Origin of the sequence: Pseudokineococcus sp. 1T1Z-3 (genome assembly GCF_037482365.1) — a bacterium.
Lineage (GTDB): Bacteria > Actinomycetota > Actinomycetes > Actinomycetales > Quadrisphaeraceae > Pseudokineococcus.
Genome location: NZ_JBBHZF010000025.1, coordinates 170338 through 226591, shown reverse-complemented (window position 1 = coordinate 226591; position 56254 = coordinate 170338). Strand labels below are relative to the sequence as shown.

Below are 56254 nucleotides of genomic sequence, written 5' to 3'. Positions count from 1 at the left end.
CGACCGGCGCCTCGTCGCACCGTCGGTGAATGATGACCCTTCCAGGTCTTCCTGCAAAGACTTGCACCGGGTCCGTTCTCTGGTCGAGACGTCGCGGTCCGCGTGCTGGCAGGAGGCGGCGCTGCCGTCGGCGCTCGGCGAGTGCTCCACGGCTCCGCTGGTCGGCGGCTCTCAGGCCTGGAGGTCCACCAGCTCGGCCCGGGTCGGCGGGTCCGCGCCGGGGCGCGAGACGGTGACCGCCGAGACGTCGGTGGCGGCCGCGACGCACGAGCGCAGCACGTCGAGGTCCACGGCGGCCAGGGCGTCGCGCCGGTCCGCGCCCAGCAGGCCCGCCGACCACAGCGCGTCGACGAGCCCCCCGGTGAAGGAGTCGCCGGCTCCGACGGTGTCGGCGACCTCGACGCGGCGGCCGGGCTCGTCCACCTCGCCCGCGGCGCACACCGCGAGGGCGCCGTCACCCCCACGGGTGAGGACGACGAGCGCCGGGCCCAGGCCGAGCCACGAGCGCACGGTCTCCTCGGGGGAGCGCTCGGGGAAGAGCCACTCGGCGTCCTCGGCGCTCAGCTTCACCACGTCGCTGATCGCGACGAGGGCCTCGACCCCGGGACGGGCGGACGTCGCCTCGCCGATGATGCTCGGCCGCAGGTTGGGGTCGTAGACGACCGTCGACGTCGGGCGCAGCGTCTCCAGCAGGGTCCGCACCTGCTCCGCCCCGGGGGCGAGGGCCGTGCCGAGCGAGCCTGTGACGACGACCGGTGAGGCGGCGCCGGCCACGGCGTCCACGTCCTGCGGCCGCAGGCTCCAGTCGAGGTCGAAGGTGTACCGGGCGCCGCCGTCGGCGTCGAGGGTCGCCTGGGCCGTGGACGTCCGGACGGTCGGGCTCGGCGGGAGGAGCGGGGCGGCCAGCACCACCCCCGAGGCGCCCAGGTGCTCGGCGACCCGGCGTCCGCGCTCGTCGTCCACGAGGCGCGTCAGCAGCCGCGTCGGCCGGCCCAGCCGCGCCAGGCCGAGCGCGACGTTGGCCGGGCTCCCGCCGGGGTGCTCGCGGGTCGCCTCGCCGCGGTGGACGACGTCGACGAGCGCCTCCCCGACGACGAGGGCGGCCGACGCGCGGGCCTCCTCGTCGAGGTCGCCGGCGCGCGTGCTCACGAGCCCGTGGACGCCGAGGGCCGGGTGCCGGTGAAGTCGACGGCGGCGTAGGCCTGCAGCTTGGAGAGGCGGTGCTCGCTGTCGACGACCCGGATGGTCCCCGACTTCGAGCGCATGACGAGGCTCTGGGTGCGGATGGTGCCGGGCCCGTAGCGCACGCCCTTGACCAGCTCGCCGTCGGTGATGCCCGTGGCGACGAAGTAGCAGTTGTCGCCCTTGACCAGGTCGTCGGTCGTCAGGACGGCGTCGAGGTCGAGGCCGGCGTCCAGGGCCTTCTGCCGCTCGTCGTCGTCGGTGGGCGCGAGCTTGCCCTGCAGGACGCCGCCGAGGGCCTTGAGCGCGCAGGCCGCGATGATGCCCTCGGGGGTGCCGCCGACGCCGAGCAGCAGGTCCACGCCGGTGTCGGGGCGGGCGGCCATGATGGCGCCGGCCACGTCGCCGTCGGTGATGAACTGGATGCGCGCGCCGGCGTCGCGGATCTCCTGGGCCAGGCCCTCGTGCCGCGGCCGGTCGAGCAGGACGACCGTCACGTCCTCCACCTGGGTGCCCTTGGCCCGGGCCAGCCGGCGGACGTTCTCGCGCACGGGGAGCCGGATGTCGACGACGTCGGCGGCCTCGGGGCCGGTGGCGAGCTTGTCCATGTAGAAGACGGCGCTCGGGTCGAACATCGCGCCGCGCTCGGCGACGGCGAGGACGGCGACCGCGTTGGGCATGCCGAGGGCCGTGAGGCGGGTGCCGTCGATGGGGTCCACGGCGACGTCGCACGCGGCGCCGGTGCCGTCGCCGACCTCCTCGCCGTTGAAGAGCATCGGCGCCTCGTCCTTCTCGCCCTCGCCGATGACGACCGTGCCGGCCATCTCGACGGTGTTGATGAGGCGGCGCATGGCGTTGACGGCCGCACCGTCGGCGCCGTTCTTGTCCCCGCGCCCGACCCAGCGGCCTGCGGCCATGGCGGCGGCCTCGGTGACGCGCACGAGCTCCAGCCCGAGGTTGCGGTCGGGCGCCTGCTCGCGGACGGCGAGCGAGGGGGGCAGCGATCCGTGCGTCATCGGGGACCTCTTCCGTGCGGGTGGTGCCGGCACGCGCCGGGGCGGCGAGCCTATCGGCGGGCGACGCCGCCCCGTCCGGAGCGTGCCGCCGCACCGGGGTGGCGGACGTCACGTCGGGTCGCGGGTGCGGGCCGGTCGGGAGGACGCCCGTGCGGCGGCGATGATGGGGCCGTGAGCAGCTCGTCGTCCGGGACCCCGCCCGCCAGGGCGACGGGCTCCCGCCCCGCAGGCCCTGGCCAGGAGGAGGGCGGAGCGCCGCAGCCCCCGCCGCGTCGTCCGCGGACGCGGCAGACCGCCCGCGACATGCTGCTCTCGCTCGCCGTCGTCGCCGCCTTCCTCGTGCCGGTGCTGCTGCTCGTGCCGCGCCCGAGCGACGTCGGCCGCGCGGACGTCGACGTCGCGGGGGCGGCGCTCGGGGCGCGGGAGCGCGTCGAGTGGCCGGTGCCCGTGCCGCAGGTGCCGGAGGACTGGGAGGCCAACGTCGCCCGGCTCGAGCCGGCCGGCCCGGCCGGGACCGTGACGTGGGTGGCCCGCTGGGTGACGCCCTCGGGGGACAACGCGGGCCTCATGGTCGCCGGCGGGGCCGTGAGCGGCTGGGTGGACGCCGTCACCGACGCCGGCTCGCTCGAGGGCGAGCAGGAGGTCGCGGGCGAGGCGTGGGAGGTCTACGTCCGCGAGCCGCGGACCCGCAGCCAGGCGCCGCTGCGCGCGCTGGTGCGCGAGGTGGACGACGTCACGGTCGCCGTCCTCGGCACCGCGCAGGTGCCCGAGCTCATCGAGCTCGCCACCGCGACGCAGGACGCCTTGGCCGTGGCGCCGTAGGGCGTCCGAGGACGCTCGTCGTCGGGCGTCCCAGGGCGCGCCTGCGGAGGCCAGTCAGGCGAGGGCGCGGCGGACGGCGCCGGCGGCCCGCTGGAGCGTCGCGTCGTCGAGGGCCGGCGGGCCGGCGTGCGACCACAGCCGCTCGGGTGTGATGACGTCGCCGGCGTCCGCCCGTGCCCGGTGCTCCAGGTCGTCGGCCCGGTGCTCCAGGTCCTCGGCGAGGTCGACCCAGCTCGAGCAGCCGCGGTGCCGCGGACCCCGCTCGACGACGACGGGCTCGGCCAGCGGGCGTGCCCGCACGACGAGCGCCGTGAGGCGGTGCCGCGGGCGGAAGTCGAGCCGGGCGTCGACGGACCCGCGCGTCCAGATGTGGAGGTCGCCCACGTCGGCCAGGGCCTCGGGACGCTCGACGGGCACGACGTCGACGACGTCGAGCGCGCACCGCAGGACGACGCGCTCCTCGGTGGAGTCGGCCGCGCCGGCCGGCAGGAGGTCCTGGTGCTCGGGACGCACCTGCTCGGCGTGGCTGTGCGCGACGGTCGGGAAGAGCAGGAACCGGCCGGCGCCGACCTCGAAGCGCTTCTCGTGGATGCCGCCCTTGCGCAGCAGCAGGCACTGCCGGCCGCGCAGGAGCGCGTGCGCGACCGCGCCCCACTCCTTGAGCGCGGGCAGGTCGCCGGCTTTCGTGCTCACGAGGCCGTCGCCGCGTCCAGACGTCGCTGCGCCCCCTCGAGCAGCTGCTCGCAGCGGGCGGCGAGCGCCTCGCCGCGCTCCCAGAGCTCGAGCGAGCGCTCCAGCGGCACCGAGCCGGCCTCCAGCGCCTGCACGACGCCGACGAGCTCCTCGCGGGCGCTCTCGTACCCGAGCGACGAGGCGTCGGCCGCGCCCTCCGGGGGAGCGGCCCCACCGGCGTGCGGGTCCTGGGCGTCGTCGGTGGCGGGCGCGCCGGTGGCCGGCGAGGAGGAGTCGGGCACGTCCGAAGGGTAGGCGCCGGTGGGGGGCGGGCCGGCGACGACGTCCCCGCCACGGCGCCAGGGAGCGCTCGTCGGCGACGACCCACCTGACGGGAGGGGGCGAGGGGTGAGCTGGCGACGACCTGCCCGCGAGGAGGGCGCGCGAGGTCGTCGGGGGAGGGCGCTCAGCTCTCCTCGACGGCGGCGACGACCTCCCCGGCGGCCAGGCGCACCCGGACGCGGTCACCTGCCGCCAGCGCGGCGGCGTCCCGGACGACGTGCCCGTCCGCGTCCTGGACGACGGCGTAGCCCCGCTCGAGCGTCGCGGCGGGGCTGAGGGTCCGCACCGCCCGACGCAGCCCCCGGACCTCCGCGGCCTCGTGCGCGAGCCGGGAGCCGAGCGCCCGGCGTCCCCGGGCGCGGACGGCGTCGACGGCCTCGCGTCGTCCGGCGAGCCCGCGCGCCGGGTCGGCGAGCGCGGGGCGGGCGCGCAGCGCGGCGAGCACCGCGGCCTCCGCGGCGACCCGGCTGGTGACGGCGCGGCGCAGCCGCTCGCGGGCCGCCGCGACACCGGCGAGCTCGTCGGCGACCGCGGGGACGACGCGGCGCCCCGCGTCGGTCGGCGTCGAGGCCCTCACGTCGGCGACGAGGTCGAGCAGGGGCGAGTCGACCTCGTGCCCGATGGCGCTGACGACCGGTGTCCGGCAGGCGGCGACCGCCCGCAGCAGGGCCTCGTTGCTGAAGGGCAGCAGGTCCTCCAGCGACCCGCCGCCGCGCGCGACGACGACGACGTCGACCTCCTCCATCGCGTCGAGCTCACCGACGGCGCGGCTCACCGCCCCGACGGCGTCGACGCCCTGCACGACCACCTCGCGGACCTCGAAGCGCACACCCGGCCAGCGCGTGCGCGCGGTGACGACGACGTCGCGCTCGGCGGCGCTCGCCCGGCCGCACACGAGCCCGACGACGCGCGGCAGGAAGGGCAGCGGTCGCTTGCGCGCGTCGGCGAAGAGCCCCTCGGCGGCCAGCACCCGGCGCAGCGCCTCGACGCGGGCGAGCAGCTCCCCGGTGCCGACCGGCCGGACGGCGTCGGCCCGCAGCTGCAGGCTGCCGCGCCGGCCCCAGAACTCCGGCGTCGCGTGGACGACGACGCGCGCCCCCTCGACGAGCGCGGGGCCCAGGGCGTCAAGCACCTTGACCGAGGTCGTCAGCTGCAGGGACATGTCGACGTCGGCGTCGCGCAGCGTGCAGAAGGCCGTCGCCTGGCCCGGGCGCCGCGTGACCTGCACGAGCTGGCCCTCGACCCACAGCGAGGACATCCGCCCGACGTAGTCGGCGATCTTGGTCGACAGCAGGCGCACCGGCCACGGCTGCTCGGCCGTCGTCGCCGCGGCCGTCGCCGGCAGCGGGCGTCGGGCCCCGTCTGCCTCGCGGGCGACGGCCGGCCCGTCGCCCGCGCCGCGCCCACCGTCGCCCGCACCCTGCCTGCCGTCGCCCGCACCCGGCCGCGCCGCAGGGCTCGGGCGGTGCGGCTGCTGGCTCACCCGCCGGACCCTACGCAGGCGCCGGCGCCCGCCGAGGCCGGCGACGACCTCCGGGCAGGGGGCCGGCCAGGGGCGGCCCCGTACCCTGGCGGCGTGACTCCCGCCGACCGCCCCGCCGACGAGACCTCCGACTCCCGCGAGCACCGGGCGGTCCCCGTGGACGGTGGCGACGCACCGACCGGGGAGCCGGCGGCCTCCTCCGCCGCGGCCGTCCAGGACCGCATCGCCGAGGCGGGCGCCTCCTCCAGCCCGGACGTCGCGGCGCCCGGCGACGCCGGCGAGGTCGGGCCCGGGCGTCGCGGCAAGGTCCTCCTCGCCGCGCCCCGCGGCTACTGCGCCGGCGTGGACCGCGCCGTCATCGCGGTGGAGAAGGCGCTGGACCACTACGGGGCGCCGGTGTACGTGCGCAAGGAGATCGTCCACAACAAGCACGTCGTCGCGACGCTCTCCCGGCGTGGGGCGGTCTTCGTCGACGAGACCGACGAGGTGCCCGAGGGTGCGACCGTCATCTTCTCGGCGCACGGCGTCTCGCCCGCGGTGCACGAGGCGGCGGCGCAGCGGCAGCTGAAGACGATCGACGCCACCTGCCCCCTCGTGACGAAGGTGCACAAGGAGGCCGTCCGCTTCGCGAAGGACGACTACGACATCCTGCTCGTCGGCCACGACGGGCACGAGGAGGTCGAGGGCACGGCGGGCGAGGCGCCGCAGCACGTCCAGCTCGTCGACGGGCCGGAGTCGGTCGACGCCGTGACGGTGCGCGACCCGGAGAAGGTGGTCTGGCTGAGCCAGACGACGCTGTCGGTCGACGAGACGATGCAGACGGTCGAGCGGCTGCGCGAGCGCTTCCCGACCCTGCAGGACCCGCCCAGCGACGACATCTGCTACGCCACGCAGAACCGCCAGGTGGCGGTGAAGAAGATCGCCCCGGGCGTCGAGCTGCTCATCGTCGTGGGCTCGGCCAACTCCTCGAACTCGGTGCGCCTGGTGGAGGTCGGCCTGCAGCACGGTGCGGACGCCGCCTACCGCGTCGACCACGCCGGCGAGGCCGACGAGGCGTGGCTGGAGGGCGTCTCGTCCGTGGGCGTCACGTCGGGCGCGTCGGTGCCCGAGATCCTCGTCACGGACCTGCTCGCCTGGCTCGCCGAGCGTGGCTTCGGCGACGTCGAGGAGGTCCGGACCGCCTCGGAGGACCTCCTCTTCTCGCTGCCCCGGGAGCTGCGCGCCGACCTCAAGACGGCCGCCGCGATGAAGGCCTGACGGTCAGGGGCTGACGGGACCGTTCACCCGGCCCGCCGCTCGACCTCGTCGTCGTCGGCGGCCGGGCCGTCCCGGTGCAGCAGCTCGACGGCGGTCAGCGGTCGCGGTGCGTCGACGAGCGGCTCGACCGCCGGGATGTCCGCCTCGACGACGCCCATCTCGCCCATCCGCCGGGCGGAGACGAGCACCCGCCGCTCCAGCGTGCCGACGAGGGCGTTGTAGTCCTCGACCGACCGGTGCAGCGACCGCCCGAGCGCGCTCGCGCCGCGGCCCAGCGTGCCGAGGCGCCGGTGCAGCTCCTGGCCGGTCTCCAGCAGCGCACGGGCGTTGCCGGCGAGCGCGTCCTGCTGCCACGTCGCCGCGACCGTCCGCAGCAGCGCCAGCAGCGTCGTCGGCGTCGCGAGCACCACGCCGCGGCCCATGGCGTGCTCCAGCAGCGCCGGGTCGGCCTCGCACGCCGCCGCGAGGAAGGACTCGCCCGGCACGAAGCAGACGACGAGCTCGGGGCCGGGGGCGAAGGCCTCCCAGTACCGCTTCGCCGCCAGCGCCTCGACGTGCCCGCGCAGCGCCCTGGCGTGCCGCTCGGCGGCGGCGCCCCGACGCCGGTCGGCCGCGCTCGGGTCCTCGCCCGGCCGGGCCGCCTGCGCCGCCTCCAGGAAGGCGGCCAGGGGCGCCTTGGCGTCGACGACCACGCTCTTGCCGCCGGGCAGGCGCACGACCGCGTCCGGGCGCACCCGACCGCCGTCCGGCCCGGGGGCGGTGACCTGGGTGTCGACGTCGACGCGCTCCAGCATCCCGGCGTGCTCCAGCACCCGGCGCAGCTGTACCTCGCCCCAGGCGCCGCGCGCGCTCGGGCTGCGCAGGGCTCCCGCGAGCGCGGTCGTCTCGGCCCGCAGGGCCTGCTCCGAGCGCTGCACGGCCTCCAGCTGGGCCTCCAGCCGGCCGACCTGCGCCGCCCGCTCGGCCTCCAGCGCCCCGACCGTCCGCTCGACCCGCGCCAGGCTGCTCGTCAGCGGCGCCAGCCCGAGGGCGAGGTCGTGCTCCTCCTCGCGCGCCGCCTCCAGCGCCTGCGCACGCCCCAGCGCCCCGTCCCGCTCGGCGAGGGCGCGCGCGAGGTCCACCGCCGCGTCGCGGCGCCCGTCGTCGGCGCCCCGCCGCCGGCCGGCGCGGTAGCCCGCCACTCCCGCGCTGCCCAGCAGGGCGAGCATGAGGGCCGCCACGAGCACCGCCACCACCACCGTCGTCGTCACGCGAGCACCGTGGCAGCGACCACCGACAACGCCTCGGACGACCCGCGGGCGGTGGGAGCATCGACGGCGTGCCGACCTCGCCCGCCGACGCCCGCACGGGTCCGACGCCTCCGGTGACCAACCGTTGGCTCGTGGAGACCGGCGGGACGCGCGGGGCCGAGTACGCCGCCCGCTTCGCCGCGCTCGTGGCCGACGGGCAGGACGTCCACGGCGAGGCCGACTGCGTCGACGCCCTGCTGCCCCGCGGTGCCCGGGTGCTCGACGGCGGCTGCGGCACAGGGCGCGTCGGGCTGGAGCTGGCCCGCCGCGGTCACCACGTCGTCGGCGTCGACCTCGACGCCTCCATGCTCGCCGAGGCCCGGGCCAGCACCTGCGGCTCCGGCGCGGGGGCGGGCCGGCCGGACGTCCGCTGGGTCCTCGGGGACCTGCTGACGACGCCGGTCGCCGATCTCGGCGCGGAGCTGGACGCAGTCGTGCTCGCGGGCAACGTCGTGGTCTACCTCACGCCCGGCACCGAGGCGGCCGTCGTCGCCCGGCTCGCCGGCCTGCTCGCCCCCGGCGGCGTCCTCGTCGCCGGCTTCGCCGCGGACCGCCACGTCCTGCCTAACACCTTCGCCCGCTGGTGCGCGGGCGCCGGGCTGGAGCCGGTCGCCGGCTGGGGCGCCTGGGACGGCGCGCCGCCGGGCGGGGACTACACCGTCCAGATGCACCGATGCCCGCGCGCAGCGCCGCCCGGCAGGCCCCCACCGGCCGAGCCGCGGCCGCCAGGAGCATCCGCCCCGGCCTCGTAGGCTCGAGGCGTGGCTCTCACCCTCGGCATCGTCGGCCTCCCGAACGTCGGCAAGTCGACGCTCTTCAACGCCCTCACCAGCAACGACGCGCTCGCGGCCAACTACCCCTTCGCGACGATCGAGCCGAACGTCGGCGTCGTCCCGCTGCCCGACCCCCGCCTCGACGTCCTCGCCGGCATCTCCGCCAGCGAGAAGACCGTCCCGGCCACGGTCTCCTTCGTCGACATCGCCGGCATCGTCAAGGGCGCCTCCGAGGGCGAGGGCCTGGGCAACAAGTTCCTCGCGAACATCCGCGAGGCCGACGCCATCTGCCAGGTCGTCCGCGTCTTCGCCGACCCCGACGTCGTCCACGTCGACGGCCGCGTCGACCCGGCCTCGGACATCGAGACCATCGCGACCGAGCTCGTCCTCGCCGACCTCCAGACGCTGGAGAAGGCCGTCCCGCGGCTGGAGAAGGAGGTCAAGGGCAAGAAGGCCGACCCGGCGGTGCTCGCCGCCGCCCAGGCCGCCGTCGGCGTCCTGGAGCGGGGCACCGCCCTCTCCCACGGCGCGGAGGACGCCGGAGTCGACGTGGACCTCCTGCGCGACCTCACGCTGCTGACGACCAAGCCCTTCGTCTACGTCTTCAACACCGACGAGGCCGGGCTCGGCGACACCGCCCGCCGCGAGGAGCTGGAGGCGCTCGTGGCGCCGGCGTCCTGCGTGTTCCTCGACGCCGCCGTCGAGGCCGAGCTCGTCGAGCTGGACGCCGAGGACGCCGCCGAGCTGCTCGCCTCCACCGGCCAGTCCGAGTCGGGACTGGACCAGCTGGCGCGTGCCGGCTTCGAGACCCTCGGCCTGCAGACCTACCTCACGACGGGGCCGAAGGAGAGCCGCGCCTGGACGATCCGGCGCGGCTGGACGGCGCCGCAGGCGGCCGGCGTCATCCACACCGACTTCCAGCGCGGCTTCATCAAGGCCGAGGTCGTCTCCTTCGCCGACCTCGTCGACGCCGGCTCCCACGCCGAGGCCAAGAGCCGCGGCCGCGTGCGGGTCGAGGGCAAGGACTACGTCATGGCCGACGGCGACGTCGTCGAGTTCCGCTTCAACGTGTGACCGCTCCCGCGTCCCCCGGCGACGCCGCCGCCGCCCGCTCGGTCTGGGCGGCAGGCGACTACGACGTCGTCGCGCGCCGCCTGCAGCCCGGGGCGGACGCGCTGGCCGCCGCCGTGCGCGCCCGGCTCGGCCCCGGCGACGGGCGCCGGGCGCTCGACGTCGCCGCCGGCACCGGCAACGCCGCGGTGGCGCTGGCGGCGGGCGGCTGGCAGGTCACCGCCACCGACCTCGTGCCCGAGATGGTCGAGCGGGGGAGGGCCCGCACCGCCGCCGCCGACCTCGACGTCGCCTGGCACGTCGCCGACCTCGCCGACCACCCGCTGCCGGACGGCTCGTGCGCCGTCGTCGCCTCCGCCTTCGGTCTCGTCGTCGCCGCCGACCCGCTGGCCGCGGCCGTCGAGGCCCGGCGCGTGCTGACCCCCGGAGGAGTCCTCGCCCTCGCCGTCTGGCACCGCCGCGGCCTCGTCGCCTCCCTGACCCGGGCCGCCGCCGCCGCCCTGGGCGAGCAGGTCGCGGGCGGCGGCGCGTGGGACTCCTTCTCCTGGGGCGAGGCGGCGGGGGAGCGGGTGCTGCACGAGGCCGGCTTCGCCGACGTGCGCGTCGACCCGGCGCCGCTGCCGTGGGACTTCTCCTCCGTCGCCGAGCTGCGGGCCTTCCTCGGGGAGAAGTCGCCGGCGCACGCCGGTGCCGTCCGGCTGCTCGGACCGGCGGCGGGCGCTGCGCTGCTGGCACGGATGGTCGTGCTGCACGAGCCCTGGATCGACCGCCGAGGGCGGGTGCGGGCCAGCGGGGACGCCGTCGTCGTGACGGCCTGCGCGGACTGACCAGACCCTGCGACACCCCGTGACGCCGAGCGAGCGGGGCTGCCAGCGGGTCATGGAGCTCATCACGGTCTGGTGACGAACCGGGAACTTCCTGGGTGCGAGGGCACGGCACCGCGTCGACCGTGTGCTACCAAGGTCGCTGGACAGCGCCGCGCACTGCCGCACGGTGCCCGCACGCAACATGGGGGCGATGCTGCAGGTGTCGTCCTCGGTCGAGGAGGCACACGGCATGAGCACGACCGAGAGACCGCCCGAGATGGAAGACCCGGCGGCCGACGCGCCGACGCCGGAGGCGGCCGGCGGTGGCGGCAAGTGGGGCATCGCGCCATGGGTCTTCTGGCCCTCGCTGGCGATCATCGGCACCTTCGTCGCCGTCACCCTCGCCTTCCCCGAGGCGGCGGGCAACGCCTTCAGCGCCATCCAGAGCTCGATCATCGGCGGCATCGGCTGGTACTACGTCCTGCTGATCGCCGCCTTCGTCGTCTTCTCGCTCTGGGTCGGCATCGGGCGCTTCGGCTCGATCCGGCTCGGCAAGGACGAGGACCGCCCCGAGTTCTCCCTGCCGGTGTGGTTCGCGATGCTCTTCGCGACCGGCATGGGCATCGGCCTCGTCTTTTGGGGCGTCGCCGAGCCGCTCAACCACTACGCGAGCCCGCGCCCGGGTGTGACGGGCGACGACACCGAGCTGGCGCAGCAGGCCATCACCCAGTCCTACATCCACTGGGGCGTGCACGCCTGGGCGATCTACGTCGTCGCGGGTCTCGGCATCGCCTACGCCGTGCACCGCAAGGGGCGGCCGATCTCCATCCGCTGGGCGCTCGAGCCGCTGCTGGGCGACCGGGTCAAGGGTGGCCTGGGCCACGCCATCGACGTCATCGCCGTCGTCGGGACCGTCTTCGGCGTCGCGACCTCGCTCGGGCTCGGCGTCTCGCAGATCGCGGCGGGCTTCGAGTTCCTCGACCTCTTCACCGCGACGAACACCGCGCTGGTCATCCTCATCGTCGTCATCACGGGCATCGCGACCGCCTCGGTCGTCAGCGGTCTCGACAAGGGCATCAAGATCCTGTCGAACACCAACATGATCCTGGCCGGGGTCGTGCTCCTCGCCGTCCTGCTCACGGGGCCGACGCTCTTCCTGCTGCGTGACTTCGTGCAGTCCATCGGCCTGTACCTGCAGAACGTGCTCCAACTGACCTTCGACGTCTCCGCCTTCGAGGGCGAGGCCGGCGCCGCCTGGCAGGCGGGCTGGACCACGTACTACTGGGGCTGGTGGATGTCGTGGGCGCCCTTCGTCGGCGTCTTCATCGCCCGCATCTCCAAGGGCCGCACGGTCCGGGAGTTCGTCGCCGGCGTCCTGCTCGTCCCCACGGCGGTCACCTTCCTGTGGTTCACGGTCATGGGCGGCTCGGCGCTCTACGCCGAGGTGTTCGGCAGCGGCGGGTACGTCGCCGAGGACGGCACCGTGAACACCAACTCGACGCTGTTCACGCTGCTCTCCGGCATCCCCGGCGGCCCGATCTGGGTCGGCCTCGGCATCCTGCTCATCACCGTCTTCTTCGTGACGAGCTCGGACTCGGGCTCGCTCGTCGTCGACATGCTCGCCAGCGGCGGCGACCCCAACCCGCCGACGTGGAGCCGCGTGCTCTTCGCGGTGCTCGAGGGCCTCGTCGCCATGGCGCTGCTGCTGGTCGGTTCCGGCACGCTGGGCGCGCTGCAGACGGCGTCGATCATCACGGCGCTGCCCTTCAGCCTCGTGCTCATCGGGATCATGTTCGCCCTGCACCGGGCCTTCAAGGGCGAGGTCGAGGAGCGCCAGCGGGTGATGCGCGCGGTGGAGCGCCGCGAGATGGCCCACGAGGCGTCCGAGCACGTCTTCGGCCAGCTCGAGGAGTACCGCCTCGACGAGTACGCCGCCAACGGCAACGGCAACGGCAACGGCACCGCGAACGGCAACGGTGCTGCCTCCGGCCACGGCGCGAAGGGGGCCAAGGGCGAGGCCCCGCGGGTGCTGCGTCGTCGTCGGCGCGAGGCGGCGAAGTAGCCGCAGCCGGCAGCAGAGCCCCCCTCGGCGGTCCCGCCGAGGGGGGCTTCGGCGCCCGTGGGGCCGAGCCCGCCGCGACGCTCGTCGTCGCCGCCGCCCTCGTGGACGACCTCGACCGGCCGACGACGCTGCTCGCGGCCCGGCGCACGGCGCCCTCGTCGCTCGCCGGTGGCTGGGAGCTGCCGGGCGGCAAGGTGGAGCCGGGCGAGGCCCCCGAGGCGGCCCTGCACCGGGAGCTGGCCGAAGAGCTCGGCGTCGGCGTGCGTCTCGGTGAGCGGTTGCGGTCGGACAGGGCGGACGGCGACTGGCCGCTGCGCGGCACGCTGCGTCTGCGGGTGTGGACGGCCTGCGTCGTCGACGGCGAGCCGCGGCCGCTCCAGGACCACGACGCGGTCACGGTGCTGGAGGGCCACTGCTGGGCTGGCGTCGCCTGGCTGCCCGCCGACGTCGCCCCGGTCGCCGAGCTGGCCAGACGGGCAGGGTGGTGAGGCCCTGGTGGTGGGGGGTGTCGCCCTCGGTCCGAGCCGGGGACCCACCCCGCTGGAGCCACCCCGCTGGAGCCTCTCGCGCCGGGGCTTGCGGTGCCTGGCGGCGCCTCCCAGCCGGCCCGTCGACGTCGGGAGGTGACAGGCGAAGAACCGCACGGCAGACCTACGGCGGCGGCTGACCACGGACGTGGTCAGAGCGCCCCGACGTCGGCGCGCCCAGCAGGGGGCTCGGTGGGGCGCGTCCGCCACGAGGGCATGGCGTGTCCCTCGCCCGGGGCCGACGACGTCCCCCGCGCGGCTCGAGCACCCGGCCAGGTCGATAGCCTCGCCACATGGACTACCCCGTGATCCCCGGACCCGGAGCGGCCCTGCTCCTCGTCGGTGGCGTCTACCTCGCCCTGCTCGCCGTCAGCCTCTTCCTGGCGTACTGGATCATCCGGCTCGCCGTCCGGCACGGCTCGCTCGACGCCCGTCGTCGATGGAAGACCGAGGAGCACGAGCTGGCGCGTCAGCTCGAGGCCGGGGACCCCGCCTCGCAGTGACCCCCGCGGGGGGCCTCCGCGGCTGGCCGTCCTCGTGCCCGACCACCACCTCTGCGTCGTGCCCGCCCGTGATGTCGTCGGGACGGTCCCCGTGGTGGTCTCACGGCTGCAGCTGAGGCGCCGCTGACCTTCGCCCGCGGGCCGAGCGCACCCGACGACACCGAGCTCGGGCCGGGTCGAGGGCGTCCACGGCCCGCGCCGTCCCGACGTCGTCCTGGTGGGCTGGGCGAGGTCCTTAGACTCGGGCGGACCCCGACCTCCAGCGAGACGAGCGCACACCCATGCCCGCACCCGCCCAGACGCCCGTCGCCACGGCGACACGCGCCGACATCCGCAACCTCGCGATCGTCGCGCACGTCGACCACGGCAAGACGACGCTGGTCGACGCGATGCTCCAGCAGGCGGGTGCCTTCGCCGAGCACCAGCACGTCGACGAGCGGGTCATGGACTCAGGCGACCTCGAGCGCGAGAAGGGCATCACGATCCTCGCGAAGAACACCGGGGTGCACTACCGCGGCCCGTCGGTGCCCGCGGGGGTGGCGCCCGAGGACGGCGTGACGATCAACATCATCGACACGCCGGGGCACGCCGACTTCGGCGGCGAGGTCGAGCGTGGGCTCTCGATGGTCGACGCCATCGCCCTGCTCGTCGACGCCTCCGAGGGCCCGCTGCCGCAGACCCGCTTCGTGCTGCGCAAGGCGCTGCAGGCGCGGCTGCCGGTGATCCTCGTCGTCAACAAGGTGGACCGGCCCGACGCGCGGATCGCCGAGGTGGTCGACGAGACCTACGACCTCTTCCTCGACCTCGCCGCCGACGTCCCCGGCGCCGAGGACCTGCTGGAGTTCCCCGTCGTCTACGCCTCCGCGCGCGCCGGGCGCGCGTCGCTGGAGCGTCCCGCCGACGGCGGGCTGCCCGACTCGGAGAACCTCGAGCCGCTCTTCGCCACGATCATGAGCCACGTCCCGGCGCCGTCCTACGAGCCGGACGCGCCGCTGCAGGCCCACGTCACCAACCTCGACGCCTCGCCGTTCCTCGGCCGCATCGCCCTGTGCCGCGTGCGCGCCGGCACGATCCGCAAGAACCAGCAGGTGGCGTGGTGCCGCGCCGACGGCACCCAGCAGCAGGTGAAGATCACCGAGCTGCTCATGACGGAGGCGCTCACGCGGGTGCCGGCCGAGGAGGCCGGGCCGGGCGACATCATCGCCGTCGCCGGGATCCCCGACATCACCATCGGGGAGACGCTCGCCGACCTCACCGACCCCCGGCCGCTGCCGCTCATCACGGTCGACGAGCCGGCGATCTCCATGACCATCGGCACGAACACCTCGCCCCTGGCCGGCCGGGTCAAGGGCAGCAAGGTGACGGCGCGCCTGGTCAAGGACCGCCTGGACCGCGAGCTGGTCGGCAACGTCTCGATGCGGGTGCTGCCGACCGAGCGCCCCGACGCCTGGGAGGTGCAGGGCCGCGGCGAGCTCGCCCTGGCGATCCTCGTCGAGCAGATGCGGCGGGAGAGCTTCGAGCTGACCGTCGGCAAGCCGCAGGTCGTCACGCGTGAGGTCGACGGCAAGCTGCACGAGCCGGTCGAGCGCCTGACCGTCGACGCGCCGGAGGAGTACCTCGGCGCGATCACCCAGCTGCTCGCCGTCCGCAAGGGCCGCATGGAGCAGATGAGCAACCACGGCACCGGCTGGGTCCGCATGGAATTCCTCGTGCCCAGCCGCGGGCTCATCGGCTTCCGCACCGAGTTCCTCACCGACACCCGCGGCACCGGCATCGCCCACCAGGTCTTCGAGCGGTACGAGCCGTGGGCCGGCGAGCTGCGCACGCGCCCGTCCGGCTCGATGGTCGCCGACCGCGCCGGCGCCGCGACGACGTACGCGATGACGTCGCTGCAGGAGCGCGGCACGCTCTTCGTCGACCCGACCACCGAGGTCTACGAGGGGATGGTCGTCGGCGAGAACAGCCGCGCGGACGACATGGACGTCAACATCACCAAGGAGAAGAAGATGACCAACGTCCGCTCCAACGCGGACGAGCTGGAGCGCCTGGTGCCCGCGCGGCGCCTGTCCCTGGAGCAGAGCCTGGAGTTCTGCCGCGAGGACGAGTGCGTCGAGATCACCTCGACCGCCGTGCGCATCCGCAAGGTCGTCCTCGACGCCAACGCCCGGAGCAAGACGGCGCGCGCCGCCAAGCGCTGAGGCGACAGGGTCGCTGACGGCGCCGGCGGTACCTGGCGTCGTCGGGGGCTCACCGACGCACCCGTCGAGCGGCCCGTGGTCGCGGACGTGGCGGGACGGGGGGCGGCGTGTCGGCCCGCGACGTCCGCGGTGGTGGTGGGGCGTCGGCGTGCCGGCCCTGGAGGTCCGCACTCGGCGGACTTTGCGGGTGTGGCGGTCGTGGGTGTCCCGAGAAGTCCGCGTCGGGCGGACTTCTGGGGCCGTTGCGGTGCTGTCTGGTTCGGGCGCGGACGTGGCGGGTCGGGGGGCGGCGTGTCGGCCCGTGAGGTCCGCGGTGGTCGCGGGGCGCCGGCGTGCCGGCCCCAGAGGTCCGCACTCGGCGGACTTCGCAGGCGTCGCCTCGGGCGCCGGCCCTAGAGGTCCGCACTCGGCGGACTTCTGGGGGTGCTGCCGAGGGCGCGGCCCGAAGCTCCGTGCCGAGGGCGGGTCGGACGGCCCCGGCGCGTGCTCAGGCCAGTCGCTCGGTCGGCATCCCCTCCAGCGTCTTCCCGGGGTCGGTGACGACGGCGTCACCCAGCACCTCGTCGATCCGGGCCAGGGCGTCGGCGGGGATGCGCACGCCGGAGGCGGCGGCGTTGTCGTGCACCTGCTCCGGCCTCGAGGCGCCGATGATGGCGGCCGCGACGTTGTCGTTCTGCAGCACCCACGCGACGGCGAGCTGCGGCATCGACAGCCCCAGGTCAGCGGCGACGGGCCTGAGCTCCTGGACCCGGGCGAGGACGTCGTCGCCCATCCACCGGGCGATCATCGTCTTGCCGCCCTTCTCGTCGGTGGCGCGCGAGCCGGCGGGCAGGTCCTGGCCGGGCACGTACTTGCCCGTCAGCACGCCCTGGGCGACGGGCGACCAGACGACCTGGGAGACGCCGAGCTCGCGGCAGGTCGGCACGACCTCGCCCTCGATGACGCGCCACAGGGCCGAGTACTGCGGCTGGTTGGAGACGAGCTGGAAGCCCATCTGCCGGGCGAGCTCGTGGCCGGCGCGGATCTGGTCGGCCGTCCACTCGCTGACGCCGACGTAGAGCACCTTCCCGGCGCGGACGAGGTCGGCGAAGGCGCCCATCGTCTCCTCCAGCGGCGTCGCGACGTCGTAGCGGTGCGCCTGGTAGAGGTCGACGTGGTCGGTCTGCAGCCGTCGCAGCGAGCCCTCGACCGACTCGGTGACGTGCTTGCGCGAGAGGCCCGTGTCGTTGGGGCCCTTGGGTCCGGTCGGGAAGTACACCTTCGTGAAGATCTCCAACGACTCGCGCCGCTCGCCCTTCAGCGCCTCGCCGAGGACGGTCTCGGCGCGGGTGTTGGCGTAGACGTCGGCGGTGTCGAACGTCGTGATGCCGGCGTCGAGCGCGGCGCGGACGCAGGCCGTGGCGGCCTCGTCCTCGACCTGCGAGCCGTGCGTGAGCCAGTTGCCGTAGGTGATCTCGGAGACCTTGAGGCCGGAGCGGCCGAGGTGGCGGTGGTCCATGGCCGTCACCCTGCCCCCGGCCGGCTGCGCCCGCCCGACGGAGACGCGCCGTGCGGGGCAGGATGTAGCGGTGACGACGACGCCCGAGCCCCCCGCACCGGACACCGTCGGCGACCAGGCCCTGGCTCCCGACGCGGCCCAGGACGTGCTGCAGCAGGCCGCCGACGCCCTCGACGACGCCGTCGAGCGCGAGCTGGAGCCGGCCGAGCTGGCGGCGATGGAGTCCCTCGACACCCCCCACCGCCTGCTCCTCGTGCACGCCCACCCCGACGACGAGACCCTGGCCACCGGCGCCACGATCGCCTTCTACGCCGCGGCGGCCGGCACGTCGGTGACGCTCGTGACCTGCACGCGCGGCGAGCGCGGCGAGGTGCGCGCCGAGGTCCTCGCCGAGCACCCCGAGGTCGAGCACGACGAGGACGCGCTCGCCGAGCTGCGCGTCGGGGAGCTGGCCGCCGCCGCCGAGGCCCTCGGCCTGGAGGACCGCCGCTTCCTGGGCGCCGACGTCGGCGCGACGTACCGCGACTCGGGCATGGCCTGGGCGCCGGGCGCCGACGGCGAGCAGGGCGCCGCCGGGACCAGCGCGCGCGCCGTCCCCGCCCCCGACGCCTCCGCGGGCGCGCTGTCGCTCGCGCCGCTGGAGGAGGTCGCCGAGCACCTGGCGCGCGTCCTAAGGGAGGTCCGGCCGCAGGTCGTCGTCACCGACGAGCCGAGCGGCGGGTACGGCCACCCCGACCACGTGCGCGCGCACGAGCTGACGCTGCGGGCGGTCGACCTGGCCGCCGACCCCGGCGGCGCCGCGCCGTGGTCGGTCGAGCGCGTGCTCGCCCACGTCGTCGACGCCGAGGAGCTGCGCGCCGGCCTGCGTGACCTGCGCGAGCGCGGCGTCGACTCCCTCGACCCCGACGGCCCGCTGCCGAGCCTGGCCGTGGCCCGTGAGGACGTCGACGTCGTGCTCGACGCCACGGGGGAGCTGCCCGCCAAGGTCGCGGCGCTGCGCGCGCACACGAGCCAGGTCGAGCTCGGGGAGGCGTCGGTCGCGATGACCAACGGCCTGCACGTCCCCCTCACGGGCGTCGAGGCCTTCGTGCTGCTGCGCGGGGACGCCGTCCGGCCGGTGGGCGGGGAGCCCGCGACCGACCTGTTCGCGGGGCTCGCCTGAGCGTCGACGTCGACGAGTACCGCCGCGCGGCAGGGCGTTTTGCCTCGGGGGTCTGCGTCGTCAGCACGCGGCTGGGTCGCCACGACCACGCCATCACGGTGAGCAGCTTCGCCTCGGTGTCGCTGGACCCGGTGCTCGTGCTGGTGTGCGTGCACGCCGACGCCCGCTTCTACGACGCCGTCGAGGAGACGGGCACGTGGGGGCTGAGCATCCTGTCCGTCGCCGCCCAGCCGCACGCGCGATGGCTGGCGACACCGGGCCGTCCGGTGGTCGACCAGCTCGCCCGGGTGCCGCACCGCCCGGGGCCGCTGACCGGTGCGGCGCTGCTGGAGGACTCGGTCGCGACGCTGGAGTGCGCCACGGAGGCCGAGCACCCGGCGGGCACGCACGTCGTCCTCGTCGGCCGGGTCCTCGGCGTCGCGCTGGCGCCCGACGGCGTCCGGCCGCTGCTGCACCACCGCGGCGCCTACACGGGGCTGGCCGATGCGCCGTGAGCCTCGCCGCCACCTCCGGTCCCGCCCGGGGACCGGACGTGAGCCGTGGACTGGAGCGCTGGGCCGAAGCCTGGACTGGGGCCGACCCGTGACCTGAGCCGGCCGGGTGCTGCCGGGGGGCGCTCGTAGCATCGTCGGGTGCCGGAGACCACCCCTGACGCACCCGCCTCGGCCGCCGAGGACGACCCCGCGGCGCCGGAGCAGCGACGGCGGCGCTGGCCGTGGGTCGTGGGCGGCGCCCTGGTGGTGCTGCTGCTCGGCGGGTACGGCGCCGCCGCCGCCCTCGCCGCGGACCGCGTCCCCTCGGGGACGACCGTCCAGGGCGTGGACGTCGGCGGGCTCACCCAGGAGCAGGCGGTGGCGCGGCTGGAGAGCGAGCTCGTGCCGCGCACGCAGGAGCCGCTCGCCGTCGAGGTCGTCGCGCGGCGCGCCGCCGAGGCTGCGGCGCCGGAAGACGGGGCGGCGCCCGAGGACGGGGCGCCCGAGGACGCGTCGTCCGCGGACGGGGGCACCCCGGACGGGAGCGGGGAGGGCGAGGTCACGGCCGAGGTCGCGGGCGAGCTCGTGCCCGCGGAGGCGGGGCTGACGCTCGACCCCGTGGCCACGGTGGACCGCCTCGTCGGCTTCACGCTCGACCCGGTGTCGCTGTGGCGGCACGTCACCGACGAGGGCGTGGAGGTCGAGCCGTCGGCCGACGTCGACCAGGAGGCGCTGTCGGCGGCCGTGGCCGACCTCGCCGGTCGGGTCGACACCGCGCCGGTCGAGGGCGAGGTCTCCTTCACGCCCGAGGGCTTCGACGTGGTCGCGGCCGAGCCGGGGATCAGCCTCGACGTGGAGGCCGCCGCTGCGGCGCTCGCCGACGCCTGGCCCGCCGCGCTCGACCCGGCGCAGGCCGAGCCCGTCAGCCTCGCGGCCGGGGCGCCCGCGCCCGTGGTCGACCAGGCCGCCGTCGAGGAGGTCGTCACCTCCTTCGCCGAGCCGGCGACGGCCGGGCCGCTGCCCGTCCGCGTGGGCACCGCCGAGACCGAGCTGGGCGTCGACGTCGTCAGCCCGACGCTCTCGGTCGTGCGCGGCGAGGGCGAGGCGGAGGGGACGCTCGTGCCGCGCGTCGACGCCGAGGCGCTGCGCGGTGCGCTGCTGGCCCAGGCCCCCGAGCTGGACGCGCAGGCCCGGGACGCCCGCCTGGAGCTGGCGGACGGCGCCCCCCGCGTCGTGCCGTCCGTCGTGGGGCGCAGCGTGGGCGCCGAGGCGCTCGGCGCCGCCGCGCTGGAGGCGCTGGCCGTGCCACCGGGGCAAGAGGGGCGCGTCGCCGTCGTCGAGTCCGAGGAGGTGCAGCCGGGCGTGAGCACGGCCGACGTCGAGGGCTACGGCGTCACCGAGGTCATGGCCGAGTTCTCTACCCCGCTGCGCGGCAGCAGCGCCGGGCGGCTCCAGAACGTGCGGACGGCGGCGAACCGCGTCAACGGCACCTACCTCGCGCCGGGGGAGGTCTTCGACCTCAACGCCGTGCTCGGGCAGCGGACCGCGGCCAACGGCTACGCCGAGGCGAGCATCATCTCCGGCGGGCGGTACGTGGAGGCCTACGGGGGCGGCGTCTCGCAGATCTCCACGACCCTCTACAACGGGGCCTTCTTCTCCGGGCTGGAGCTCATCGAGCACCAGCCGCACTCCTTCTACATCTCCCGCTACCCCGTCGGACGCGAGGCCACGCTGGCGTGGGGCCTCATCGACATGCGCTTCCGCAACGACATGGACACCGGCGTGCTCATCCAGATGTCGGCCAGCAGCAGCGCCTCCGGCAACGTCTTCGTCCGCTTCTGGGGCACCGACGCCAACGAGGTCCAGAGCTCGACGAGCCCGCGACGCAGCTTCACCGAGGCCGAGGAGCGCGAGGTCGACTCCGACGACTGCATCCCCTCCACGGCGAGCCAGGGCTTCACCGTCACGGTCAGCCGCACCGTGCGCCGCGCGGGCAGCGTCGTCCACTCCGACAGCGACGTCGTCCGCTACGACCCGGTGCCCGGCATCACCTGCGTCTGAACGCCGGCCGGGGGCCGCGGCGGCTCAGCCCCCGGGGTGCTCGCGGTAGGCGTACCGGTGGTGCTCGACCAGGCCGAGGGAGTCGTAGAGCGCCCGCGCGGCGTCGTTGCGGTCGGCGACCTGCAGCGCCACCCGGGGCGGCGGCCCGGCCGGCGTCTCCTGCCGGGGGATCGCCCACCCGGCCAGCGCGTGCAGCACGGCGCGACCCAGGCCCTGCCGCCGGTGCTCGGGCCGTACGGCGACGTCGGTGACGACGGCCCACCCGTCGGCCAGCGCCATCCGGCCCGCCGCCACCGCGGCGGGCCCCGCGCCGTCGGCGGCGAGCGTGACGAAGACCTGCTCGGGCGCCGAGCGCAGCAGCGCCTCGACGACCGGGTCGTCCTCGTCGGGACGGACGACGCCGGACCACGCGCGCGACGGCGCGTCCGCCAGCCCGACGGTGACGCCGGCCGGGGCAGGACCGCCCGCCAGGTCGCCCGTGCGCCCGACGAGCACCGTCGTCCGGCTCACCTGCGGCCACCCCTGCTGCGCGAGCAGGTGGTCCACGTCGGCGGCCACGGCGAGCCCCGCGGCGTCCGCCCGCGCCGCCGCCCCGACCGGGACGCCCGCCGCATGGGGCAGCTGGAACCGCGGCGTCGAGCCGTGGGCCCGCTGCCAGGCGGCCGCCCGCTCGACGGCGGTGACGAGGTCGTCGCCGCCGCGCTCCTGCGGTAGGAGCTCCGGGCCCGGGCGTCCGAGCACGAGCACCGAGCTGGCCCGCCGGGTGAGGTCGCGCGCCGAGCGCAGCAGCCAGCGCCCCGAGCGCGCCACCTCGCCCGGGAGCCACACCCGGGCCAGCGTCGCCTCCAGGTCCAGCACGCCGACGACGGGCGGGCCCGGCTCGCCCGCGGCGTCACCCGCACCGCCCTGGCGCGATCGACGCTGCGTGCGGGGCGGCACCGGCCGCGCCGCGAGCACGTCGTCGCGCCCGACCAGCACCAGCTCGCCGTCGTCCCGGCGCACGGCGAGGACGGGGCCGTCCGCCACGAGCACCCCGACCAGGTCCGTCGCCGAGCCGTCCGGCAGCCGGTGCCGCAGGACCACCCGACGTCCCGCACCCGCCGGGGGCAGGGCGTCGGCGGGGTGTCCGGGCGGCACCGGTCCACGCTCCCACAGCGCCGGCGCCGCCCCGCCCGCCTGGCACGGCGGGGACCTCCGCCACGACCCCGGGGCGGCGCGAGCCGCGGGGACGGCGGGTAGCCTGGCGCCGTCCGCCGCTCGCGGCGCTCCCCGTGAGGATGCGCGCGCTGCCTACCCCGTCGAGCTCGGAGGCTCCCCCCGTGACGTACGTCATCGCCCAGCCCTGCGTGGACCTCAAGGACAAGGCGTGCATCGAGGAGTGCCCGGTCGACTGCATCTACGAGGGTGAGCGGGCGCTCTACATCCACCCCGACGAGTGCGTGGACTGCGGCGCCTGCGAGCCGGTGTGCCCGGTCGAGGCCATCTACTACGAGGACGACGTCCCCGAGCAGTGGAGCGCCTTCACGGCGGCCAACGTCGAGTTCTTCGACGACCTGGGCTCGCCCGGCGGCGCGGCGAAGATGGGCCTGATCGCCAAGGATCACGCGGTCGTCTCCGCGCTGCCGCCGCAGCAGACGCAGGGCTGAGCGCGGGGGTCGCGATGTCGGGTGGTGGGGCCTCGCGCCTGGTGCTGCCCGACTTCCCGTGGGACGCGCTCGCGGGGGCGTCGGCGCGGGCGCGAGAGCACCCTGGTGGCATCGTCGACCTCTCGGTCGGCACACCCGTCGACCCCACCCCGCAACTGCTGCGCGAGACGCTCGCCGCGGCTGCCGACAGCCCGGGCTACCCGCAGGTCTGGGGGACGCCGGCCCTCCGAGAGGCCGTGAGCGCCTGGTACGCCCGGCGCCGCGGCGTCCCGGGCCTCGACCCCGACGGCGTGATGCCGACGCCGGGCTCCAAGGAGCTCGTCGCGTGGCTGCCGACGCTGCTGGGGCTGGGGCCGGGCGACGTCGTCGTCCACCCCGAGGTCGCCTACCCCACCTACGACGTCGGGGCCCGGCTGGCGGGGGCGACGCCGCTGCCCTGCGCCGACGTCACCTCGCTCGGCTCGCCCGAGGTGGCGCTCCCCGGCGGGGGCACGGGGCGGGTCCGTCTGGTGTGGCTCAACACGCCGTCGAACCCGACGGGAGCGGTCGACGGGCTCGGCCACCTCGCCGCCGCGGTCGCCTGGGCCCGTGAGCACGGCGCCGTCGTCGCGAGCGACGAGTGCTACGCCGAGCTCGGCTGGGCGCCACGGCGCGACCCCGGCGCGAGCGTCCGGGCCGGGGCCGACGCGGGGGCAGGCACGGGGACCCACGCGGACGCCGACCTCGACGAGCACGGTGACCTGCGCGTCCCGAGCGTCCTGGACCCGCGCGTGACGGGCGGCGACCCCGCGGGCGTGCTGTCGGTGTACTCGCTGTCCAAGCAGTCGAACCTGGCCGGGTACCGGGCGGCGCTCGTCGCGGGGTGCCCGCAGCTCGTGCGGTCGCTGGTCGCCGTCCGCAAGCACGCGGGCGTCATCGTGCCGCGGCCGGTGCAGGAGGTGCTGCGCGTCGCGCTCGGCGACGACGCGCACGTGGCGGCGCAGAAGGAGCGGTACCGGGCCCGGCGTGAGGTGCTCCGGCCCGCGCTGGCCGCCGCCGGGGCGCGGGTGGACGCCTCGGACGCGGGGCTCTACCTGTGGGCCACCTTCGACGAGCCGGCCATGGCGAGCGTGGACCGGCTGGCAAGCCTCGGCGTGCTCGTGGCCCCGGGGTCCTTCTACGGGGAGGCCGGGGGGCGGCACGTGCGGGTGGCGCTCACGGCGACCGACGAGCGGGTGGCCGCCGCCGCCGGGCGCCTGCACGGCTGAGGCGGGCTGCCCCGCCCGCGGCCGAGGCAGCCGGAGGCTCGCGGTCGCCGCCCTGCGTGCCCTGCCGGTAGCGTCCGCTGCGCCACCGCACCCGCGGCGCGGCGACCGGAACAGGCTCGAGGAGGACGCCCGTGACCCAGACCGAGGCTGCCAGCACCACCCAGGGGGCCGACGGCGCGGAGCCCGTCCTGCGTCATCCGGGCGGTGAGCTCACGCTGCCGACGGTGGCGGCGGTCGACGGCTCCTCGGGCTTCGACGTCTCGTCCCTGCTCAAGGAGACCGGGATGGTCACGCTCGACCCCGGGTTCGTGAACACCGCCTCGTGCCGGTCCGAGATCACCTACATCGACGGCGACGCCGGGATCCTGCGCTACCGCGGGTACCCCATCGAGCAGCTGGCCGAGGGGTCGACCTTCCTGGAGACCAGCTACCTGCTCATCCACGGCGAGCTGCCCAGCGCCGAGCAGCTGGAGTCCTTCTCGGCGGACCTGCGCCGGCACACCCTCCTGCACGAGGACCTCAAGAACTTCTTCGACGGCTTCCCCTCGAACGCCCACCCGATGCCGGTGCTCAGCTCGGCGGTCTCGGCGCTGTCGACCTTCTACGAGGAGAGCCTCGACCCCTTCGACGCCTCCGCCGTCGAGCTGTCCACCGTGCGCCTCATGGCCAAGCTGCCGACCATCGCGGCGTACGCGCACAAGAAGACGCTGGGCCAGCCCTTCCTCTACCCCGACAACTCCCTCGGGCTGGTGGAGAACTTCCTGCGGATGACCTTCGGCTTCCCCGCCGAGCCCTACGAGGTGGACCCCGACCTCGTGCGGGCCCTCGACCAGCTGTTCATCCTGCACGCCGACCACGAGCAGAACTGCTCGACGTCGACGGTGCGGATGGTCGGCTCCGGGCAGGCCAACCTCTACGCGTCGGTCTCCGCCGGCATCCACGCCCTCTCCGGCCCGCTGCACGGCGGCGCCAACTCCGCCGTCCTGTCGATGCTCGACGACATCATCGCGAGCGGCGACGACGTCGACACCTTCATGGAGCGGGTGAAGAAGAAGGAGAAGGGCGTGCGCCTGATGGGCTTCGGGCACCGCGTCTACAAGAACTACGACCCGCGCGCCGCCATCGTCAAGAAGACGGCCGACCGGGTGCTCGAGCAGCTCGGCGTCAACGACCAGCGCCTGGACGTGGCGCTACGGCTGGAGGAGATCGCCCTCGCGGACGACTACTTCGTCGAGCGCAAGCTGTACCCGAACGTCGACTTCTACACCGGGCTCATCTACAAGGCGATGGGCTTCCCCACGCGGATGTTCACGGTGCTGTTCGCCATCGGCCGGCTCCCGGGCTGGATCGCCCAGTGGCGGGAGATGATGGAGGACCCGCAGACGAAGATCGGCCGCCCGCGCCAGGTGTACGTCGGCGAGCCGGAGCGGGCGTACGTGCCGATGGAGCGGCGCTGAGGTGAGCGCCCTGGGCGCGCTGCGCTCCTCCGACGCAGACCTGCGGGCGTGGGCGCGCCTGGCGCCGCTCGGGTTGCTGCTCGTCGGTGCCGGTGCTGCTGTCACGGGTGACGCCGCGACGAGGCGTGGCGCCGGAGGTGCCGTCGCGGGGTGGGTCGTCGGCGGGACGCTCGGCCTGTGCCTGCAGGGCGCCGGCCTCTCGGTCTTCGGTGAGGCGGTCAAGCGCCGCGCGCTGCACGACGTCCGCGCCGGGCGCGCCGCGTAGAGCCTGACGAGCCTCAGCCCGCGACCGTGATGCGCACGGCACCGGCGGGCGGCGCGGCGTCGTCCTGGACCCAGGCGGCCTCGTGGCGGCTCCAGCGGCGGCCGTCGGTGGCGACCTCGACGACGTCGGTGCCGACGGCGCGGGCGACCGCCCACTGCGCCAGCGCCCACCCCCGGCGGGCGGCGTCCTCGCCCTCGCCGTAGGAGCGCCCCAGCACGGTGCCGCCTGTGCCGTCGACGACGACGAGGCCCTCGTCGGCCAGCTGGAGCGCAGCCTCCTCGACGACGCCGCGCGCCCGGGACGTCATCCCGTCCTCGCCCACGACCTGGGGCTCGGAGGAGTCGACGTCGGGCAGCCGGCACACGAGCGCGGCGGCGGAGTAGCCCGTGAGCGCCGAGGCGAGGACGCGCGCCTCGGGCTCGTGGTCGGCGTAGGCGGTGGGGAAGCCGGAGCGCTGCACGCGCTGGGCGGCGTCCGTCACCTCGAGGGCCTCGTAGCCCTCGACCTCGATGAGCCCGTCGTAGAAGGCGTCCGTGGCGTAGAGCACGTCCTGCACCTGCTCGGGGGTGCCCCACCCCTGCGACGGGCGCTGCTGGAAGACGCCGAGGGAGTCGCGGTCGCCGTGGTCGAGGTTGCGCAGCCCCGACTCCTGGATGGCCGTCGCGATGCCGATGGTCGCCGCCCGGGCGGGCAGGCCGCGGGCGCTCGCGCGGGCGGTGATGAGCGCGGCGACGGCTGCTCGGTCCGCCGTCAGCGAGTGCTCGCCCCCGCCGGCGCTGGCGGTGCACCGCGAGCCCGGCAGCGGCACCTGCGCCCCACGGACCGCGACGACCAGCGCGGTGGCCACCAGGGCGAGCCCGACCGCCGTCACGACGCCCGTGCGCAGCAGCCGCTGCCGACGTCGGGCCGACGGGGTGGGCGCTGGCACGGGGCTCAGTTGGCGTGCAGCGCGGCGTTGAGCGCGCCCCAGGCGCCGCTGCGGGCGCGGGCCTCGACGGCGCCCGTCGTGGAGTTGCGCCACAGCTGGATCCCGTCGACGCCGGAGAGCTCGCGCGCCTTGACGACCCGCTGCACCTCTCTCGTCCCCGGGTCGAGCACCGAGACCTTGGTGCCGGCCGTCACGTACAGTCCTGCCTCGACGACGCAGTCGTCCCCGAGCGAGATGCCGATGCCGGCGTTCGCCCCGATGAGGCAGCGCTCGCCGACCGAGATCACCTCGGTGCCCCCGCCGGACAGGGTGCCCATGATCGAGGAGCCGCCGCCGACGTCCGAGCCGTCGCCCACGACGACGCCGGCGCTGATGCGGCCCTCGACCATCGAGCTGCCGAGCGTCCCGGCGTTGAAGTTGACGAAGCCCTCGTGCATGACCGTCGTGCCCGCCGCGAGGTGGGCGCCCAGGCGCACCCGCGAGGCGTCGGCGATTCGGACGCCGGCGGGCAGCACGTAGTCGGTCATCCGCGGGAACTTGTCGACCCCGTCGACGACGAGGCGCTCGCCCCGGTCGGCGAGGACGCGGGCCCGGACCTGCTCGAACCCCTCGACGGGGCACGGCCCGACCGAGGTCCACACGACGTTGGCGAGGACGCCGAAGAGCCCGGTGAGGTCCAGCCCGTGCGGGCGCACGAGGCGCGCGGAGAGCAGGTGCAGGCGCAGGTAGGCGTCCGGCACGTCGGCCGGCGGGGCGTCGAGGTCGACCACGGTCCGCACCGTGGAGGTGCGCACCCCGCGCCGCGGGTCCTCGCCGACGAGGGCCGCGAGCTCGGCGGGGACGCCGAAAGGCCCGGGGTCCTCACCCGGGTCGCCGAGCGCGGGGGCCGGGTACCAGGTGTCCAGGACGGTGCCGTCCGCGGCGGTCGTCGCGAGCCCGTAGCCCCAGGCGCGGCGCTCGTCCGCGGCCGCGCCGGCAGCCCCGGCGGCCGTCTCGGTCGTCGAGGCCATGGTGTCCGTCATGCCCGCGAGGCTACCGGCGCGCTCCCTGGCGCCGCCGCCGCGGCCTCGCCCCGACGGCGCACCCCCGCACCTACCCTCGCGGCCATGACGACGCCTGCCGCGCCGGGGCCCGAGCCCGCCGTCCTCGACCTCGCGGCCGACCTGCCCGACCTCCTGCAGGCGGTGTGCGACGTCGAGTCGGTCAGCGGCGCCGAGACCCGCCTCGCCGACGCCGTCGAGGCGGCGCTCGGCGCGTGCGACCACCTGGAGGTGCTGCGCGACGGCGACGCCGTCGTCGCCCGCACGCACCTCGGACGGGCCTCGCGCGTCGTCGTCGCGGGGCACCTGGACACCGTCCCGCTGGGTCGGCGGCCCGACGGCTCGCCGAACCTGCCGACCTGGCGCACCGGGGCGGGCGCCGACGAGGTCGTCCACGGCCGCGGCACGTGCGACATGAAGGGCGGTGTCGCGGTTGCGCTCTCGCTCGCCGCGGCGCTGGAGGCGCCGACCCGCGACGTCACGTGGGTCTTCTACGACCACGAGGAGGTCGACGCCGCGCTCAACGGGCTGGGCCGCCTCGTCGAGCGTCACCCCGACTGGCTCGCCGGCGACGTCGCCGTCCTCGGCGAGCCGACGTCAGCCGCGGTCGAGGGCGGGTGCAACGGCACGCTGCGGGTCGAGGTCGTGCTCACCGGGGTCTCCGCGCACTCCGCGCGCCCCTGGCGCGGGGTCAACGCCGTCCACGCCGCGGCGCCGCTGCTGGCGCTGCTCGCCGCCCACGACGCGGGGGAGCGGGAGGTCGACGGCCTCGTGTTCCGGCAGAGCCTGCAGGTGGTCGGCATCAGCGGCGGGACGGCCGGCAACGTCGTGCCCGACCGCTGCGTCGTGACGATCAACCACCGCTTCGCGCCCGACCGCACCCTGGCGCAGGCCGAGGCCGACCTGCGCGCGCTGCTCGCGGGCTACGAGGTGCACCGCACCGACGGTGCGGAGGGCGCCCGACCGGGCCTGGACCGGCCGGCCGCCGCCGACGTGGTCGCCGCCACCGGCGAGGAGCCGCGCGCCAAGCTGGGCTGGACCGACGTCGCCCGCTTCAGCGCCCTCGGCGTCCCGGCGGTCAACCTCGGCCCCGGCGACCCCCTGCTCGCGCACGCCGACGCCGAGCGCTGCCCCGTCGCGGACCTGCACCGCTGCGCCGAGGTGCTGCGGACCTGGCTGACGGGCGAGCCGGGCGTCGGGGCGCCGTCCTCGGCCGCTGACCGGGCGCCGTCTGGCAGCATCGGAGCGTGACCCTCGCCCTGCTGCTCGTCGCGGTCGTGGTGGTGGGCGGCGCCGTGGCCGTCGGGCTGGGACGCCTCGCCGGCGGGCTGGAGGAGCCGACGACGAGCCGCCCGCTGCGGGCGCTGCCCGACCGACGGCTGTCCGCGGACGACATCGACAGGGTGCGCTTCTCCCTCGGCCTGCGCGGGTACCGCATGGACGAGGTGGACGCGGCGCTGGACCGGGTGCGCGACGAGGTCGCCGAGCGGGACGCCCGCCTCGCCGAGCTGGAGGCGCAGGTCAGGGCCGCGCGACCCGCCGAGCCGCCGTGGTCCGAGGCCGGGGACGGCGGCGTGGCCGCGGCCGAGGGCGACGTCGACGCCTCCGCCGAACGGAGCCGCTGATGCGCGTCGTCGTCGAGCGACGGGTCCGTCGCAGCGCTCCCGTGGTGTGGCGGCACGTCACCGACTGGCCGTGGCAGGGCGCGTCGATCCCCCTGACGCGGGTCTTCTCGACCCGGCGCGCCGGCGGGCTGGGGGACACCTTCGTCGGCCGCACCGCCGTCCTCGGCGTCGGCTTCGACGACCCGATGGAGGTCATCCGCTGGCAGGAGCCGACGGCCGGCGCCCCGGAGGGCAGAGCCGCGGAGGACGGGGCCCGAGAAGACGGGGCGCGGGCCGGCGTCGCGGTGCTGCGCAAGCACGGGTCGGTGGTGCTCGGCAGCGCGGCGATCCGGGTGCAGCCGCTGACCCGCGGCTCGTGCCTGCTCGTGTGGGGCGAGGACGTCGACGTCGCGCCCGTCGCGCTGACCCGCCCGCTCGCGCCGGTGCTGCGGGTCGGTGCCTGGTGGGGGCTGCGCGCCGTGGTGGCCGACATGGTGCGCCGGGTCGAGGCGGCCACGCCCGAGCCGCTGGAGCCGTGAGCAGCGGGCCGGGCACCCGCGCTGACGCCGGGGGCGCTGTCCCCGAGGCGCATCTGGGCGGTCCCGTCGTCGGCGACGACGGCCGTGCCCGGTGCCCGTGGGGCGACGCGCCGGCGGACTACCGCGCCTACCACGACCAGGAGTGGGGTCGCCCGGTCGCCGGCGAGACGGCACTCTTCGAGCGGCTGAGCCTGGAGGCCTTCCAGTCGGGCCTGTCGTGGCTCACGATCTTGCGGAAGCGGGCGGCCTTCCGTGCGGCCTTCGCGGGCTTTAACGCCGACGTCGTCGCCGCCTTCGGGCCCGCCGACCGCGCGCGGCTGCTCGCCGATCCCGGCATCGTCCGCAACCGCGCGAAGGTCGACGCCGTCATGGCCAACGCCCGCGCCGTCGTCGCCCTGCGCCAGCGCGGCGGGCTGGAGGCGCTGCTGCGCACCGCCGCGGCCGAGCCCGGTGCCCGACCGGCGCCGCGGACCGTCCACGACGTCCCGCCGCAGACCGCGGCGTCCGCAGGTCTGGCGAGGGCCCTCAAGCGGGCCGGTCTCGTCTTCGTCGGGCCGACGACCGCCTACGCGCTGATGCAGGCCGTCGGGCTCGTCGACGACCACCTCGCCGGGTGCTGGGTGCGCGACCCCTCGGGCTGACCGCTCTCGGGGGGCGGGTCCTCGCCCGCCGGCCGTCAGCCGCGCCGGTGCAGGAAGGCCTCGACGGCGTGGCGGTGGTCGGGGGAGCGGGAGGCCTGGGCGGCCAGCTCGCCCTCGCGGGCCAGCGACGTCGGCAGGTCGTGGACGGCGGAGAAGGCGAGGGCCTGCCGCGTGGCGGCGTAGGCGGCGGTGGGGCCGTCGGCGAGCTGACGGGCGACCTGCTCGACGCGAGCGTCGAGGGCGTCGTCCTCGACGACCTCGGTGGCCAGGCCGATGGCCAGGCACTCCGCCGCCGGGACGGGGCGGGGACGCAGCAGCAGGTCACGGGCGCGGCCCTCTCCGACGAGCCGCGGCAGCCACCACGAGGCGCCGGTGTCCGGGGACAGGCCCACGCGCGTGAAGCCGACGTCGACGCGGGCCGAGGCGGCGAGCAGGCGCAGGTCGCAGGCCATCGCCAGCGCGGCGCCGGCGCCGGCCGCCGTGCCACGGACGGAGGCGACGACGGGCTTGGGCAGCCGCGCGAGCAGGAGGGCGAGGGCGACGTACTCCTCGACGACGGCGAGGCCCGCGTCGGGTGCGGGCCCGCCACCGGCGACGGCCTCGTCGCGGGCGGCCAGCACGGCGGCGTGCTCGCGCAGGTCCTGGCCGGCGCTGAAGGCGCCGCCCGACCCGGACAGGACGACGCAGCGGACGTCGTCGTCGTCCGAGACCTCCCGCAGCGCCGCGGCGAGCGCCGCGCGCGCGGCGACGTCGAGCGCCCCGCGCACGTGCGGGCGGCCGATGACCACGTGGGCGAGCGCGCCGTCGCGGTGCACGGTGGCGGGCGGGGCGTCGGAGCCGGTCATGGCACTCCTTCGAGCTGGACCAGGACCCGCGGAGGCTAGTCGCGTTTCGCCGTAGCGCCCGGAGGCGGGATACTGGGTGGAGATCACGCCCATGAGGAAGGGAACGCGCACATGGCGGCCATGAAGCCGAGGACAGGTGACGGCCCGCTCGAGGTCGTCAAGGAGGGTCGCGGCATCGTCCTGCGCATGCCCCTCGAGGGCGGCGGTCGGCTCGTCGTCGAGATGACGCCCGACGAGGCCAGGGGCCTCGGCGACGCGATCGGCGGCGCCGTCGGCTGAGGCCGGCCCCGTCGGTGCCGCGGCGTCCCGCGCGAGAAGGCGACGCAGCCGGCACGACCCGGCAGGCACGACGTACGAGGACGGCCCCGCCCAGCACCGGGCGGGGCCGTCCTGCGTCCGGGGCCGCGTCGAGGGCGCACGCGTCGGGGCCGCGTCAGGGGCGGGGAGCGAGGGCGCGTCGCGGGGGAGGCAGTGAGGCGTGAGTAGGGTCGCCCGCGTGGTTGCCCGGATGCCCCGCCCCACCGACTCGTCCCGCCCCACCAACTCCTCTGGCCTCACCGACGCCTCGCGACCCGCCGGCGCTTCCGGACCCGCCCGGATGCCCCGCCTCGTCCCCGTCGCGAGCGGTGACGTCCGGCACGCCGCCGGGGCCGACGTCCTCGCCGTCCCCGTGGCGGCGGCGCCGCAGGGCGAGAGCGAGCCGCAGCCGCGGCCCGGGACGGCGGACGCCGCCGTCTGGCTCGGCCTCAACACCTCGGTGCTGGCCGAGCAGCAGCGTTTCCGCGGCACGGCCGGTGAGGTCCTCGGTGTCCCGCTGCCCTCGGCCCGCGACGACGGCGCCGGGCCGCGGCGTCTCGTCCTGCTCGGGGTCGGTGACGGCTCGGCGACCTCGCTGCGGCGTGCGGGTGCGGCTCTAGCCCGCGCGACCCGCGGGGCCGAGCGGGTCGTCACGACGGCGGGCACCGGCCTGCCGCCCGCTGACCTGCGCGCCTTCTGCGAGGGCTTGCTGCTCGCCGCCTACGCCCCGCCGCGGGAGGGCGTGACCGACGGGCCCCGGCCCCCCGCCGAGCTCGTCGAGCTCCTGGGCACCGACGAGGGGCCCGCCTTCTCCCGCGCCGTCGTCGCCGCCCGCGCCACCTGGCGCGCGCGCGACCTGACGGCGACGCCCAGCTCGACGAAGAGCCCGCACTGGGTCGCCGACCAGGCGCGGGCCATGGCCGCGGGCGTGCCCGGCGTCGAGGTCGAGGTCTGGGACGCCCGCGAGCTGCGCCGGCGCGGCTTCGGCGGCGTCCTCGCCGTCGGTGCCGGCTCGGCGACGCCGCCGTGCGTGGTCACCGTCCGGTACACCCCGCCGGCCGGGACGGCGCCGCGCCGGCACGTCGTGCTCGTCGGCAAGGGCATCACCTTCGACACCGGTGGCCTGTCCATCAAGCCCCGCGAGGCGATGGTGCCCATGAAGACGGACATGGCCGGCGCCGCGGTCGTCCTCGCCGCCGTGCTCGGCGCGGCCGAGCTGGAGCTGCCCCAGCCGGTGACGGCGGTGCTGCCGCTGGCCGAGAACGCCGTCGGTGCCAGCTCCTACCGGCCCGGCGACGTCGTCCGCGTGCTCGGCGGGACGAGCGTCGAGATCGCCAACACCGACGCCGAGGGGCGCATGGTCCTCGCCGACGCGCTCGTCCACGCGGACACCCACCTCGCGCCGGACCTGCTCGTCGACGTCGCGACCCTCACGGGCGCGGCCTCGCTCGGGCTGGGCAAGCGCCACGCCGCGCTCTACACCGCCGACGCGCCGCTGCTGGAGCAGCTGCGCTCGGCGTCGGCCGCCACGGGGGAGCGGGTCTGGCGGATGCCGCTCGTCGAGGACTACACCTACGCCCTGGAGTCCGACGTCGCCGACCTGCGGCACGTCGCCGCCAAGGGCGGCCCCGGCGGCGGGTCGATCACCGCCGCGCTCTTCCTGCGCGAGTTCACGGGCGGCCGGCGCTGGGCCCACCTCGACATCGCCGGCCCCGGCCGCGCTGACAAGGACGAGCACGAGGTCACCAAGGGCGCCACCGGCTTCGGCGCCCGCCTGCTGCTGCGGTGGCTGGAGGACGGCGCCGTCTGAGGTGGGGGCGCCGTCTGAGGTGGGGGCGCTCTAGCGCACGACCCCGACGAGCAGCCCGTCGCCCACCGGCAGCAGCGCCGGCAGCAGCCGCTCGTCGTCGCGCACGCGCCGCCCGGCCAGGCGCACGGCCGTGGTGACCTCGTCGCGCTGGGCCGGGTCGGCGACGCGGTCGCGGTGCAGCGCGCCGACCACGACGACGAGCCCGCCCGGGTGCAGCAGCCGCATCGCCTGGTCGAGGTGGGCGTCGAGGTCGAGCCGGTCGGCGTCGAGCAGCACGAGGTCGTAGGCGCCGTCGGTCAGCCGGGGCAGCACGTCCTGCGCCCGCCCGCCGATGACCCGCACCCGGTTGCCGCGCACCCCGGCCTCGGCGAGCGCCTCCCGCGCGGCGCGCAGGTGCTCGGGCTCGTCGTCGATCGTCGTGAGGACGCCGTCGGCGGGCATGCCCCCGAGCAGGCACAGCGTCGAGACGCCGCTGCCGGTGCCGACCTCGACGACGGCGCGGGCGCGCGAGGCCGCGGCGAGCAGCCGCAGCGCCGTCCCGGTGCCGGCGTCGACGGGGGAGCAGCCCAGCTCGTGGCCGCGTCCGCGGGCCCGCTCGAGCACGTCGTCCTCGACGACGAAGCCCTCGGCGTAGCTGCGGCTGGCGGCGGACGTGGCGGCGATGACGGTCTCCTCGGCGGTGCTCTGCCCGGTGGGGCGCTGGCGGCCTCCGGGTCGGCCGCCCGGTGACGGTCCGGCGGCGTGCGCCGCGGCGCGAGGCTACCGGGGCTGACGCCTGCGCGACGTCGTGCGCCGTCCGGCCGGCGGGCGTCGTCTTGACGAGGTCGACGCACGACGTCCAGGTCTCGTCCAGGGGCGTCCGGCAGCATGTGCCGATGACGACGACCGCCGACACGTGGACGCCGCCGTCCTGGGACCAGGTCGTCCGGGACCACTCCGCGCGCGTCTTCCGCCTGGCCTACCGCCTCACGGGCAACCGCCACGACGCCGAGGACCTCACGCAGGAGGTCTTCGTCCGGGTCTTCCGCTCCCTGTCCTCCTACACGCCCGGCACCTTCGAGGGCTGGCTGCACCGCATCACCACGAACCTGTTCCTGGACCAGGTGCGGCGCAAGCAGCGCATCCGCTTCGACGCGCTCGCCGACGACGCGACCGAGCGGCTGCCGGGCACCGACCCCGGCCCCGAGCGGGCCTTCGAGCACGGCAACCTCGACCACGACGTGCAGGCGGCCCTGCTGGAGCTCTCGCCGGACTTCCGCGCCGCCGTCGTGCTCTGCGACATCGAGGGCCTCACGTACGAGGAGATCTCCCGGGTCCTCGGAGTGAAGATCGGCACCGTCCGCTCGCGCATCCACCGCGCCCGCGCGCAGCTCCGGCGGGCCCTGCCGCACCGGGCGCCGACGGGTGCCGTGGCCGACGACGCGCGGGTGTGACGGACCCGCTGCGTCCTCACCGGCAGCCCGGCGACGGGTTGCTCCGCGCGGGTGCCGGACGGGCCCGGGTGCGCAGCCGCGCCGCGCCGGGGTGAAGATGGGCGCCGGTCGATCTCTGCTGGCAGGAGCCCAGCGCCGCTGAAGGAGGCACCCGGATGAGCGCGCTCGGAGGCGACCTCGGTCGCACCCCTGGCTCCGGCCGGGGTGGCGCGTCGCCGTGGGCGCCCGAGGAGGAGCCGACCCAGGTCGGGGAGCGGCACGACGTCGCCGAGGTGGACGACGGCTCCGGCGCGGGGGCCGACGACCGGGCAGGCGCGGGGGTCGACGACGGCTCCGGCACCTCGGGGGCGGTCCCTGCGGACGCTCGTGACGACGACGAGCCCGTCGGCCGCGGTCTGCTGCCGACGGACGGGCCGCTCGTCGGGCACGCCGGCGACGACTTCCCTGCGGTCGACCCGGCGCTCGCCGCCGACGGCCGCCGGTCCCGGCGCCGCAGCTCGGGACGCCGTCGCCGCACCTCGCGCGGCGCCCTGCTCGTGGCGGCCTGCCTCGCGGCCGGGCTCGTGGGCGGGGTGGCCGGGCAGCGCCTCGTCTCCCCCGGAGGGGAGGGCGGCGGCGCGACCGTGTCGGTCTTCCAGCGGTCCGGCGGAGGTGGGGGAGCGGCCCAGGCCGACGCCGGGTCGGTCGCGGCGGTGGCCGACGCCGTCCTGCCCAGCACCGTCTCGATCGAGATCACCTCGGGCGCCGGCTCGGGCAACGGCTCGGGCTTCGTGCTGTCCGAGGACGGCTACATCGTCACGAACAACCACGTCGTCGCCCCGGCCGTGGAGTCCTCCGGGCGCATCCGGGTGCTGCTGTCGGACGGCACGCGCGAGATCGCCACCATCGTCGGTCGCACCACGGACTACGACCTCGCGGTGCTGCAGATCGACCGCCAGGGGCTCGTGCCGCTCGCCTTCGCCAGCACCGAGGACGTGCGCGTGGGTGACCCCGTCGTCGCCATCGGGGCGCCGCTGGGCCTCGCCAGCACCGTGACCAGCGGCATCGTCAGCGCCCTCAACCGGCCCGTCGTGGCCGGTGAGAGCGCGAGCGAGCAGGGCTTCATCAACGCCGTGCAGACCGACGCCGCCATCAACCCCGGCAACTCCGGCGGACCGCTCGTCGACCTCACCGGCGCCGTCGTCGGCGTCAACTCGGCGATCGCGCAGACGGCGTCCCTGGGCGGGGTCGGCGGCAGCATCGGCCTCGGCTTCGCCATCCCGGCCGACCAGGTGCGGCGGACGACGACCGAGCTCATCGAGGACGGCATCGCGACCTACCCGGTCATCGGGGTCTCGCTCGACCCGTCCTACGAGGGCGAGGGCGTCCGGGTCGCGACGGGCACGACGCCGGTGGGCCCGGCGGTCACGCCCGACGGACCGGCCGACCAGGGCGGCGTGCAGCCGGGCGACGTCATCACCGCCGTCGACGACCAGCTCGTGACGGCCCCCGACGAGCTCATCGTCGCGATCCGCGCCCGCACGCCGGGCGAGGAGATCGAGCTGACGATCCTGCGCGGTCGCGACGCCGTCGACATCCCCGTGACGCTCGGGAGCGAGCCGAGCGACTGACCCGCCGGTCGACTGCTCGACCCCTGCGGGCCCCCGCGGCTGGTCGAGGTCGGCCACGGCAGAGCCCGAGCGGGCGGGCGCCGTACGCTGAGGTCGTGTCCTTCCCCAACGGCGGCGAGCTGCTGGTGCTGCTGCTCCTCGTGCTCGTCGTCGTGGGCCCCGAGCGGCTGCCGCGCTACACCCAGCAGCTGGCCGACCTCGTCCGCGGGGGCGTGCGCTACGCCAAGGGCGCCCGGGACTCCCTCAAGGAGGAGATGGGCCCGGAGTTCGAGGACATCGACTGGAAGAAGCTCGACCCGCGCCAGTACGACCCCCGGCGCATCGTCCGCGACGCGCTCACCGAGGCCTGGGACGAGCCGGTCAAGCCCCGCAGCCCGGGCGGTCCGCAGGCGGCACAACCGGCGCAGCCCTCCTACCCGAGCGCCCCGGCCGCCGGCGCCGCCGCGGCAAGCGCTTCCGTGCCCGCGGCGCGGACCTCCGTCGAGGACCCGCCGAGCCCGGGCGCCGGGGCGCCGTCCCCCGGGCGCGGCGCGCCGTCCTGGGTCGCCGGACGCAGCACGGCGTCCCGCCACGTGCCTGGCGCGCCGACGCCGTACGACACCGAGGCCACCTGAGGAGCACCCCCCGAGGGGCAGCGGGGCCGGCCGAGGAGGGCGCCGCTCAGCCCACCTCGGCTGCCCGCCGCACCGGCGTGAGGCCCAGGGGGCGTCCGACGAGGTCGCGGGGGCGGGCGACCGAGCGGGCGACCTCGCGCAGCGCGAGCGCGGCCGGCGAGCCCGGGTCGGACAGGACGACGGGCACGCCGTCGTCGCCGCCCTCGCGGACGCGGACGTCGAGCGGCACCTGGGCCACCAGCGGCACCCGCGCGCCGAGCAGCCGCTCGAGCCGCTCGACGACGGCGTCGCCACCGCCTCGGCCGAAGACCTCGGCGCGCGAGCCGTCGGGCAGCTCCATCCAGCTCATGTTCTCCACGACGCCCGCGACGGGCTGCGAGGTCTGGCGGGCGACGGCGCCGGCGCGCTCGGCGACCTCGGCGGCGGCGGCCTGCGGCGTCGTCACGACGAGCAGCTCGGCGGCGGGCAGCAGCTGCGCGACGCTGATGGCGATGTCGCCCGTGCCCGGGGGCAGGTCGAGCAGCAGGACGTCGAGGTCGCCCCAGAAGACGTCGGTGAGGAACTGCTCGAGCGTGCGGTGCAGCATCGGGCCGCGCCAGACCACCGGGGCGTTGCCCTGGGTGAACATCCCGATGGAGCAGACCTTCACCCCGTGCGCCACCGGCGGGACGATCATGTCGTCCAGCCGCGTCGGGGCGTGCTGGACGCCGAGCATGCGGGGCACCGAGAAGCCGTGGACGTCGGCGTCGAGGACGCCGACGCGCAGGCCGTCGGCGGCCAGCGCCGCCGCCACGTTGACGGTCACGCTGGACTTGCCGACCCCGCCCTTGCCGGACGCGACGGCGACGACGCGCGTCAGCGAGCCCGGCCGGGCGAAGGGCACCTCCCGCTCGGCGCGGCCCCCGCGCAGGCTCTCGGTCAGGGCCCGACGCTGCTCGGCGTCCATGACCCCGAGGGTCACGGTGACGCCGGAGACGCCCTCGACGGCGGAGACCTCGCGCTCGACGTCGCGCGTCAGGGTCTCCTTGAGCGGGCAGCCCGCCGTCGTCAACGACACCTCGACGGCGACGTCGCCGCCGTCGAGGGAGACCGAGCGCACCATGCCGAGGTCGGTGATGGGCCGCCGGATCTCTGGGTCGAGCACGCGGGCGAGGGCCGCGCGCACGTCAGGCTCGGTGGGGCTCATCGCACCAGCGTAGGTGCGCCGGGCGGGGCCCCTGCCGGCCGTTCGGGACGCGAGACCTCAGCCGCGGCTGCCCGAGCGCTGGCGGCTGGGCCGGCCGGCCGGGCGCTCCTCGCCGCGCTCGGCGCGGTCGGTGCGCTCGTCCCGGTCGTCGAGCTCCTCGACGAGGGAGCGCAGCTCGCTGCGCAGGAAGTCGCGCGTCGCCACCTCCCGCAGGGCGACCCGCAAGGCAGCCACCTCGCGGGCGAGGTACTCGGTGTCCGCGAGGTTGCGCTCGGCGCGCTGGCGGTCCTGCTCGAGCGAGACCCGGTCACGGTCGTCCTGGCGGTTCTGGGCCAGCAGGATGAGCGGCGCCGCGTAGGAGGCCTGCAGGGAGAGCACCAGGGTGAGGAAGAGGAAGGCGTAGGGGTCGAAGCGCAGGAAGGACGGCGCCAGGGTGTTCCAGGCCACCCACGCGGTGATGACCGCGGTCATGTAGATGAGGAAGCGCGGGGTCCCCATGAAGCGGGCGAAGCCCTCGGAGAGCCGGCCGAAGGCCTCCGGGTCGATGCTCGGGCGCGGCAGGACCCGGCGGCGCGACTCCTGGGGGCTGTCCAGCCCGGCCGAGCGGCGGCCGCCGCCCCTCGACGTGCCGCTGCGCCTCGTGCGGTCCTCGCGCGCCATGGCGTCGTCCTCCTCGGGTCATGCTCCGCGCGCGGCCACGGGGCCGCCTGGTCCGGTCGTCGTCGCTGTCGGGGTGAGGCTCAGGACCGGCGTCTGCTCGCGGTCTCGGCGAGCTCGCTCTCGTCCTGCTCGCGCCAGTCCTCGGGCAGGACGTGGTCGAGGACGTCGTCGACGGTGACGACGCCGAGCAGGCGCCCCGCCGGGTCGGTCACGGGGATGGAGACGAGGTTGTAGGCGGCCAGCCGCCGGGTGACGACCTCGAGGGAGGCCTCCGGCGGGAGGGCGTCGACGCCGCTGTCCATGATGGAGCCCAGCTGCTCGTGCGGGGCCGCCCGCAGCATCGCCTGGACGTGGACGAGGCCGAGGTAGCGGCCGGTCGGCGTCTCCAGCGGCGCGCGGGCGACGTACACCGACGCCGCCAGGGCGGGGGAGAGGTCGCTGCGGCGCACGAGGGCGAGGGCCTCGGCGATGCTCGCCTCGGGGCCGAGCAGCACGGGCTCGGGGTTCATGAGGCCGCCGGCGGTCTCCTCGTCGTAGGCGAGCAGGCGGCGGACGTCGGCGGCGTCGTCGGGCTCCATGAGCTGGAGCAGGTCCTCCTTGGCCTCCTCGGGCAGCTCGCCGAGCACGTCGGCGGCGTCGTCGCCGTCCATGGCCTCCAGCACGTCGGCCGCACGCTCCAGCGGCAGGCCCGTGACCACCTCGACCCGGTCGTCCTCGCCCAGCTCGGCGAGGACGTCGGCGAGACGCTCGTCGTCCAGCTCGGCGGCCAGCTCCAGGCGACGCCGCCCGGACAGGTCGTGCAGCGCCTCGGCGATGTCGGCCGGCTTCATGTCCTCGAAGGTGGCGACGAGCAGGCTCGCCCGCTGCGCCTGGGTCGGCGCCCCCAGCAGGCCGCGGACCTCCTCGACGGCGACGAGCAGGGTCTCCCCGCGGCGTCCCCGCAGCCGCGAGCCGAGACCGCCGGGCGAGCCGCGGCGCACGAAGACGCGCGTCACCTCCCAGTCGCGGGGGCCCGGACGCTCCAGGGCGACGTCCTCGACGACGGCCTCGCCCGAGCCGTCGAGCAGCTCGACCCGGCGCTCGAGGACCTCGGCGAGCAGCAGCACCTCGGGGTTGCGCTGCTCGAAGCGACGCATGTTGACCAGGCCGGTCGTGATGACGTGGCCGGCGTCCATGGCCGTCACCCGGGTCATGGGGACGAACACCCGACGGCGTCCGGGCACCTCGACGACGAGGCCGACGACCCGCAGCCGCCGGCCGTCCGCGCGCAGCACGCTGACGACGTCGCGGACGCGGCCGACCTGGTCGCCGAGGGGGTCGAAGACGGGCAGGCCGGCCAGCCGCGCGGCGAAGATGCGGGACGGGCTGCTCACGCCGCGCAGCGTAGTCGGGAGGGGTCGCGAGGCCCGCGCGCGAGCGAGCCCGGGGGCCTCGTCGACCCCTCGGGCCGGCGTCGGCGGGGCTGGTGAGGACAGGCTCGGCGAGCATGCGACGTCGGGTCCGCCGCCGTACCGTTGTCGGCATGACGATGACCGAAGTCACGAAGGACCCGACCACCGCTCTCGACGGCGCCCCCGAGATCCAGTACACGATCCCCGGGATGAAGCTGGCCGACGGGGCGCAGGTGGTCAAGAACCTCCAGGAGCGCCTCAACGCGCTGACCGACCTGCACCTGACCCTCAAGCACGTTCACTGGAACGTCGTGGGGCCGAACTTCATCGGCGTGCACGAGATGATCGACCCGCAGGTCGACGCCGTCCGCGAGATGGCCGACTCGGTGGCCGAGCGCATCGCCGCCATGGGCGGCAGCCCCGTCGGCACGCCCGGCCACCTCGTGTCGCAGCGGTCGTGGGAGGACTACTCCATCGGCCGCGCAGGCACGACCGAGCACCTCGGCGCGCTCGACCTCGTCTACCAGGGCGTCATCGCGGACTACCGCGCCGCCATCGAGTCGGTCGGCGAGATCGACCCGATCACCGAGGACATGCTCATCGACCACTCGACGGACCTGGAGCAGTTCCACTGGTTCGTCCGGGCCCACCTGGAGAACGCCGGCGGGCAGGTCTCCAGCGCCGGCGCCACCTCCGAGGTGCAGGCGGCCGCGCAGGCTGGGGACAAGCGCTTCGGCGTCTGAGCCGGGCCTGGCGCCGGTCCGCCGGCCGGCACGAGCACGACCGCGAGGGCGGGTCCGGGAGGGCCCGCCCTCGCGGCGCGTCCAGCGCCGGCGGGAGGCACGTGCGCCTACGCTCCGGGCGGACGGACTTGGGGACGACGACGGGGAGGGACCGTGAGCCCGCGCACCCCCGTCGAGGGCCAGCAGGTGCAGAGCCAGCAGGTCGAGAGCAAGGACGGCCAGCCCGCCGCGGCCTCGGCCGGGGCCGCCGGGACGGGTGCCGACCTCCGCGCCGCCGCGGGACCCCGTGCCGCCTCGGGACCTCGTGCCCGTCGCTGGCGCCAGGCCGGGACCGTCGCCATGGTGGCCGGCGGTGCCCTCGCCCTCGTGGTGCTCGTCTCCGAGCTGGCCCTGGCCGACCTGGGCCAGGCGCTCGTCACGGCCAGCCCCGGCTGGGTCGTCGCAGTCCTCGGGGCGGCCCTGCTCACCTTCGTCGGCGCGGCGACCGCCCTCGCCGCCGTCGCGCCGGTCGCGGTGCGTCCGCTGCCGACCCTCGGCGTCCAGGTGGCCGGGACCTTCGTCAACCTCCTCGGCCCCGCTGGCCTCGGCGGCATGGCCCTCAACGCGCGCTACCTGAGCCGGCGCGGCGCCGGGGTCGCGCGGTCGGTCGCCGCGGTGCTCGCCGTCCAGGTCGTCTCCGTGACGGTCACCGCGGTCCTCCTGCTGACCATCGGGCTCACGAGCGGTCGGACCACGGACGGCATCCGCCTGCTGCCCGGCGCGGTGACCCTGGTCACCGCGGGCGTCCTCGTCGCGGTCGTCGGGACGGCGCTGCTCGTGCCCGCCCTGCGTCGCTGGGTGCTCGCCCGGGTGCGCCGGCCGCTCACGGGCGCCCTGTCGGTGCTGCGCGAGCTCGTGCGGGTCCCCGAGCGCCTCGTCGTCGCCGTGCTGGGCACGACGCTCGTGACGGGTGGCTTCCTCGCCGCGCTCGGCGCGAGCGTCGCTGCCTACGGCGCCTCGCTGCCCCTGCTGGAGCTCGCCGTCGTCCTCTTCGCCGGGACGGCGGTCGGAAGTCTCTTCCCTGCGCCGGGTGGTGCCGGTGCGGTCGAGGCCGCCATCGCCGGCGGGCTGCTCGCCGCGGGCGTCCCCGCCGAGGCGGCCGTGCTCGCCGCGGTCACCTACCGCGTCGCGACCCTCTGGCTCTGGGTCCTGCCCGGCTGGGTCCTCACGCTCCTCCTGCGCCGGGCCGGTCACCTCTGAGCCCGTCGGCCAGCACCATCGCCGGCTGAGGGCTGGCTGTGGAGTTGCCATGAGATGTGCGTAGGAGCCCGTCCGTGGTGGTGGGCTCCCGCGGCGCGGAGGATCATCGACGGCATGTCGAACCTCTTCAGCCCCGCCCGCGGACGTCAGGGCGGCGTGCCGACGGCGCCGACCGGGCAGGAGGTGGCGTCCTACGAGACCTACGCCGCCGCCCAGTCCGCCGTGGACTTCCTCTCCGACGAGGAGTTCCCCGTCCAGCACGTCACCATCGTCGGCACCGACCTGCGGATGGTCGAGCGGGTCCTCGGACGGCTCACCTACGGGCGCGTCGCCGGTGCCGGCTTCGCGTCGGGGGCGTGGCTCGGCCTGCTCATCGGCCTCCTCCTCTTCCTCTTCTCACCGCCCGAGGCGGGCCTGCTCACGATCCTGCCCGCCGTCCTCATCGGTGGGGCCTTCGGCGTGACCCTCAGCCTGGTCAGCTACGCCGCCACGCGCGGCCGGCGCGACTTCACGTCGGTGAGCCAGATCGTGGCCTCGCGCTACGCGATCTTCTGCGCGGCCGAGCAGGTCGGCCCCGTGCGTGAGGTGCTGCAGCGCAACCCCGACGCCGCACGAGGCCTGAGCCGGCCCGGCCGTGCGACGTCGTCCGCGGCCTCGTCCGTCGTCGGGGTCGACGGCGCGACCGGGACGACGCCGTCCTCGGGCGAGGCGGCCCCGGACCAGACGCCGACGAAGGTCAGCGGCCCGACGTACAGCGAGATGCTTGCCCGTCAGCGTGAGCAGGAGCGGGCCCACGAGGAGGGACCCGACGTCCCCGGGCAGACGCCCGCGGGCGCGAGGTCCTCCGGCGGCGAGCGGCAGGAGGACGAGGCCCAGCAGGGCACGACGTCGCGCTGACGGCCTCGGCCGACAGACCGCCACGCCCAGCTGCAGCCCCGGCGACCTCGCCGGTACGCACCGACGGGTGGAGGAGGGGTCAGTCGCGCAGCGAGGCCATCCACGCCTCCACGTCGGTCGAGCGCCGGGGCAGCATGCCGGAGAGGTTCTCGCACCCGTCGGCGGTGACGACGACGTCGTCCTCGATCCGCACGCCGATGCCGCGGTACTCCGCGGGCACCAGCTCGTCCTCGCCCTTGAAGTAGAGGCCCGGCTCGATCGTGAAGACCATGCCGGGCTCCAGCACGCCGTCCAGGTACATCTCGCGCCGCGCCTGGGCGCAGTCGTGGACGTCGAGGCCGAGGTGGTGGCACGTGCCGTGCACCATCCACCGTCGGTGCTGGCCGCCCTCCTGCGACAACGACTCCTCCAGGCTGACGCCGAGCAGGCCCCACTCCTCCAGCCGGGCGGCGATGACCCTCATGGCCGCGTCGTGCACGTCGCGGAAGAGGATGCCGGGCCGGACGACGGCGAAGGCGGCGTCGGCCGCCTCCAGCACGGCCTCGTAGACGCGACGCTGGACGTCGGTGAAGCGGCCGTCGACGGGGATCGTCCGCGTGACGTCGGCGGTGTAGAGGCTGTCCAGCTCGACCCCGGCGTCCAGCAGCACCAGCTCCCCGGCGCGCACGGGGCCGTCGTTGCGCGTCCAGTGCAGCGTGCAGGCGTGCTCGCCGGCCGCGGCGATCGTCTCGTAGCCGAGGCCGTTGCCCTCCTCGCGGGCCCGCGTCGCGAAGGCGCCCTCGACGACGCGCTCCCCCCGCTCGTGCGCCAGCGCTCGAGGCAGGGAGCGGACGACGTCCTCGAAGCCGCGCGCGCTGGCCTCCACGGCCAGGCGCATCTGGGCGACCTCGTGCTCGTCCTTGACCAGGCGCAGCTCCGAGAGCGCGACGACCAGCTCGTCGTCGGCCTCGGCGCCCGCCTCGTCAGACGCACCGGCGGCCGAGCGCAGCTCGCCGACGCGGGCCGCCAGAGCGGGGTCGGCGTCCGGGACGACGCGCAGCGGCGCGCCACCCGCGGCCAGCAGGTCGTCGAGCTCGGCGATGTCCCGGGCGGCCATCCCCAGCTCGGCCTCCAGGTCGGCCAGGGACGGTCGGGGCCCGACCCAGAACTCGCCGTAGCGGGAGTCGGCGAAGAACTCCTCCGACGTGCGCGGCGTGCGCGGCCGGAACAGCAGGACGGCGTCGTGGCCGGCGACCACCGCCGCCTCCTCCGCGCTGCCGCCCTCGGGGGAGGGGGCCCGCGGGTCGAGCACGAGAACGGCGTCCGGCTCGCGCTCACCGCCCAGGCCGGTGAGGTGCGCGAAGGCGCTGTGGGCGCGGAAGCGGTAGTCGGTGTCGTTGGAGCGGGTCTTCAGCGGCCCGGCGGGCAGGACGAGCCGCTCGCCCGGGAACAGCGCTGAGATCGCGGCCCGCCGGGCCGCGGCGTAAGGGGCGGCCGCAGCCCGCGCGGGCGGCTCGTCGGCCGTCGGCGCCCAGCCCGAGGACATGAGCTGCCTGAACGCCTCCGAGGTCGGCCGCTGCCGGTGGCTGCGCGCGGGCTTCTGCCCGTCGGGGCCCTCGGCGTCGGGGCCCTCGGCGTCGGGGCTCTGGGCCTCGGGGGTGGCGGCCAGCGCCTCGCCCGGCTCGGCCGTCACTCCCGCGGGGTCGACCGGGTGCTCCAGCGCCTCCACCGCGGACGGCTCGGTGGTGGTGGCCTGGGTCCCCGGGGTGCTCGGCATGGGACCAGGGTGCCACCCGGCAGACCTGCCGGGCACGATGCCCGGGTGAGCCCGGACCGGCCTGAGCCCCCTCCGGCGCCCGACTCGGGCGCCGTCGCCAGCCCGGACGTCGTGGCGCACGCCCGGCAGCAGGCCGCTGCCTGCCGGCGGCTGGGGGCACCTTTCACCGGCGCGCTCTGCGACGCCGCCGCCGACGACGTCGAGCGGGGTGGCCCGCTCGCCGCCGTCCTCGCGGGCGACCCCTGGTCGCCTGGCCCCTCGGCCCTCGCCCTGCGGTTCGTGGGCGCGCTGCAGCGTCTCGTGCTCGCCGGGCAGGCGCCGGAGCTCGCGGCGCTCTACCCGAGCGAGCACCGCCCCGACGGCGACGCCGTCGCGGCGGCGGCCCTGCTGCCCGCGGTCGTCGGCGCCCACGGGGCGACGCTGAGGGCCGGGCTCGGCGTCGCCCCGCAGACCAACGAGGTGGGCCGCACCGCCGCGCTCTGGGGCGGCCTGCTCGGACTGGTCGCGGACGGGGTCGGTGCGGGGCTCGCCGGTCCGGGCGGCACCGTGCCGGTCGCCCTGGTCGACCTCGGCTCGTCCGCGGGGCTGCTGCTGCAGGCCGACCGGGTCCGCATGACGGGCGCCGACGGCAGCGCCTGCGGCCCCGAGGGCTCGCCCGTCCGGCTCGAGGGGGCCTGGGACGTCGCGCCGTGGGCGCCCGGGCCACCGCCTCTCGTCCGCGTCGTCGAGCGCGACGGTGTCGACGTCGCGCCGCTGGACCCGGCCGACCCCGACCACGCCCGCCGGCTGCGCTCCTTCGTCTGGCCCGAGCAGCGCGCGCGGGTGCGCAGGCTGGAGGGCGCCCTGGCGCTGGCCCGCGCGCACCCGGTCCGCGTCCGCCGGGCGAGCGCCGGGGACCTGGCGCGCGAGCTGACGCTGCGGCCCGGCGTCGTCACCGTGCTGTGGCACGCGGTGGTCCGCCAGTACGTGCCCGCCGAGGAGCTCGACGCGCTGGAGCGCACCCTGCACCGCCTCGGCGAGCAGGCGTCCGCCGCAGCCCCTCTCGTGCACCTGGCGGTCGAGCCCGGGCAACCGCCCGACGGCGGCGTCACGGGCTTCCCCGTCACGGCCAGCGCCTGGGGCGGGCCCGGGGCGACGGGGCGCCCTCGCCGGCTCGGTGCCGCAGGCCCCCACGGCCCGCCCGTGCGCTGGGAGACGAGAGGCTGACGCCGGCAGGAGACCGGGCGGCGTCGGCCCGCCGCCGCCGTCGCCGTAGGGTCCTCGGCGTGATGATCGACCTCCACGCCCACTCGCGGGCGTCGGACGGCACCCAGGGCCCCGCGGACGTCCTCGCCTCGGCCGCTGAGGCCGGCCTCGACGTCGTGGCGCTCACCGACCACGACACGACGTCGGGCTGGGACGAGGCGGCCGCCGCCGTCGCGCGCACCGGTGTCGTCCTGGTGCGCGGCACCGAGATCTCCTGCCACCACGCGGGCGTGAGCATCCACCTGCTCTCCTACCTGCACGACCCGCAGGAGCCAGGGCTGCGGGCGGAGATGGACCGCTCGCGGGACTCGCGGCTGCACCGCGCCGAGACGATGGTGGCCCGCCTCGGTGCCGACCTGCCGCTGACGTGGGAGGACGTGCTCGAGCAGGTCGACGGCGACGCGACGGTCGGTCGCCCGCACATCGCCGACGCGCTCGTCGCCAAGGGCCTGGCGGCCGACCGCGGCGAGGCCTTCGCGACCGTGCTGTCCACCCGCTCGCCCTACTTCGTCGGGCACTACGCCCCCGACGCCGTGGAGGCCGTGCGGCTCGTCCGCGCCGCAGGGGGCGTGCCCGTCTTCGCCCACCCGCTGGCCGTCATGCGCGGGCGGGTCGTCGGGGACGACGTCGTGGAGGAGATGGTGGACGCCGGGCTGCTCGGCCTCGAGGTGCACCACCGCGACCACGACGAGGCCGCCGTGCGCCACCTGGAGGAGCTGGCGGCCTCGCTCGACCTGCTCGTCACCGGGTCGAGCGACTACCACGGCGCCGGCAAGGAGAACCGCCTGGGGGAGCGGACGACGTCGCCCGCGGTGCTCGAGGCGGTCGAGGCCCACGGGCGGCTGGGGCTCGTCCGGCCCTGAGCCCTCGTCCGGCCCTGAGCCCTCGTCCGACCCTGAGCCGCAGGGCGGCGACCGTCCCCGCGACCGGTCGCCCCGGCCGGGCTCAGCCGGTGGCCGAGGGCGGAGCTCCGGCTGGGTCCGCTAGGCGACGGCGGGCCTCGCGCAGCGGCGGAGGTTCGCGCAGGGCCGGGACCGTGCGCTGCAGCCCCGTGACCCCTGCCCGCAGCCCGCGCAGGGCCACCGTCGTCGTGGCGCGGGAGGCCACCTCGGGCACGAGCGCCGTCGGCAGCGCGTAGAGGCGGTGCGCCCAGCGGGGCAGCAGGGCCAGGGCCAGGGTGCCCAGCCCTGCCCACAGCGGGCGGGCCGGCGTCGCGAGGGCGACGGCGGCCGGCATCGGCGGGACGATGACGCGGGCGACGGCGTCCCGGGCGGCCGGCGTCACCCGCAGCGCCGGTCGGAAGTCGGCGAGGGCGTCGTCGAGCTGGCTGCACGACCGAGGCGCCCGGTCGGCGGGGATGCCGACCAGCTCGGCCGCGCGGACCTGCTCCGCCACGTAGGTGTCGGCCTCCGCGCGGCTGACGGGGCAGCCGGCGCGGCGGGCCGTGGACAGGAAGCTGTCGACCAGGCAGCAGTGCACCCACAGCAGCAGGTCGGCGTCGGTCGCCGAGTACTCGGCGCCCGTCTCGGGGTCGGTGCCGCGCACCCTCTCGTGCACGCGGCGGACCCTGGCCCCCAGCGCCTCGGCCTCGGCGGTCGGGCCGAAGGTGGTGGTCGCGACGTAGGCGGCCGTCGTGCTCAGCCGGCCCCAGGGGTCCTCCCGGAAGGCCGAGTGCTCGTCCACCCCCGCCATGGCGAGGGGGTGCAGCGCCTGCAGGAGCAGCGCCCGCAGCCCGGCGACGCCGGCCACAGGGTCGGCGTGCAGGCGCCAGGTGATGCTGTCCGGGCCGAAGAGGCCGGGGTCGCCCGGTGACGCGAGCGGCGGCCCGGCGGACCCCGGCCCGGGGGAGGGCCGCCTGTGCGCGGACCGGTCGCCGGTGCTCACGCCGCGGTGACCGTCCGCAGCTCGAACCACACGCACTTGCCCGTGCGGCCGTCGTGCCGGACGTCCGCCAGCCGGGAGCCCCAGGCGGTGGACAGCAGCTCCACCAGCTGCAGCCCGCGCCCGCCGAGGTCCTCGACGTCGGGCTCCTGGGGTCGGACCGGGGCGGCGCTGGCGTCGTCGACCTGGACGCGGAACACGCCGCTGCCCGACAGCGCCGCGTGCACGTGGACGGGGGGGCGGCCGTGCCGCACGGCGTTGGTCACGAGCTCGGAGGCCAGCAGGAGAGCGGTGTCGACGACGTCCTCCTCGATGCTCCAGGACCGGAGCCGCTCGCCGAGCAGGTGCCGGGCCCGCGGCACCTCGGACGCGTCCGCGTCCAGCTCGGCGATCAGCTGCACGTCCGGATTGTGCACCACGTCACCCTCCCGGGGCGCGGGCGAGGCGATGCCGAGGCGACGGCCCGCGACCTTCCCCTCCCCCCGCCGCATTACCGGTCCGCCTCAGCCCTCAGCGCCCGTCGAGCCCTGCACCGTCGAGCCCTGCACCGTCGAGCCCTGCACCGTCGAGCCGGAGGAGCCGCTGCGGCCTCCACGGCGACGCCGACGGCGTCGCGGCGTCGCGGCGCCCGGCTCGCCCGGCCCGGCACCCGCGTCGGGTGCGGCCTGCGCCTGCGCCTGCGCCTGCGCCTGCGCCGGCTCGCCGCCGCCGCCGCGGGTGCGGCGCCGCGGCCGACGGTCGCCCTCGGGGGCGCCTCCGGCGGACGGGCCGCCGCCGCGGGCGCCGTCTCGGGCGCGCTCGGGCGTGCCGCGACCGCCCTTGGGGCCCCGGCCGGTCTCGCCGAGGTCCTCCAGCGTCTCGGCGTCCAGGCCCGCCCGGGTCCGCTGGCTGCGCGGCAGGCGGCCCGTCGTCCCCTCGGGGATGCCGAGGTCGGTGAACAGGTGCGGGGAGGTGGAGTAGGTCTCGACCGGCTCGGGGATGCCGAGCCCGTGGGCCTTGTCGATGAGGCCCCACCGCGGCACGTCGTCCCAGTCGACGAAGGTGACGGCGGTGCCCTTCTGGCCCGCGCGCCCCGTGCGCCCGATGCGGTGGACGTAGGTCTTGTCGTCCTCGGGGCACTGGTAGTTGACGACGTGCGTGACGTCGGTGACGTCGATGCCGCGGGCGGCGACGTCGGTGGCCACGAGGATGTCGACCTTGCCGGAGCGGAAGGCGCGCAGCGCCTGCTCGCGGGCGCCCTGGCCGAGGTCGCCGTGCAGCGCGCCAGCCGCGAACCCGCGGTCCACGAGCTCGTCGGAGACCTTGGCGGCGGTCCGCTTGGTGCGCGTGAAGACGACGGTGAGCCCGCGTCCTTCGGCCTGCAGCAGCCGCGCCAGGACCTCCACCTTGTCCATCGCGTGCGCCCGGTAGACGACCTGGCGGATGGCCTTGACGATGGCGCCGGCGTCGTCGGGCTCGCTGGCCCGGATGTGGGTCGGCTGGGTCATGTACCGGCGGGCGAGCGCGACGACCGGGCCGGGCATGGTGGCCGAGAAGAGCATCGTCTGGCGGCCGGCGGGGGTGAGCGCGAGCAGCTTCTCGACGTCGGGCAGGAAGCCCAGGTCGAGCATCTCGTCGGCCTCGTCCAGGACCACGCAGCGGGCGTTGCCGAGCCGGAGCTTGCCCTGCTGGGAGAGGTCGAGCAGCCGGCCCGGGGTGCCGACGACGATCTCGACGCCCTTCTCCAGGGCCTCCACCTGCGGCTCGTAGGCGCGCCCGCCGTAGATGGTGAGGACGCGCGCCGAGCGGCGCGAGGCCGCGGCGGTGAGGTCGCCGGAGACCTGCACGGCGAGCTCACGGGTGGGGACGACGACGAGGGCCTGCGGGGCGCCCGGGTCCAGCAGGGCGTCCCAGCCCTCCTCGCCGGGGCCGACGACCCGCTGCACCGCGGGGACGCCGAAGCCGAGCGTCTTGCCGGTGCCGGTCTTGGCCTGGCCGATGATGTCGTGGCCCGAGAGGGCCACCGGCAGGGTCATCGCCTGGATCGGGAAGGGCCGCTCGATGCCCTTGGCGGCGAGCGCCTCGGCGATCGCGGGCTGGACGCCGTGGTCGAGGAACGTCGGCGCGAGCTGGGCGGCGTCGGGGGCGGGCGCCTCGAGGGTCTCGACCGCGACGTCGTCGACGCTGGTCGTGGGCTCGCTGGTGGTCTCAGCAGTCATGTGGTGGTGGGGACTTCCTGGTCGTCGTCGGGCGGGCCGCACGTGGGCCAGGCGCCGGGCCGTCGAGGACCTCTGCGCGCCCGCCACACGGGCCCCACGCGCCGGGATGGCGGCCGATCGCTGCGACGACCGGGCTTCGTGAGTACGCCCAGGGTAACCGCCGGGGCCGACGACGCCCGGGACACCAGAGGCCGCCGTCCCGGTGGGGACGGCGGCCTCTGGTGCGGCGTCACGCCAGGTCAGCGGCGGACGGCCTTGCGCCCCTGCGTGCCCGCGACGATCGAGACGCCGATGACGGCGACGACGACCTGGATGATCAGCGTCACGACCCAGCCGACGTCGATGGCGGTGCCGATGAATCCTCCGATGAAGGCCGCCGCGATGCCGATGAGGATCGTCAGCAGGATGCTGATGTTCTGCTTGCCCGGCAGGACCAGCCGGGCAAGGGCCCCGACGACGAGGCCCACGATGAGGGCGCTGATGACGCCGGTGATGGTCATGGTGACTGCCTCTCCGTGAGGGACGGCTGCACGCGGGCGCCGGGGTGGCGCGCCGTCGTGGCGTCCGGTCACCACACCGTGGCAGACCTCTCCGGCCCCCGCCTGTCGAGCCCGCCGTCGGGCGGGCGGGGGCGTCGGCGCCGTCCTCTCAGGCGCCGAAGCCCACCCGCCGGGGGCCCTCGGCGCCGATCTCGACGTAGCCGAGCACGCCGGCCGGGACGAGGACACGACGGCCGCGCTCGTCCTCCAGCTCCAGCGCCGTGCCGCCGCTGACGGCGGCCTCGACGGCGCTGCGCACCTCGTCGGCGCTCTGGCTGGACTCCAGGACGATCTCCCGCGCCACGTTCTGCACGCCGATGCGGATCTCCACAGCTGTTCTCCTCGGTCGGTCGTCGGCTCGCCCGGGCCTGCGCCCGGTCCCTGCGGCGAACCTAGCCCGGTCGGCGAGGCCGTCCGCACGCGGGAGCCCGGTGTTCACCGCAGGCGCAGGCCCACCCACGTGCAGGCCCGCCGCAGGTCCGCCCGTCGCGCACCTACGCGCTCGGCTGGCGGGGGAAGCCGCGCAGGCCGCGCCAGACGAGCGAGGCGATCAGCCCCGCCGCCTCCTCGCGCGGCACCTGCCGCCCCGCCGCGAGCCAGGAGCGGGCCGAGACCTGCGCCGAGCCCGCCAGGGCGACGGCGAGCACGTGCGCCGCGGCGCGCGGCAGCCCCGTGTCGGCGGCGACGACGTCGGTGATGGCGGCTGCGCAGGCGGTGTCCAGGCGGTCGAGCCGCTCGCGGACGGCGGGGTCGTTGGTGAGGTCGGACTCGAAGACGACGCGGGCGCCGTCACCGGCGTCGACGAAGGCGAAGTAGGCGTCGATGGTCGCCGCGACCCGCACGCGGTTGTCGTCCGTGCCGGCCAGCGCGGTGCGGACGGCCGCCTCCAGCTCGGTGCAGGCGCGGTCGACGACGGCGACGTACAGCTCGCGCTTGCCCGGGAAGTGCCGGTACAGCACGGGCTTGGTGATGCCGGCCCGCTCGGCGATGACGTCCATGCCGCTCGCGTGGTACCCGAGCCGGGCGAAGACGCGCTGGGCGGCGGCGAGCAGCTGCGCCCGGCGGTCCGCGCGGCCGAGCCGGGCCCGCGGCCCGCGGTCGCCGCGGGGCGCGCTGCCGGCGGTGGGCCCACCGGTGTGCCCGGCCCCCTCGGCCTGGGTGCCGACGGCCTCTCCTGCGACGGCCTCTGGCCCGACGGTCTCTGTGCCGGTGGTCTCGGGCGCGCCGTCCGTCGCGGGGTGCGCGTCGCCGCAGGGCTCGCCGTCGCCCGCTCGCTCCTGCACGCCGGGCACCTCCTCTGCCGTCCGCGCCCACCGGCGCCGCCTCCGCCGCCACGCCAGGGCCCTGCGTCGGCGCCTGCGGGGTCGGGGGCGGCGCCGATCGTAGGGTCGGTGGCGTGGTGAGCCGCAGGGTCGTCCGGCGCCGCCGCCAGGTGCTGGCGGGCTCGCTGGTGCTGCTCGTCGGCGGGCTCGCGCTCGCCGTGCGCGGCGGGGCCGACGAGGGCAGGGAGGCCCAGCCGGCCGAGGAGGTCCTCCTCCTGCCGCCCGGCGGCGAGGGGACGGCGCCGGGCGGCCCGGCGGACGTCGCGCAGGACGAGTCGGCTGGGGCGCCCGACGAGCCCGGGCCGGCGGAGGAGCCCCCGCCGGAGGGCGAGGGCGAACCGGACGCCGAGCCCGCCGCCGGCCGCGAGGTCACGCTGACGGACGCCGACCGGGCCGCCGGGGTGCTCGCCGTCGAGGTGCCCACCTCGGGGACCGGCGGCACGAGCGTCGTCCCCGGCACGGCCGAGGCGCCCGAGGTGGCGCCCGGGGCGAGCGTGGTCCAGGTCCGCGTGCTCGTCGAGGACGGGCTGCCGGCCGACGGGCAGGCGGCCGCGGAGACCGTCATGAGCACCTTGCAGGACCCGCGCGGGTGGGCGCGGGAGGGCTGGGCCTTCGCGCGCACGGACGGCGCGGACGGCTCGCCCGAGCCCGACGTCGACGTCGTGCTCGCGAGCCCGGACCTCACCGACGCCTCCTGCGCGCCGCTGCAGACGCGTGGCCAGCTGTCCTGCCGCAACGGCGGCCGCACCGTCCTGAACTGGCTGCGCTGGGTCGAGGGCGCCGAGGCCTACGGGGAGGACCGCGTGGGCTACCGCCGCTACCTCGTGGCGCACGAGGTCGGCCACTTCCTCGGCCACGGCCACGAGGGGTGCCCCGCCGAGGGGGCGCCCGCGCCGGTCATGCTCCAGCAGAGCAAGGGCCTGCAGGGCTGCGCGCCCAACCCCTGGCCCTACCCGTGAAGGGCGGGCCGACGTGGGAGGACGACGTCGCCGACCTCGTGGCGCGCATCCCGCCCGGGCGCGTCCTCAGCTACGGCGACGTCGCCGAGCTGCTCGGGCGCGGGTCGGCCCGCGGGGTCGGCCGGACCATGCAGCTGGCCGGGCACCGCCTGGCCTGGTGGCGGGTCGTGCGCGCCGACGGGGGCCTGCACGAGCCGCTGCGCGAGCGGGCCGGCGTCGAGCACGCCCGCGAGGGCACCCCCCGTCGGGTCGACGGCCGCGTCGACATGGCCCGGGCCCGCTGGGACGCGGCGTGCTGGGACCCGGCTGGCTGGGACCCGGCTGGCTAGGTGCCGGCGGGCTGGGAGTCCCCGTCACGCCGACCTGCGGCGACGCTCCACGGCCTGGGCGCGAGGTCGGTGCCGGGGGCGTCGTCGGGGGTGCGTGCTTGGCTGACGGCATGGTCGAGGAGGGCCCGGTGACGGGCGTGGCAGCCCCGGACTCGGCCGTGGGCAGGGCCTCCGGCGTCCGCCTCGTGCGCCGGCGCCAGGACGCCGTCGGCCCACCGGAGCTGGACGCCGACCAGCGGCGCGTCGTCGAGACCCCGCCGGGGCGCGGGCCGCTCGTCGTGCTGGGGGCACCCGGGACGGGGCGGACGACGACGCTCGTCGAGCTCGTGGCGCACCGGGTCGCCCGGGGGGTCGACGCCGGCTCGGTGCTGCTGCTGGCGCCCGGCCGCCTGGCCGCCGCGGCCCTGCGCGACCGGGTCGGCGCGCGGCTGGAGCGCACCGCGCTGGAGCCCGCGGCCCGCAGCTGGCACGCCTACGCCTTCGCCCTGCTGCGCCGCGCGGCGCTCACCCGCGGCGAGCCGGCCCCACGGCTGGTCTCCGGCCCGGAGCAGGACAGGGTCCTGGCCGACCTGCTCGCCGGGCACGCCCGAGGGGAGGGCCGGCGCCCGTCGTGGCCGCCGGAGGTGCTGCCCGCCCTCGGCCCGACGGGGGCGGGGCTGCGCGGCCTGCGGGACGAGCTGCGCGACCTCGTCATGCGCTGCCTGGAGCGCGGTGTCACGGCCGAGGAGCTGGCCGAGCACGGGGCGCGGGCCGGGCGGCCGGCCTGGGAGGCGGCCGCGTCGGTGCTGGCGGAGTACGAGGAGGTCACCGCGCTGCGGGGCACAGGCGCGCTGGACCCCTCGGCGCTCGTCGACGCCGCCGCCCGGCTGCTGGAGGACGACCCCGACCTGGCCGCCGCCGAGCGGCAGCGCTGGAGCCTCGTGGGTGTCGACGACCACCAGGAGGCCGGCGCGGCGCTCGCCCGTCTCCTCGAGGCCCTGCTCCCGCCCGGGACGGCGAGCCCCGACCTCGTCGTGACGGGCGACCCCGACTCCACGACTCAGTCCTTCCGCGGCGCCGACCCGCGCCACCTCACCGCGCTCGCGGACCGCGCCGAGGTCGTCGTGCTCGGCACGCGCCACCGCGGTGGCCCCGAGGTCGCGGCCGCCGTGGCCCGTGCCGCCGAGGGCGTGCCGAGCGCCGGGCTCGTCGCCCACCGGAAGGCCGCCGTGACCACCGCCCCTCCCGCCCGGCCGGGCGACGAGCGGCCTGCGGCGGGGTCGGCGCAGGGGTCGTCCGCCGTCGCTCGCGCGGTCCTGGGGTCGGCCGCGGCGGAGGGGGCCTACGTCGCGCACGTGCTGCGCGAGGAGCACCTGCTCGGTGGCACGCCGTGGTCGGCGATGGCGGTCCTCGTCCGCAGCGTGGCGCGGACCGCAGCCCTGGAGCGGGCCCTGGTCGGCGCCGGGGTGCCGGTCGGGCGCGCCGGGGCCCAGGTGCCCGTGCGCGACGAGCCGGCGGTGCGCCCGCTGCTGCTGGCCCTGGCCGTCGCGCTCGACCAGCGCGCCGGGACGCGTGAGCACCTGGACGCCGAGGCGGCGACGGCGCTGCTCACCTCGCCGCTGGGGGGCGCCGACGCGCTCGCGCTCCGGCGGCTGCGCCGGTGGCTGCGAGCCCGCGAGCTCGACGGCGGCGGCGAGGGGGCTGCTGGTCCGGTGCGGGGCAGCGACGAGCTGCTCGTGGAGCTGCTCGCCGACGACACCACCGCGCTGGCGCAGCGGGTGCTCACCGGGGCCGAGCCCGACGTGCGGCCGGCGGCGCGGGTGCTGGAGGTGCTGGGCGCGGCACGGGCGGCGATGCCGCCGGCCACGCACGGCAGGCCGGCCGGGGCGTCGCCGGAGCCGGACGCCGGCGACGCCGAGGAGGTGCTGTGGGCCCTGTGGCAGGCCTCCGGGCTCGGGCCGCGCTGGCGCGACCAGGCGCTCGCGGGAGGCCCGGCGGGGCGCCGGGCCGACCGCTCGCTCGACGCCGTCGTCGCGCTGTTCGAGGCGGTCGCCCGCTTCGCCGACTCCGCCGTCGTCCGCGGGCCGCGCGCGCTGCTCGCCCAGCTGGCCTCGCAGGACCTGCCGGCCGACACCCTCGCCGAGCGGGCGCCGGAGGGAGGCACCGTCGCGCTGCTGACGCCGCAGGCCGCGGCGGGCCAGGAGTGGGACGTCGTCGTGGTGGCAGGGCTGCAGGAGGGCGTCTGGCCGGACACGCGCCAGCGCGACGGGCTGCTCGGCGCGCAGGCCCTCGTCGACCTGCTCACGGGTCGGACGGCCGAGCCCACGGGAGACGGCGGACGGGCGCCGGGCACCTCGCCGGGGGGCTCGGCGGCGGTCTGGGCCGCCCGCCGGGCGGCGGCCCGGGCGCAGGTGGTGGCCGACGAGCGGCGGCTGCTGCACGTGGCCGTCTCCCGGGCGCGCCGACGGCTCGTCGTCACCGCGGTCGCGGACGGGGACGCGCGGCCCTCGCCGTTCCTCGACGTCGTCGCGCCGGTCCCGGCCGCCGAGCCCGGCCTCGGCCGGGTGCCGGCCGGGGACGACGGGGCCCCGGCCCTGACGCCGGTGCCGCGCCCGGTGACGCTCCCGGCTCTCGTCGCGGAGCTGCGGCAGGTGCTCACCGCGCCGGCGCCCGCCGCGGACGACGCCGACCCCGAGCGGGCTGCGGCCGCTGCCGCACGGCGCCAGGAGGCGGCGGTGGAGCTGGCCCGGCTGGCCG

55 protein-coding genes are annotated in these 56254 nt (G+C 76.7%); 33 read left to right on the top strand and 22 right to left on the bottom strand.

What is annotated here, in order from left to right; genetic code table 11:
• Window positions 1-171 precede the first annotated feature (171 nt).
• Both WDV86_RS11730 and glpX read right to left on the bottom strand, forming a co-directional pair.
• On the bottom strand, window positions 172-1149 hold the full coding sequence (locus WDV86_RS11730; RefSeq protein WP_339567820.1) for a carbohydrate kinase family protein: 978 nt from the start codon (window positions 1147-1149) through the stop codon (window positions 172-174).
• Window positions 1146-2198: a class II fructose-bisphosphatase gene (gene glpX, locus WDV86_RS11725; RefSeq protein ID WP_339567819.1), complete on the bottom strand. Its 1053-nt coding sequence runs from the start codon at window positions 2196-2198 to the stop codon at window positions 1146-1148. The genes WDV86_RS11730 and glpX overlap by 4 nt, the downstream gene beginning before the upstream one ends.
• A gap of 171 nt (window positions 2199-2369) precedes the next feature.
• On the opposite strand from glpX, the gene WDV86_RS11720 reads away from it, so the two are divergent.
• A complete protein-coding gene (locus WDV86_RS11720; RefSeq protein WP_339567818.1) occupies window positions 2370-3020 on the top strand; it encodes a DUF4245 domain-containing protein in 651 nt (216 codons plus the stop codon).
• A gap of 54 nt (window positions 3021-3074) precedes the next feature.
• Here the strand turns inward: WDV86_RS11720 and WDV86_RS11715 are convergent, their stop codons facing one another.
• The 3 genes from WDV86_RS11715 to xseA form a co-directional block, all read right to left on the bottom strand.
• Entirely contained in the window at window positions 3075-3713 is a 639-nt protein-coding gene (locus tag WDV86_RS11715) for a DUF1802 family protein (RefSeq protein ID WP_339567817.1), read from the bottom strand.
• Window positions 3710-3994, bottom strand: a complete 285-nt coding sequence (locus WDV86_RS11710; protein WP_339567816.1) for an exodeoxyribonuclease VII small subunit — start codon at window positions 3992-3994, stop codon at window positions 3710-3712. The genes WDV86_RS11715 and WDV86_RS11710 overlap by 4 nt, the downstream gene beginning before the upstream one ends.
• A gap of 164 nt (window positions 3995-4158) precedes the next feature.
• The gene (gene xseA, locus WDV86_RS11705; protein ID WP_339567815.1) at window positions 4159-5517 is read right to left on the bottom strand and encodes an exodeoxyribonuclease VII large subunit; all 1359 of its coding nucleotides are present in this window, start codon (window positions 5515-5517) and stop codon (window positions 4159-4161) included.
• A gap of 222 nt (window positions 5518-5739) precedes the next feature.
• Here xseA and WDV86_RS11700 point away from each other — a divergent pair, with 222 nt between their 5' ends.
• Window positions 5740-6774: a 4-hydroxy-3-methylbut-2-enyl diphosphate reductase gene (locus WDV86_RS11700; protein ID WP_445263052.1), complete on the top strand. Its 1035-nt coding sequence runs from the start codon at window positions 5740-5742 to the stop codon at window positions 6772-6774.
• Window positions 6775-6797: 23 nt separating this feature from the next.
• Here the strand turns inward: WDV86_RS11700 and WDV86_RS11695 are convergent, their stop codons facing one another.
• Window positions 6798-8024, bottom strand: coding sequence for a DNA recombination protein RmuC (locus tag WDV86_RS11695; RefSeq protein ID WP_339567813.1), 1227 nt, complete (start codon window positions 8022-8024; stop codon window positions 6798-6800).
• Window positions 8025-8092: 68 nt separating this feature from the next.
• Between WDV86_RS11695 and WDV86_RS11690 the strand changes: the two genes are divergently transcribed.
• The 7 genes from WDV86_RS11690 to typA all read left to right on the top strand — a co-directional run bounded on the left by WDV86_RS11690 (window position 8093) and on the right by typA (window position 16003).
• On the top strand, window positions 8093-8815 hold the full coding sequence (locus WDV86_RS11690; RefSeq protein ID WP_339567812.1) for a class I SAM-dependent methyltransferase: 723 nt from the start codon (window positions 8093-8095) through the stop codon (window positions 8813-8815).
• Between the two features lie 9 nt (window positions 8816-8824).
• Entirely contained in the window at window positions 8825-9910 is a 1086-nt protein-coding gene (gene ychF, locus WDV86_RS11685; RefSeq protein WP_339567811.1) for a redox-regulated ATPase YchF, read from the top strand.
• Complete coding sequence (locus WDV86_RS11680) at window positions 9907-10734, top strand: class I SAM-dependent methyltransferase (RefSeq protein ID WP_339567810.1); 828 nt, start codon at window positions 9907-9909, stop codon at window positions 10732-10734. Before ychF ends, WDV86_RS11680 begins: the two co-directional genes overlap by 4 nt.
• 229 nt (window positions 10735-10963) lie before the next feature.
• On the top strand, window positions 10964-12775 hold the full coding sequence (locus WDV86_RS11675) for a BCCT family transporter (RefSeq protein ID WP_339567809.1): 1812 nt from the start codon (window positions 10964-10966) through the stop codon (window positions 12773-12775).
• Window positions 12776-12876: 101 nt separating this feature from the next.
• On the top strand, window positions 12877-13263 hold the full coding sequence (locus tag WDV86_RS11670; protein ID WP_339567808.1) for an NUDIX domain-containing protein: 387 nt from the start codon (window positions 12877-12879) through the stop codon (window positions 13261-13263).
• 332 nt (window positions 13264-13595) lie between these two features.
• On the top strand, window positions 13596-13805 hold the full coding sequence (locus tag WDV86_RS11665) for a hypothetical protein (protein WP_339567807.1): 210 nt from the start codon (window positions 13596-13598) through the stop codon (window positions 13803-13805).
• A gap of 281 nt (window positions 13806-14086) precedes the next feature.
• Complete coding sequence (typA, locus tag WDV86_RS11660) at window positions 14087-16003, top strand: translational GTPase TypA (RefSeq protein WP_339567806.1); 1917 nt, start codon at window positions 14087-14089, stop codon at window positions 16001-16003.
• Between the two features lie 487 nt (window positions 16004-16490).
• Here the strand turns inward: typA and WDV86_RS11655 are convergent, their stop codons facing one another.
• The gene (locus WDV86_RS11655; protein WP_339567805.1) at window positions 16491-17501 is read right to left on the bottom strand and encodes an aldo/keto reductase family protein; all 1011 of its coding nucleotides are present in this window, start codon (window positions 17499-17501) and stop codon (window positions 16491-16493) included.
• Between the two features lie 70 nt (window positions 17502-17571).
• Between WDV86_RS11655 and mshB the strand changes: the two genes are divergently transcribed.
• The 3 genes from mshB to WDV86_RS11640 all read left to right on the top strand — a co-directional run bounded on the left by mshB (window position 17572) and on the right by WDV86_RS11640 (window position 21197).
• Entirely contained in the window at window positions 17572-18663 is a 1092-nt protein-coding gene (gene mshB, locus WDV86_RS11650) for an N-acetyl-1-D-myo-inositol-2-amino-2-deoxy-alpha-D-glucopyranoside deacetylase (RefSeq protein ID WP_339567804.1), read from the top strand.
• A complete protein-coding gene (locus WDV86_RS11645) occupies window positions 18660-19157 on the top strand; it encodes a flavin reductase family protein (RefSeq protein WP_339567893.1) in 498 nt (165 codons plus the stop codon). Before mshB ends, WDV86_RS11645 begins: the two co-directional genes overlap by 4 nt.
• A 138-nt stretch (window positions 19158-19295) precedes the next feature.
• Window positions 19296-21197 (top strand): VanW family protein, encoded by a 1902-nt coding sequence (locus tag WDV86_RS11640; protein ID WP_339567803.1) that lies wholly within the window; start codon window positions 19296-19298, stop codon window positions 21195-21197.
• A 24-nt stretch (window positions 21198-21221) separates the two neighbouring features.
• Here the strand turns inward: WDV86_RS11640 and WDV86_RS11635 are convergent, their stop codons facing one another.
• A complete protein-coding gene (locus WDV86_RS11635) occupies window positions 21222-22334 on the bottom strand; it encodes a GNAT family N-acetyltransferase (protein WP_339567802.1) in 1113 nt (370 codons plus the stop codon).
• 182 nt (window positions 22335-22516) lie between these two features.
• On the opposite strand from WDV86_RS11635, the gene fdxA reads away from it, so the two are divergent.
• The 4 genes from fdxA (at window position 22517) to WDV86_RS11615 (ending at window position 25812) form a co-directional block, all read left to right on the top strand.
• On the top strand, window positions 22517-22843 hold the full coding sequence (fdxA, locus tag WDV86_RS11630; RefSeq protein WP_339567801.1) for a ferredoxin: 327 nt from the start codon (window positions 22517-22519) through the stop codon (window positions 22841-22843).
• Window positions 22844-22857: 14 nt separating this feature from the next.
• Window positions 22858-24090: a succinyldiaminopimelate transaminase gene (gene dapC, locus WDV86_RS11625; protein ID WP_339567800.1), complete on the top strand. Its 1233-nt coding sequence runs from the start codon at window positions 22858-22860 to the stop codon at window positions 24088-24090.
• Window positions 24091-24221: 131 nt separating this feature from the next.
• Window positions 24222-25547, top strand: coding sequence for a citrate synthase (locus tag WDV86_RS11620; protein ID WP_339567799.1), 1326 nt, complete (start codon window positions 24222-24224; stop codon window positions 25545-25547).
• A 1-nt stretch (window position 25548) separates the two neighbouring features.
• Complete coding sequence (locus WDV86_RS11615) at window positions 25549-25812, top strand: hypothetical protein (protein WP_339567798.1); 264 nt, start codon at window positions 25549-25551, stop codon at window positions 25810-25812.
• Between the two features lie 13 nt (window positions 25813-25825).
• Here WDV86_RS11615 and WDV86_RS11610 read toward each other — a convergent pair whose 3' ends face one another.
• Window positions 25826-26740, bottom strand: coding sequence for a hypothetical protein (locus WDV86_RS11610; protein ID WP_339567797.1), 915 nt, complete (start codon window positions 26738-26740; stop codon window positions 25826-25828).
• Window positions 26741-26745: 5 nt separating this feature from the next.
• Window positions 26746-27750, bottom strand: coding sequence for a 2,3,4,5-tetrahydropyridine-2,6-dicarboxylate N-succinyltransferase (dapD, locus tag WDV86_RS11605; protein WP_339567892.1), 1005 nt, complete (start codon window positions 27748-27750; stop codon window positions 26746-26748).
• A 96-nt stretch (window positions 27751-27846) separates the two neighbouring features.
• Here dapD and dapE point away from each other — a divergent pair, with 96 nt between their 5' ends.
• From dapE to WDV86_RS11585, 4 genes are read left to right on the top strand one after another with little or no spacing between them, the layout of a single operon-like run.
• Window positions 27847-29031 (top strand): succinyl-diaminopimelate desuccinylase, encoded by a 1185-nt coding sequence (gene dapE, locus WDV86_RS11600; protein WP_339567796.1) that lies wholly within the window; start codon window positions 27847-27849, stop codon window positions 29029-29031.
• Window positions 29028-29405, top strand: coding sequence for a DivIVA domain-containing protein (locus WDV86_RS11595; protein WP_339567795.1), 378 nt, complete (start codon window positions 29028-29030; stop codon window positions 29403-29405). Before dapE ends, WDV86_RS11595 begins: the two co-directional genes overlap by 4 nt.
• Window positions 29405-29923, top strand: a complete 519-nt coding sequence (locus WDV86_RS11590; RefSeq protein ID WP_339567794.1) for a hypothetical protein — start codon at window positions 29405-29407, stop codon at window positions 29921-29923. The genes WDV86_RS11595 and WDV86_RS11590 overlap by 1 nt, the downstream gene beginning before the upstream one ends.
• 53 nt (window positions 29924-29976) lie before the next feature.
• A complete protein-coding gene (locus WDV86_RS11585; protein ID WP_445263051.1) occupies window positions 29977-30564 on the top strand; it encodes a DNA-3-methyladenine glycosylase I in 588 nt (195 codons plus the stop codon).
• A gap of 35 nt (window positions 30565-30599) precedes the next feature.
• On the opposite strand, the gene WDV86_RS11580 is transcribed toward WDV86_RS11585, so the two are convergent.
• Window positions 30600-31409, bottom strand: a complete 810-nt coding sequence (locus WDV86_RS11580) for an enoyl-CoA hydratase/isomerase family protein (RefSeq protein WP_339567792.1) — start codon at window positions 31407-31409, stop codon at window positions 30600-30602.
• A gap of 111 nt (window positions 31410-31520) precedes the next feature.
• Here WDV86_RS11580 and WDV86_RS11575 point away from each other — a divergent pair, with 111 nt between their 5' ends.
• Both WDV86_RS11575 and WDV86_RS11570 read left to right on the top strand, forming a co-directional pair.
• Window positions 31521-31688, top strand: coding sequence for a DUF3117 domain-containing protein (locus tag WDV86_RS11575; protein ID WP_339567791.1), 168 nt, complete (start codon window positions 31521-31523; stop codon window positions 31686-31688).
• Window positions 31689-31917: 229 nt separating this feature from the next.
• Window positions 31918-33516, top strand: a complete 1599-nt coding sequence (locus tag WDV86_RS11570; protein ID WP_339567790.1) for a leucyl aminopeptidase family protein — start codon at window positions 31918-31920, stop codon at window positions 33514-33516.
• Window positions 33517-33546: 30 nt separating this feature from the next.
• Here the strand turns inward: WDV86_RS11570 and WDV86_RS11565 are convergent, their stop codons facing one another.
• The gene (locus tag WDV86_RS11565; RefSeq protein ID WP_339567789.1) at window positions 33547-34119 is read right to left on the bottom strand and encodes an O-methyltransferase; all 573 of its coding nucleotides are present in this window, start codon (window positions 34117-34119) and stop codon (window positions 33547-33549) included.
• Between the two features lie 272 nt (window positions 34120-34391).
• Here WDV86_RS11565 and sigE point away from each other — a divergent pair, with 272 nt between their 5' ends.
• The 3 genes from sigE (at window position 34392) to WDV86_RS11550 (ending at window position 37173) form a co-directional block, all read left to right on the top strand.
• Window positions 34392-34949 (top strand): RNA polymerase sigma factor SigE, encoded by a 558-nt coding sequence (gene sigE / locus WDV86_RS11560; protein WP_339567788.1) that lies wholly within the window; start codon window positions 34392-34394, stop codon window positions 34947-34949.
• A 155-nt stretch (window positions 34950-35104) separates the two neighbouring features.
• On the top strand, window positions 35105-36559 hold the full coding sequence (locus WDV86_RS11555) for a S1C family serine protease (RefSeq protein ID WP_339567787.1): 1455 nt from the start codon (window positions 35105-35107) through the stop codon (window positions 36557-36559).
• Window positions 36560-36654: 95 nt separating this feature from the next.
• Complete coding sequence (locus WDV86_RS11550) at window positions 36655-37173, top strand: hypothetical protein (RefSeq protein ID WP_339567786.1); 519 nt, start codon at window positions 36655-36657, stop codon at window positions 37171-37173.
• A gap of 46 nt (window positions 37174-37219) precedes the next feature.
• On the opposite strand, the gene WDV86_RS11545 is transcribed toward WDV86_RS11550, so the two are convergent.
• The 3 genes from WDV86_RS11545 to WDV86_RS11535 form a co-directional block, all read right to left on the bottom strand.
• Entirely contained in the window at window positions 37220-38359 is a 1140-nt protein-coding gene (locus WDV86_RS11545) for an Mrp/NBP35 family ATP-binding protein (protein WP_339567785.1), read from the bottom strand.
• Window positions 38360-38416: 57 nt separating this feature from the next.
• Window positions 38417-39019, bottom strand: a complete 603-nt coding sequence (locus WDV86_RS11540; RefSeq protein ID WP_339567784.1) for a DUF1003 domain-containing protein — start codon at window positions 39017-39019, stop codon at window positions 38417-38419.
• A gap of 80 nt (window positions 39020-39099) precedes the next feature.
• A complete protein-coding gene (locus WDV86_RS11535; RefSeq protein ID WP_339567783.1) occupies window positions 39100-40392 on the bottom strand; it encodes a magnesium transporter MgtE N-terminal domain-containing protein in 1293 nt (430 codons plus the stop codon).
• Between the two features lie 149 nt (window positions 40393-40541).
• Here WDV86_RS11535 and WDV86_RS11530 point away from each other — a divergent pair, with 149 nt between their 5' ends.
• The 3 genes from WDV86_RS11530 (at window position 40542) to WDV86_RS11520 (ending at window position 43289) form a co-directional block, all read left to right on the top strand.
• Window positions 40542-41153 carry a Dps family protein gene (locus tag WDV86_RS11530; protein WP_339567782.1) on the top strand — a complete coding sequence of 204 codons (612 nt, stop codon included), beginning with the start codon at window positions 40542-40544 and terminating at the stop codon, window positions 41151-41153.
• A gap of 153 nt (window positions 41154-41306) precedes the next feature.
• On the top strand, window positions 41307-42392 hold the full coding sequence (locus tag WDV86_RS11525; RefSeq protein WP_339567781.1) for a lysylphosphatidylglycerol synthase transmembrane domain-containing protein: 1086 nt from the start codon (window positions 41307-41309) through the stop codon (window positions 42390-42392).
• 114 nt (window positions 42393-42506) lie between these two features.
• The gene (locus tag WDV86_RS11520; RefSeq protein WP_339567780.1) at window positions 42507-43289 is read left to right on the top strand and encodes a general stress protein; all 783 of its coding nucleotides are present in this window, start codon (window positions 42507-42509) and stop codon (window positions 43287-43289) included.
• 79 nt (window positions 43290-43368) lie between these two features.
• On the opposite strand, the gene WDV86_RS11515 is transcribed toward WDV86_RS11520, so the two are convergent.
• Window positions 43369-45045 (bottom strand): aminopeptidase P family protein, encoded by a 1677-nt coding sequence (locus tag WDV86_RS11515; protein WP_339567779.1) that lies wholly within the window; start codon window positions 45043-45045, stop codon window positions 43369-43371.
• 45 nt (window positions 45046-45090) lie between these two features.
• Here WDV86_RS11515 and WDV86_RS11510 point away from each other — a divergent pair, with 45 nt between their 5' ends.
• Window positions 45091-46251 (top strand): DUF2332 domain-containing protein, encoded by a 1161-nt coding sequence (locus WDV86_RS11510; protein WP_339567778.1) that lies wholly within the window; start codon window positions 45091-45093, stop codon window positions 46249-46251.
• Window positions 46252-46310: 59 nt separating this feature from the next.
• Window positions 46311-47153 (top strand): PHP domain-containing protein, encoded by an 843-nt coding sequence (locus WDV86_RS11505; protein WP_445263038.1) that lies wholly within the window; start codon window positions 46311-46313, stop codon window positions 47151-47153.
• Window positions 47154-47235: 82 nt separating this feature from the next.
• Here WDV86_RS11505 and WDV86_RS11500 read toward each other — a convergent pair whose 3' ends face one another.
• From WDV86_RS11500 to WDV86_RS11475, 6 genes are all read right to left on the bottom strand, one after another.
• Window positions 47236-48174, bottom strand: coding sequence for an oxygenase MpaB family protein (locus tag WDV86_RS11500; RefSeq protein WP_339567777.1), 939 nt, complete (start codon window positions 48172-48174; stop codon window positions 47236-47238).
• Window positions 48171-48572, bottom strand: a complete 402-nt coding sequence (locus tag WDV86_RS11495) for an ATP-binding protein (protein ID WP_339567776.1) — start codon at window positions 48570-48572, stop codon at window positions 48171-48173. The genes WDV86_RS11500 and WDV86_RS11495 overlap by 4 nt, the downstream gene beginning before the upstream one ends.
• 102 nt (window positions 48573-48674) lie before the next feature.
• Window positions 48675-50369, bottom strand: coding sequence for a DEAD/DEAH box helicase (locus WDV86_RS11490; RefSeq protein ID WP_339567775.1), 1695 nt, complete (start codon window positions 50367-50369; stop codon window positions 48675-48677).
• Between the two features lie 239 nt (window positions 50370-50608).
• Window positions 50609-50869: a GlsB/YeaQ/YmgE family stress response membrane protein gene (locus WDV86_RS11485; protein WP_339567774.1), complete on the bottom strand. Its 261-nt coding sequence runs from the start codon at window positions 50867-50869 to the stop codon at window positions 50609-50611.
• A gap of 148 nt (window positions 50870-51017) precedes the next feature.
• Window positions 51018-51239, bottom strand: a complete 222-nt coding sequence (locus WDV86_RS11480) for a DUF3107 domain-containing protein (RefSeq protein WP_339567773.1) — start codon at window positions 51237-51239, stop codon at window positions 51018-51020.
• Window positions 51240-51402: 163 nt separating this feature from the next.
• On the bottom strand, window positions 51403-52191 hold the full coding sequence (locus tag WDV86_RS11475) for a TetR/AcrR family transcriptional regulator (protein WP_339567772.1): 789 nt from the start codon (window positions 52189-52191) through the stop codon (window positions 51403-51405).
• A 113-nt stretch (window positions 52192-52304) separates the two neighbouring features.
• Here WDV86_RS11475 and WDV86_RS11470 point away from each other — a divergent pair, with 113 nt between their 5' ends.
• The 3 genes from WDV86_RS11470 to WDV86_RS11460 all read left to right on the top strand — a co-directional run.
• Complete coding sequence (locus WDV86_RS11470; protein ID WP_339567771.1) at window positions 52305-53189, top strand: DUF3152 domain-containing protein; 885 nt, start codon at window positions 52305-52307, stop codon at window positions 53187-53189.
• Window positions 53186-53518 carry an MGMT family protein gene (locus WDV86_RS11465; RefSeq protein WP_339567770.1) on the top strand — a complete coding sequence of 111 codons (333 nt, stop codon included), beginning with the start codon at window positions 53186-53188 and terminating at the stop codon, window positions 53516-53518. Before WDV86_RS11470 ends, WDV86_RS11465 begins: the two co-directional genes overlap by 4 nt.
• Before the next feature lie 128 nt (window positions 53519-53646).
• Window positions 53647-56254, top strand: a 2608-nt coding sequence (locus tag WDV86_RS11460; RefSeq protein ID WP_339567769.1) for an ATP-dependent helicase, incomplete at its 3' end; no start/stop codon positions are given.

Coding starts and splice junctions, on each gene's coding strand:
- WDV86_RS11555 (WP_339567787.1), top strand. CDS start 35,105: ATGAGCGCGCTCGGAGGCGACCTCGGTCGCACCCCTGGCTCCGGCCGG.
- WDV86_RS11520 (WP_339567780.1), top strand. CDS start 42,507: ATGTCGAACCTCTTCAGCCCCGCCCGCGGACGTCAGGGCGGCGTGCCG.
- WDV86_RS11590 (WP_339567794.1), top strand. CDS start 29,405: ATGCGCGTCGTCGTCGAGCGACGGGTCCGTCGCAGCGCTCCCGTGGTG.
- WDV86_RS11570 (WP_339567790.1), top strand. CDS start 31,918: ATGCCCCGCCCCACCGACTCGTCCCGCCCCACCAACTCCTCTGGCCTC.
- dapC (WP_339567800.1), top strand. CDS start 22,858: ATGTCGGGTGGTGGGGCCTCGCGCCTGGTGCTGCCCGACTTCCCGTGG.
- dapE (WP_339567796.1), top strand. CDS start 27,847: ATGACGACGCCTGCCGCGCCGGGGCCCGAGCCCGCCGTCCTCGACCTC.
- WDV86_RS11515 (WP_339567779.1), bottom strand. CDS start 45,045: ATGCCGAGCACCCCGGGGACCCAGGCCACCACCACCGAGCCGTCCGCG.
- WDV86_RS11575 (WP_339567791.1), top strand. CDS start 31,521: ATGGCGGCCATGAAGCCGAGGACAGGTGACGGCCCGCTCGAGGTCGTC.
- WDV86_RS11545 (WP_339567785.1), bottom strand. CDS start 38,359: ATGAGCCCCACCGAGCCTGACGTGCGCGCGGCCCTCGCCCGCGTGCTC.
- sigE (WP_339567788.1), top strand. CDS start 34,392: ATGACGACGACCGCCGACACGTGGACGCCGCCGTCCTGGGACCAGGTC.
- WDV86_RS11580 (WP_339567792.1), bottom strand. CDS start 31,409: ATGACCGGCTCCGACGCCCCGCCCGCCACCGTGCACCGCGACGGCGCG.
- WDV86_RS11485 (WP_339567774.1), bottom strand. CDS start 50,869: ATGACCATCACCGGCGTCATCAGCGCCCTCATCGTGGGCCTCGTCGTC.
- typA (WP_339567806.1), top strand. CDS start 14,087: ATGCCCGCACCCGCCCAGACGCCCGTCGCCACGGCGACACGCGCCGAC.
- WDV86_RS11490 (WP_339567775.1), bottom strand. CDS start 50,369: ATGACTGCTGAGACCACCAGCGAGCCCACGACCAGCGTCGACGACGTC.
- WDV86_RS11665 (WP_339567807.1), top strand. CDS start 13,596: ATGGACTACCCCGTGATCCCCGGACCCGGAGCGGCCCTGCTCCTCGTC.
- glpX (WP_339567819.1), bottom strand. CDS start 2,198: ATGACGCACGGATCGCTGCCCCCCTCGCTCGCCGTCCGCGAGCAGGCG.
- WDV86_RS11540 (WP_339567784.1), bottom strand. CDS start 39,019: ATGGCGCGCGAGGACCGCACGAGGCGCAGCGGCACGTCGAGGGGCGGC.
- WDV86_RS11530 (WP_339567782.1), top strand. CDS start 40,542: ATGACGATGACCGAAGTCACGAAGGACCCGACCACCGCTCTCGACGGC.
- dapD (WP_339567892.1), bottom strand. CDS start 27,750: ATGGCCTCGACGACCGAGACGGCCGCCGGGGCTGCCGGCGCGGCCGCG.
- WDV86_RS11675 (WP_339567809.1), top strand. CDS start 10,964: ATGAGCACGACCGAGAGACCGCCCGAGATGGAAGACCCGGCGGCCGAC.
- WDV86_RS11655 (WP_339567805.1), bottom strand. CDS start 17,501: ATGGACCACCGCCACCTCGGCCGCTCCGGCCTCAAGGTCTCCGAGATC.